This is a genomic window from Cytobacillus sp. Hz8 (assembly GCF_042263505.1).
Classification (GTDB): domain Bacteria; phylum Bacillota; class Bacilli; order Bacillales; family Cytobacillaceae; genus Bacillus_BE.
In genome coordinates, this window is record NZ_JBHKFI010000015.1 from 1 (window position 1) to 57671 (window position 57671).

47 protein-coding genes, 1 rRNA gene, 2 pseudogenes and 2 riboswitches are annotated in these 57671 nt (G+C 38.0%); of the genes and pseudogenes, 2 read left to right on the plus strand and 48 right to left on the minus strand.

The genetic code is table 11. The features are described 5' to 3' along the window. From ACE38V_RS16480 to ACE38V_RS16505, 6 genes are all read right to left on the minus strand, one after another. Positions 1-132 (minus strand): 16S ribosomal RNA (locus tag ACE38V_RS16480); the annotation flags it as partial. A gap of 769 nt (positions 133-901) precedes the next feature. Then, positions 902-2965 (minus strand): glucose-specific PTS transporter subunit IIBC, encoded by a 2064-nt coding sequence (gene ptsG, locus ACE38V_RS16485; protein ID WP_375842898.1) that lies wholly within the window; start codon positions 2963-2965, stop codon positions 902-904. 184 nt (positions 2966-3149) lie between these two features. Next, positions 3150-3992, minus strand: coding sequence for a glucose PTS transporter transcription antiterminator GlcT (gene glcT / locus ACE38V_RS16490; protein WP_375842900.1), 843 nt, complete (start codon positions 3990-3992; stop codon positions 3150-3152). 207 nt (positions 3993-4199) lie between these two features. Next, positions 4200-5528, minus strand: coding sequence for an NCS2 family permease (locus ACE38V_RS16495; RefSeq protein ID WP_375842902.1), 1329 nt, complete (start codon positions 5526-5528; stop codon positions 4200-4202). 121 nt (positions 5529-5649) lie between these two features. Beyond that, a riboswitch (purine riboswitch) is annotated at positions 5650-5751 on the minus strand. A gap of 399 nt (positions 5752-6150) precedes the next feature. Then, entirely contained in the window at positions 6151-7761 is a 1611-nt protein-coding gene (locus tag ACE38V_RS16500) for an ABC transporter permease (RefSeq protein WP_375842904.1), read from the minus strand. A 23-nt stretch (positions 7762-7784) separates the two neighbouring features. After that, on the minus strand, positions 7785-8666 hold the full coding sequence (locus ACE38V_RS16505) for an ABC transporter ATP-binding protein (RefSeq protein ID WP_375842906.1): 882 nt from the start codon (positions 8664-8666) through the stop codon (positions 7785-7787). A gap of 343 nt (positions 8667-9009) precedes the next feature. On the opposite strand from ACE38V_RS16505, the gene ACE38V_RS16510 reads away from it, so the two are divergent. After that, positions 9010-9606 carry a TetR/AcrR family transcriptional regulator gene (locus ACE38V_RS16510; RefSeq protein WP_375842908.1) on the plus strand — a complete coding sequence of 199 codons (597 nt, stop codon included), beginning with the start codon at positions 9010-9012 and terminating at the stop codon, positions 9604-9606. A gap of 259 nt (positions 9607-9865) precedes the next feature. Here the strand turns inward: ACE38V_RS16510 and guaA are convergent, their stop codons facing one another. The 7 genes from guaA to ACE38V_RS16545 all read right to left on the minus strand — a co-directional run bounded on the left by guaA (position 9866) and on the right by ACE38V_RS16545 (position 19446). Then, positions 9866-11404, minus strand: a complete 1539-nt coding sequence (guaA, locus tag ACE38V_RS16515; RefSeq protein WP_375843071.1) for a glutamine-hydrolyzing GMP synthase — start codon at positions 11402-11404, stop codon at positions 9866-9868. Between the two features lie 134 nt (positions 11405-11538). Continuing rightward, positions 11539-11641: riboswitch (purine riboswitch) on the minus strand. A gap of 30 nt (positions 11642-11671) precedes the next feature. After that, the gene (locus tag ACE38V_RS16520; RefSeq protein WP_375842909.1) at positions 11672-13885 is read right to left on the minus strand and encodes a DUF4129 domain-containing transglutaminase family protein; all 2214 of its coding nucleotides are present in this window, start codon (positions 13883-13885) and stop codon (positions 11672-11674) included. After that, a complete protein-coding gene (locus tag ACE38V_RS16525) occupies positions 13882-15096 on the minus strand; it encodes a DUF58 domain-containing protein (protein WP_375842911.1) in 1215 nt (404 codons plus the stop codon). Before ACE38V_RS16525 ends, ACE38V_RS16520 begins: the two co-directional genes overlap by 4 nt. Before the next feature lie 3 nt (positions 15097-15099). Then, the gene (locus tag ACE38V_RS16530) at positions 15100-16050 is read right to left on the minus strand and encodes an AAA family ATPase (RefSeq protein WP_375842913.1); all 951 of its coding nucleotides are present in this window, start codon (positions 16048-16050) and stop codon (positions 15100-15102) included. A 194-nt stretch (positions 16051-16244) separates the two neighbouring features. Then, positions 16245-16679: a GtrA family protein gene (locus ACE38V_RS16535; RefSeq protein ID WP_375842915.1), complete on the minus strand. Its 435-nt coding sequence runs from the start codon at positions 16677-16679 to the stop codon at positions 16245-16247. Beyond that, positions 16648-17685 carry a glycosyltransferase family 2 protein gene (locus ACE38V_RS16540; RefSeq protein ID WP_375842917.1) on the minus strand — a complete coding sequence of 346 codons (1038 nt, stop codon included), beginning with the start codon at positions 17683-17685 and terminating at the stop codon, positions 16648-16650. Before ACE38V_RS16540 ends, ACE38V_RS16535 begins: the two co-directional genes overlap by 32 nt. 66 nt (positions 17686-17751) lie before the next feature. Next, positions 17752-19446: a DUF6044 family protein gene (locus ACE38V_RS16545; protein WP_375843072.1), complete on the minus strand. Its 1695-nt coding sequence runs from the start codon at positions 19444-19446 to the stop codon at positions 17752-17754. 872 nt (positions 19447-20318) lie between these two features. Here ACE38V_RS16545 and ACE38V_RS16550 point away from each other — a divergent pair. Continuing rightward, positions 20319-21449 (plus strand): annotated as a pseudogene (locus tag ACE38V_RS16550) (IS110 family RNA-guided transposase). Between the two features lie 1058 nt (positions 21450-22507). Here ACE38V_RS16550 and manA read toward each other — a convergent pair. The 35 genes and pseudogenes from manA to ACE38V_RS16725 form a co-directional block, all read right to left on the minus strand. Then, positions 22508-23464, minus strand: a complete 957-nt coding sequence (gene manA / locus ACE38V_RS16555) for a mannose-6-phosphate isomerase, class I (RefSeq protein ID WP_375842919.1) — start codon at positions 23462-23464, stop codon at positions 22508-22510. A gap of 16 nt (positions 23465-23480) precedes the next feature. Then, complete coding sequence (locus tag ACE38V_RS16560; RefSeq protein WP_375842921.1) at positions 23481-24407, minus strand: ROK family protein; 927 nt, start codon at positions 24405-24407, stop codon at positions 23481-23483. Between the two features lie 29 nt (positions 24408-24436). Next, entirely contained in the window at positions 24437-26371 is a 1935-nt protein-coding gene (locus tag ACE38V_RS16565) for a BglG family transcription antiterminator (protein ID WP_375842923.1), read from the minus strand. A 197-nt stretch (positions 26372-26568) separates the two neighbouring features. Further along, complete coding sequence (locus tag ACE38V_RS16570) at positions 26569-27957, minus strand: glycoside hydrolase family 1 protein (protein ID WP_375842925.1); 1389 nt, start codon at positions 27955-27957, stop codon at positions 26569-26571. Between the two features lie 91 nt (positions 27958-28048). Then, entirely contained in the window at positions 28049-28354 is a 306-nt protein-coding gene (locus ACE38V_RS16575) for a PTS sugar transporter subunit IIA (protein ID WP_375842927.1), read from the minus strand. A 108-nt stretch (positions 28355-28462) separates the two neighbouring features. Beyond that, positions 28463-29743: a PTS cellobiose transporter subunit IIC gene (gene celB, locus ACE38V_RS16580; protein ID WP_375842929.1), complete on the minus strand. Its 1281-nt coding sequence runs from the start codon at positions 29741-29743 to the stop codon at positions 28463-28465. Positions 29744-29761: 18 nt separating this feature from the next. Next, entirely contained in the window at positions 29762-30073 is a 312-nt protein-coding gene (locus ACE38V_RS16585) for a PTS sugar transporter subunit IIB (protein ID WP_375842931.1), read from the minus strand. 618 nt (positions 30074-30691) lie between these two features. Next, positions 30692-31189 (minus strand): hypothetical protein, encoded by a 498-nt coding sequence (locus ACE38V_RS16590; protein WP_375842933.1) that lies wholly within the window; start codon positions 31187-31189, stop codon positions 30692-30694. A gap of 232 nt (positions 31190-31421) precedes the next feature. Further along, positions 31422-31604: pseudogene (locus ACE38V_RS16595) on the minus strand (HNH/ENDO VII family nuclease); the annotation flags it as partial. 863 nt (positions 31605-32467) lie between these two features. Continuing rightward, positions 32468-33040 (minus strand): TetR/AcrR family transcriptional regulator, encoded by a 573-nt coding sequence (locus tag ACE38V_RS16600; protein ID WP_375842934.1) that lies wholly within the window; start codon positions 33038-33040, stop codon positions 32468-32470. A gap of 80 nt (positions 33041-33120) precedes the next feature. Further along, positions 33121-34425: an MFS transporter gene (locus ACE38V_RS16605; RefSeq protein ID WP_375842936.1), complete on the minus strand. Its 1305-nt coding sequence runs from the start codon at positions 34423-34425 to the stop codon at positions 33121-33123. A 73-nt stretch (positions 34426-34498) separates the two neighbouring features. Further along, complete coding sequence (locus tag ACE38V_RS16610; protein WP_375842938.1) at positions 34499-36076, minus strand: class I adenylate-forming enzyme family protein; 1578 nt, start codon at positions 36074-36076, stop codon at positions 34499-34501. A gap of 27 nt (positions 36077-36103) precedes the next feature. Then, positions 36104-37741, minus strand: coding sequence for an AMP-binding protein (locus tag ACE38V_RS16615; RefSeq protein WP_375842939.1), 1638 nt, complete (start codon positions 37739-37741; stop codon positions 36104-36106). 48 nt (positions 37742-37789) lie between these two features. Next, positions 37790-38731, minus strand: coding sequence for a CoA transferase (locus tag ACE38V_RS16620; RefSeq protein WP_375842941.1), 942 nt, complete (start codon positions 38729-38731; stop codon positions 37790-37792). A gap of 15 nt (positions 38732-38746) precedes the next feature. Beyond that, positions 38747-39394 (minus strand): 2-oxoacid:acceptor oxidoreductase family protein, encoded by a 648-nt coding sequence (locus ACE38V_RS16625; protein WP_375842943.1) that lies wholly within the window; start codon positions 39392-39394, stop codon positions 38747-38749. After that, a complete protein-coding gene (locus tag ACE38V_RS16630; protein WP_375842945.1) occupies positions 39391-39603 on the minus strand; it encodes a 4Fe-4S binding protein in 213 nt (70 codons plus the stop codon). The genes ACE38V_RS16625 and ACE38V_RS16630 overlap by 4 nt, the downstream gene beginning before the upstream one ends. Further along, positions 39600-41468 carry a thiamine pyrophosphate-dependent enzyme gene (locus ACE38V_RS16635; protein WP_375842947.1) on the minus strand — a complete coding sequence of 623 codons (1869 nt, stop codon included), beginning with the start codon at positions 41466-41468 and terminating at the stop codon, positions 39600-39602. The genes ACE38V_RS16630 and ACE38V_RS16635 overlap by 4 nt, the downstream gene beginning before the upstream one ends. A 460-nt stretch (positions 41469-41928) precedes the next feature. Then, on the minus strand, positions 41929-42651 hold the full coding sequence (locus ACE38V_RS16640) for a GntR family transcriptional regulator (RefSeq protein WP_375842949.1): 723 nt from the start codon (positions 42649-42651) through the stop codon (positions 41929-41931). Between the two features lie 67 nt (positions 42652-42718). Then, on the minus strand, positions 42719-43504 hold the full coding sequence (gene frlD, locus ACE38V_RS16645; RefSeq protein ID WP_375842951.1) for a fructoselysine 6-kinase: 786 nt from the start codon (positions 43502-43504) through the stop codon (positions 42719-42721). Beyond that, entirely contained in the window at positions 43501-44241 is a 741-nt protein-coding gene (locus tag ACE38V_RS16650) for a GntR family transcriptional regulator (protein ID WP_375842952.1), read from the minus strand. Before ACE38V_RS16650 ends, frlD (ACE38V_RS16645) begins: the two co-directional genes overlap by 4 nt. A gap of 127 nt (positions 44242-44368) precedes the next feature. Further along, on the minus strand, positions 44369-45724 hold the full coding sequence (locus tag ACE38V_RS16655; RefSeq protein WP_375842954.1) for an amino acid permease: 1356 nt from the start codon (positions 45722-45724) through the stop codon (positions 44369-44371). Positions 45725-45784: 60 nt separating this feature from the next. After that, complete coding sequence (locus tag ACE38V_RS16660) at positions 45785-46231, minus strand: secondary thiamine-phosphate synthase enzyme YjbQ (protein WP_375842956.1); 447 nt, start codon at positions 46229-46231, stop codon at positions 45785-45787. After that, positions 46224-47078: an amidohydrolase family protein gene (locus ACE38V_RS16665; protein ID WP_375842957.1), complete on the minus strand. Its 855-nt coding sequence runs from the start codon at positions 47076-47078 to the stop codon at positions 46224-46226. Before ACE38V_RS16665 ends, ACE38V_RS16660 begins: the two co-directional genes overlap by 8 nt. Positions 47079-47088: 10 nt before the next feature. After that, positions 47089-47907, minus strand: coding sequence for a fructoselysine 3-epimerase (gene frlC / locus ACE38V_RS16670; protein ID WP_375842959.1), 819 nt, complete (start codon positions 47905-47907; stop codon positions 47089-47091). Between the two features lie 17 nt (positions 47908-47924). Next, positions 47925-48953, minus strand: a complete 1029-nt coding sequence (locus ACE38V_RS16675) for an SIS domain-containing protein (RefSeq protein ID WP_375842961.1) — start codon at positions 48951-48953, stop codon at positions 47925-47927. Positions 48954-48974: 21 nt separating this feature from the next. Beyond that, on the minus strand, positions 48975-49790 hold the full coding sequence (frlD, locus tag ACE38V_RS16680; RefSeq protein ID WP_375842962.1) for a fructoselysine 6-kinase: 816 nt from the start codon (positions 49788-49790) through the stop codon (positions 48975-48977). Positions 49791-49932: 142 nt separating this feature from the next. Continuing rightward, positions 49933-50496 (minus strand): sugar phosphate isomerase/epimerase family protein, encoded by a 564-nt coding sequence (locus tag ACE38V_RS16685; protein WP_375842964.1) that lies wholly within the window; start codon positions 50494-50496, stop codon positions 49933-49935. Between the two features lie 15 nt (positions 50497-50511). Next, on the minus strand, positions 50512-50640 hold the full coding sequence (locus ACE38V_RS16690; protein ID WP_375842966.1) for a hypothetical protein: 129 nt from the start codon (positions 50638-50640) through the stop codon (positions 50512-50514). A 286-nt stretch (positions 50641-50926) separates the two neighbouring features. Continuing rightward, a complete protein-coding gene (locus ACE38V_RS16695; protein WP_375842968.1) occupies positions 50927-52456 on the minus strand; it encodes an FGGY-family carbohydrate kinase in 1530 nt (509 codons plus the stop codon). A gap of 278 nt (positions 52457-52734) precedes the next feature. Then, complete coding sequence (locus tag ACE38V_RS16700) at positions 52735-53565, minus strand: BtpA/SgcQ family protein (protein ID WP_375842970.1); 831 nt, start codon at positions 53563-53565, stop codon at positions 52735-52737. A 410-nt stretch (positions 53566-53975) separates the two neighbouring features. Beyond that, positions 53976-54446, minus strand: coding sequence for an SMI1/KNR4 family protein (locus ACE38V_RS16705; protein WP_375842972.1), 471 nt, complete (start codon positions 54444-54446; stop codon positions 53976-53978). A gap of 23 nt (positions 54447-54469) precedes the next feature. After that, positions 54470-55396, minus strand: coding sequence for an HNH endonuclease signature motif containing protein (locus ACE38V_RS16710; protein ID WP_375842974.1), 927 nt, complete (start codon positions 55394-55396; stop codon positions 54470-54472). Then, the gene (locus ACE38V_RS16715) at positions 55390-55890 is read right to left on the minus strand and encodes a hypothetical protein (RefSeq protein WP_375842976.1); all 501 of its coding nucleotides are present in this window, start codon (positions 55888-55890) and stop codon (positions 55390-55392) included. Before ACE38V_RS16715 ends, ACE38V_RS16710 begins: the two co-directional genes overlap by 7 nt. A gap of 146 nt (positions 55891-56036) precedes the next feature. Continuing rightward, on the minus strand, positions 56037-56504 hold the full coding sequence (locus ACE38V_RS16720) for a DUF6985 domain-containing protein (RefSeq protein WP_375842977.1): 468 nt from the start codon (positions 56502-56504) through the stop codon (positions 56037-56039). Beyond that, positions 56501-57145 carry an HNH endonuclease gene (locus ACE38V_RS16725; protein WP_375843074.1) on the minus strand — a complete coding sequence of 215 codons (645 nt, stop codon included), beginning with the start codon at positions 57143-57145 and terminating at the stop codon, positions 56501-56503. Before ACE38V_RS16725 ends, ACE38V_RS16720 begins: the two co-directional genes overlap by 4 nt. Positions 57146-57671 lie beyond the last annotated feature (526 nt).

The window sequence follows — 57671 nt, forward strand, 5'->3', positions numbered from 1 at the left end:
GCAGGTTGCCCACGTGTTACTCACCCGTCCGCCGCTAACTTTTGGGAGCAAGCTCCCAAAAGTTCGCTCGACTTGCATGTATTAGGCACGCCGCCAGCGTTCGTCCTGAGCCAGGATCAAACTCTCCGAAAAAGAGTAAGATTAGCTCTTAATTTTAAAAATAGAATTAACGTTGACGTATGGTTTGTTTAGTTTTCAAAGAGCAATTCTTTCAACAACTTTATTAGTATATCATTTTTAAACTTTCTAGTCAATACACTTTTTAAACTTTTTAAAGTTGTTTATGTCTCAACGACTGCTTTAATATAATATCATCCTTGCCTATCCAGGTCAACACCCTTTTTAAATATTTCTTTTAAATGGTTCCTTAAGGTTTATATAGGATTAACTCTTAATAATTTTCCAACAATAGTTTGCGTTATTATGAAGGGGAACTATCCGCTTTCTCTAAATACCCTTCCAGAGCTACTATATCCTTTATATTAAAATAATAAAGGATAATATAGAAGAAACTTCTACTTTACTATTAGTTATTTTTGCGTCAGTCTTTATTCCCCCCTTCTTAGCCTTAACAGCAATCCACTTTCATCAATTAAAACCTTCGCTTGTTTAATTTGAATTTCATTAAGACCATTTGCTGATAACAATTTTACTTGAACTTCTAGTTTTTATATGAACATCAAATAGAACCTTATCTTTATACCATCGTTTAACTTATTCTTTGAATAAGTAACCAAAATTGAAATAAAAAATGAAATAATAATATAGAAAGAACTATGTTGTACTTTCCACCAATCTTCATGTTTCTAAAGGATTGTTACTTCAGGGGCCAACCTTCTATACAAAAAAAGAGCCTCCCACTTATAAAAAGCGGGAAGCTCATAGAAATAACTATCAAAGATTACTTTCTAATTGATATAATATTCTCTTCTTTAAGTTCTACATTTCCTTGCTTGTTAAGAATAACCTTTTCACCTTCAGCAAGATTCGTAAATACGACAGGAGTGATTGTAGAAGGTGCATGTTGTTTAAGATAATCCAAATCAGCTTTTAATAAAGGTTGACCTTTTTTCACAGTTTCATTCTCAGATACTAATATTTCAAATCCTTCACCTTTTAGGTTAACTGTATCAATACCCACATGGATTAAGATTTCACGACCAGCCTCAGAAAATAGACCGATCGCATGTTTCGTATGAAAAAGATTAATAACCTTACCATCAACAGGAGATACAATAGTTCCTTCTGTTGGAACAATCGCGAATCCATCGCCCATCATTTTTCCAGAGAAAACTGCATCTGGTACTTCTGTGATTGGTTTTAATTCACCTTTTACAGGTGCTACATATGTTTCATTTACTTCGCTGGCTTGGAGTGCTTCTGGATTCACTTCTTCAATTTGTTGCTCAACACCTTTTTCTGGTGCTGTTGCTACAGCCTTTTGCGGTCTTTTTCCGCTCATAATATCCTTCATTTGACCTTTAATCGTTTCTGATCGAGGTCCAAAGATTGCTTGAATATTATTTCCAACTACAAGAATACCAGCAGAGCCTAGCTTTCTCAAACGGTCTTTATCCACATTTTTAATATCATTTACAGATACACGCAGACGAGTAATACAAGCATCTAAATGAGAAATATTATCTTTACCACCCATTGCAGCTAAGATTTCATACGGAAGATCGCTAGTTGAACCGGTTGCTTGTGCTCCAGCTTGATCTTCTTCTTCATCTTCACGACCAGGAGTTTTAAGGTTCCATTTACGAATAGCGAAACGGAAACCAAAATAGTAAATAACTGCGAATACTAAACCTACTGGGATTACTAACCAAGCATGTGTTTGTGGGTTAATAAGACCGAATAAGATATAGTCAATTAAACCACCAGAGAATGTCATACCGATTTTTACGTTTAACAAATGCATAGTCATGAAAGATAGACCAGCAAAGATTGCGTGAATTCCGAATAAAACAGGTGCAACGAATAAGAATGAGAATTCGATTGGTTCTGTGATACCTGTTAAGAAAGAAGTAAGGGCAGCTGATACCATTAAGCCACCAACAAATACCTTCTTTTCAGGGAGCGCTTCATGATAAATTGCTAATGCTGCTGCAGGAAGACCAAACATCATGAATGGAAATTTACCTGTCATAAATGTTCCAGCAGTTAAGTTTTGTACATGATCCGCAATTTGTGCCATAAAGATACGTTGGTCCCCATGAACAACTTGTCCAGCTTTTGTTACATATTCACCAAATTCATACCAGAATGGCGCGTAGAAAATATGGTGTAAACCAAATGGAATTAGTGAACGTTCAATTACCCCAAAGATAAATGCTGATAATGTTAAGTTTGCATCAACCATGTTATTTGAGAATGCGTTTAGTCCAGATTGGATTGGAGGCCAGATGATTAACATGATCAAACCTAGTACGATCGCAGATCCCGCTGTAATAATCGGAACAAAACGCTTCCCAGCAAAGAATCCTAAATATGATGGTAATTCAATTTCAAAGAATTTATTATAAAGAGCTGATGCGATAATACCAACGATAATTCCACCAAACACGCCAGTTTGAAGAGTTGGAACACCTAGAATGCTTGCATAGTTTGTTCCGTTAACATCTTTCGCTTCAAGTCCTAATACTGTACCCATTGTTACGTTCATAATTAAGTAGCCAATAATTGCAGCTAATCCTGCAACACCTTCACCACCGGATAAACCAACAGCTACCCCAACTGCGAATAGCAAGGCAAGGTTTCCGAATACAATGTCACCTGCATGCTGCATAACAGATGCAACCATATGTACTCCACTGTTATCTAAAAATGGAGCTAAATCTAATAAAGTAGGGTTTAATAACGCTGCCCCTAATGCAAGCAAAATCCCTGCTGCCGGTAATAAGGCCACTGGTAACATCAATGCTTTACCAACCTTTTGTAACACACCAAAAGCTTTTTTCATATGTTTTCCTCCTACATTTATAGCTCAACAGCGTTTTTAAAAGCGCAATAATAAAGGCATGAGTAAAAGGAATTAAACTAGGGTGATACAGGTATTTTTATAGTACCCGCAAAAACTCTATTTCAATTATCCTTTCTACTCATGCCTGATTGAATCAGTAACACGTAATAAGATAATAGCAATTTTATTTAATTTTCTTCTGCAAACGTTGCAAGTGCATAGTTAAGTACACTGCCTCTGCATCAAAAACATGTCTTTTAAGTGCATGTTGCATCACCTTAATGAGTTTCCACGCGAGATTGTAACACAATGGATATTCCTCTTTCAATAGGTTTGCAATTTTTTCTGGCTCCACAACCATCTCTCCGTTCACAATTCGCTCAATGGCGAACCGTAAATGGCGAACTAAACGCATGTATTCAATACTTTCTTTATCAATTTTCATATCAAAAGTATCTTCTACTATATCGATTAATTGCGTCACGAGCTGGGAATGTCGATTAATGTCAGAAATGTCCTTATTCATAATAGAACTATGAATATGCAAAGCGATGAAGCCTACTTCTCCTTCAGGCAAATAAATTCCCGTTTGTTTTTCAATCAGACCTATAACTTCTTTTGCCACTTGAAATTCAAAGGGATATAGAGCCTTTGTCTCAATTAAGAATGGATTTTTCAGTTCCATCCCTTTAGAGAGTCTTGTTACAGTAAAGAGCAAATGGTCCGTTAAGGCAACATGGATGTGTTCATTCAAGGGAGTGTTAATTTTCTTTTTAATTAATTCAATTGCCGAAATAATAACTTCTAACAGATCATTATCTAAAAATGGTAATAATTTAATATAATTTTCTTGTTCCCTCTCATTTTTTAAAATAAAGAGCTTTTCAACCAACGAACGTTCGATCGTGTCCCCTTTCTTACGATTGAAACCTATCCCTTTACCTATTAATACAACTTCACCATAAGAGAGGTGATCCCCGATCAATACATTGTTGTTTAAAACCTTTAATACAGATAATTGATCCATACCTTCTCCTCTTTTCGACAATTTCAGGCCATTACTCCTATTATCAAAAAGGAAAAGAAATCTGTCAATAGCTAATAGGGCTGTCTAAAAAGGCCATTTTGAAACAAAATGAAAACCCAAGAATGTTGAAACAATGGCATTCTTGGGTTTTATTTTTTTGATTTGAGCTAAAAAAACTACTTTTCGAACAGCCTCATCTTAATTTATCTATTTTAGAAAAATAAAGTAGAGTAGGAAAATCACAAAGAAAAAGTACATTATTGGATGAATTTCCTTAGCACGACCTTTAACAATCATCGTAATCGGATAAAAGACAAACCCTACTGCAATCCCAGTCGCAATACTATATGAAAGTGGCATTGCAATCATAGTAAGGAAAGCTGGAACGGCAATTTCAAAACGAGACCAATCAATTTTTCCTAGAGATGATACCATTAACACCCCTACAATGATCAACGCTGGTGCTGTTACTGCTGATGTCACCACTGATAATAACGGGAAGAAGAATAAAGCTAGAATAAAACATCCTGCAGTAACTAAAGAAGCAAAACCAGTTTTCGCACCACTCGCAACCCCTGCACTTGATTCAATATATGAAGTAGTTGTTGAAGTTCCAAGGATGGATCCAACAATTGTTGCAATGGAATCAGCTAACAATGCTTTACCTGCACGTGGTAATTTATTATCCTTCATTAAACCTGCTTGATTTGCCACAGCTACAAGAGTACCAGCGTTATCAAAGAAATCAACAAATAGGAAAGTAAGAATAATTCCTAGCATAGATGTTGTATAGAAGGATGCATCACTAAATGATGAGAAAACCGCACCAAAAGTTGGCTCTAGACTTGGTACCTTATCTACAATTTTAGTTGGAACATCAATTAAGTTAAAAATCATTCCGACGATAGCGGTAAGGATCATTCCGAGGAATACTCCGCCTCTAACGCCTCTAGTCATTAGAATAACGGTAATGATAATTCCAAAAATAGCTAGCAATGTACTTCCGTTTGTTAAATCACCAAGACCAACAAGTGTTGCATCATTTTTAACAATAATTCCAGCATTATGCAAACCAATGAACGTGATAAACAATCCAATTCCTGCGCCAATGGCATGCTTTAATTCAATTGGAATCGCATTAATTAATTTTTCCCGAAGACCTGTTAATGTTAATAAAAGGAAAAATACACCTGAAATAAATACTGCACCAAGTGCATGCTGCCATGGAGCACCACTACCTAATACTACCGTATATGCAAAGAACGCATTCAATCCAAGACCAGGAGCCAAAGCAAGTGGATATTTACCGAGCAATCCCATAATAATAGAACCTAACGCTGCTGCTAAAGCTGTTGCCACAAATACAGCTCCATAATCCATTCTAAGTGCATCCGGTAAATCCTTGACCTCTGACAGTGTGAGTGTAAGTGGGTTAACCACCAATATATAAGCCATTGCTAAAAAGGTTGTTAATCCGCCTACAAACTCACGGCGATAATTTGTTCCAAGTTCTTCAAACTGGAAATATTTCTTCATTCTTTACCCTCCTAATATTTTCAGAAAAAAATAAAAAACGCTCCAAACTACCTGGAGCGCTTGACGACAAGTTCATGAATGAATTAAGGGAAAAGAAAAGGAAAAGTGCAATAAACCAACCCTTAATAACCATTATTCTCGTAGTCAAGCTATTTACGGTAGCTCGGTAGAAACTTTTGGGCCATATTCCCAAGATTATACGATGTTATTCGACAATATTTTGTACTTTCCCATTTTAACAACCTAGCAACTATTCGTCAATAAAAAAACGAACATTTTTTATGTTCGTTTTTTTATTGTTCGTATTTAATAGCTGTTTAAAGTGTATTATATGACAGAGTTGTGAAAAGAAGGAATTTCCCCGTTTTCCCCCTATTCCTTCTCAATCATCACTAGCAGCTTACAGTTAACGCTGCGATCAAGTTGGCGTGTCCTATTTCATTGGTTATGTGTGTCGAAATGCTCATCACAAACAGCCCCAGGATGAGCATTCCAGTTCAAGTCCATCCCACCAAATGGGCTAATGGTGCGAATGGAGGGCAGTGGTCAGAACAGCACCCCTGTTGTTAAAAAAACAGTGAATTTCAGTCCATCTTCATGAATATATCTCTTTTATTGATTTTTAAGCCCCTTCAACTAGATCACGTTTTTTATAGCCAATGTAGCCTAACACTATTAAAGCAATGCTAATCAATGTCATTGTAATGAAAATTACCCCATCAAATTTTTCCATTGGCATACGGGGAATCCAGCTTTGAACGGCTGTTTTCGAAAACCACTCCGGCAAGTCTAGAATACCTCCAAAGTAATTTAACATAAAAGAGTAAGCAAGATAAGCGTAAATAACTTTACCTAGTTTTGGAGCCCACCCAAGCGCCAAAGCTGCAAGCCCAACAAAGAATAGCACTGATGGCAAGAAGTTAAAGCCAGCGGCAAGAAAATCACCCATATCCATTGTAGTGCGATCACCCATCGCCGAAATGGCTGTTCCGCCAAGGCTGCCTACGCTTATCAAAATCCCTACTAAACCGGCAATGATTGCTAAAACTACACTTGTCCAGTATAGTTGGCCGCGCGTCACTTTTGTAGAATAAAGTTGGCTAAAGTGTAGGCGGGTTTCTTCAGAGAAAAGCTTATTAACAATGGCAATTGGTAAAATAGAAACCAAACCGATCATGACCATCATAATTGTCCCAGTGAACGATTCTTCGATTGAGACTCCTGATTGAGTAAACATTTGGCTCATCATTTTGTTACTTTCAAGGAAAGTTTGCATGTCACCATAGATTGAACCATAAGCGGCACCCATGATAGCAAAACAAATCAGCCAACCAATTATTACACCTTTGTTAATCTTGATAAACAAGCCACGTACGGATAACAATGATTTTTTTGCTGTTGCACGCCCCTCTTTTTCAGGCAAGTAACCAGCCCCCATATCACGACCACTTTCAAGTGCAAAAGCAATTATGACCATGATTACACTGAATGCCAAAGCGAAAACCAGTGGTACCCAGTTGTTTTCAGTAAATGGATACGTTAGATAAGTCCAGCCCATAGGATTAATCATTGATAAATCAACATTTGACACATCTGTACCCGCACGGACGATATAGAGCAACCCAACAATTCCAAGTGTTGAACCTGTCGCACCAGATGAAGTCGGCATAATTTGCGCCATAACAAGTGCAATCACAGCGCCTATGATGCCAGCCATACCGATCGATGCACCAAATAAAAATGATCCTTCAGCTGAAATGGTATCTGCGCCAAAGCTTGTCATAACCGCACCGATAAAGAGTGCAAGTAAAACATTGATGATAACTATTTCTGTCATAATAGCAAACGAATTCGCTTGTCGGCCTACCTGAAATGACCGTACCATCTCAGTAAGCCCTAGATTTTCTTCTTTACGAGTGTGACCTACTACATGCAAAACAGCAATAATCATCGCAAACAAACCGCAGAATAATAACATTTCGTTAGCATACATTGCACCTAAAGTATAATCTGCTGCTTTTACCGATGTAGGACCGACCATTGAAATCATGGCAGGGTTTTGCATGGTTTCATACATTCCAAGCAATCCTTGCCCTTTTGCGATTTCTTCAAAAGCTGGGACATAGGCGCCTGAAAACAAGCCAATACCTAAAATCCAGAAAATCATTTTTTTCCAGTCACGTTTCAAGTATTGCGCAAATAGTGCACCCCAACGTGCAAATTTTTTCTTCATCATATTTACCTCCCTTCCAACGCTCAACCTTCATAATGACGCATGAATAAATCTTCAAGCGTTGGAGGCACAGATTCAAACTTTTTAACACCCAGTTTTGTAGCTTCTAGCAAAATATCATTAATATATTGATTATCCGCTGAGAATGTCGCTTGATTTTCTTTTTGCGTAAAATCATACACTCCATTTACAGATGCCATCGCAGATACATCGCCTTCTGTTGCCAGCGTCACAGTAGAATGGGTCAAGTGCCGCAATTCATCCAATGTACCAGTTTCTACGATTTTCCCTTGACGAATAATAACAACCTTATCTGCCAAGCGCTCTACTTCACTTAAAATATGAGAAGACAACAAGATTGCCTTGCCTGTGTTTTTAAATTTTTCAACCTCTTCCTGGAATATTACTTCCATCAATGGGTCAAGCCCAGACGTTGGCTCATCAAAAATATACAAATCGGAATCAACAGACAAAGCCGCAATCAAACCGACTTTTTGACGATTTCCCTTAGAATAGCCCTTTGCTTTCTTCTTGGGATCTAATTCAAAACGCTTAATTAAATAATCACGTTTCGCTTTGTCCCCCCCACCGTGTAATTTAATAAATAAATCAATAATTTCGCCGCCAGTTAAGTTGCCCCAAAGCGCTACGTCACCAGGCACATAAGAAATTCTCTTATGAATTTCAAGGCTATCCTTCCAAACATCCTTGCCAAATATTTTCGCTTCTCCGGCATCCCGTTTAATGATGCCCAATAAAGCCCGAATGGTTGTTGATTTACCTGCACCATTCGGACCAATAAAACCAACAACTTCCCCAGCATTTACCGTAAATGACACATCATGTAATGCTTGAAACTTACCGAATTTTTTTTGTAAACCGTTTATCCTCACAATTTCTTCCATAATACTGAAGCTCCTTTTTCAATATAGTTCATAAACAATTTCATAACTTGCTTTCCAGTTTAAAGCAAAGCTTAGAATACAGAAATATAAAAATAGAACTTATTTGCGTAATTCGTTTAATATTTCTTCTTTTTCCCTTCATTTTAAACCAAATTTCATTTATACGGTCAATTATATCCCCATTCTTTTATGAGGTCAATAATAATTGCAATAAATGGAATACTATTACTTGATTGATAGTTTATATTTGATTATATATAATAGAAATGAATGAATATTATGAACTGAAATTGATAAATTGGTTTTATTTTTTGACGATTATATATAGGAAGTTGGAATTAAAATGAACGGTTTCGAAAAACGGACAAAAGAGAAGAAAAATCAAGTTTTAAAGGCTACTTTTGATTTGATGAATACAAATGAGGGTATAACAGGTTTGACAATGGAAGAGATCGTCAAAAAGGCAAACGTTAGTAAAGCCACCATTTTTAAGTATTTTGGAAATAAGGAAAATCTTATCCACGAAGTTTTTAAACATTTTATGAATGAAATGGGGAATACAGCAAAGGAAATCATGGCTGAAAATAAACCATTTGAAGAAACCCTCATTGCCATGAGCACGAATAAAATCAACCATCTGAAAAAAATTAATAAGCAATTTTATCTTGATTTAATGAAGTATGTTACAGAAAAAAGTAATAGTGATTTATCTTCGATGATGGAGCAATTCACCAAAGAAAACATTAGTATAATGCTGGATTTGTTTCATCGTGGACGCAAAGAAGGAAAGGTTGACTTAAAATATTCTGATGAGTTTCTGTTAGTTTATTTCGAGGCGATTGTTGAAGGTATTTCCAGTCCCCGGGTTTACGAAAAAACTCTACCTTATGTATCTGAATGGACAGAAATGCTAATTAAAGGGATTGCTCCGAATAAATAACCTCGAACCAAAGCAAGAAAGGCTGCAGCAGTTTTCGCGAAACTCATCTCCAGTTTAGCCAAAAAAGGTTACCTTATTTTACAGGATAATATCTAAGTACTTTTAATAACTACGCGACTAATAAAGTTCAGAATGAATCTACCGTAACAAACGGGAATTTTATATGTGTTTAAAATACACTAGTGGTTTTTCATCTAATAATCCTTACGAAAAAAGGCACTAAATCCTTGGTTTAACAAGGATTTAGCGCCTTTTTTGTCTATTCCCACTCAATCGTTGCTGGTGGCTTACTCGTTATGTCATACACTACCCGATTAATATGATCGACTTCATTAACGATTCTGGTAGAAATCTTCTCCAAAACCTCCCAAGGAATTCTCGCCCAATCTGACGTCATGCCATCAATGGAGGTGACTGCACGAATCCCAATTGTATAATCATATGTTCTTGCATCGCCCATTACACCTACGCTACGGATATCCGGTAACACCGTGAAATATTGCCAAATATCACGTTCTAGACCAGCGTTTTTAATTTCTTCACGCAATATAGCATCTGATTCCCGAACAATTTCAAGTTTCTCTTCCGTGATAGCCCCGAGAACACGAATACCCAACCCTGGACCTGGGAAAGGCTGTCTCCAAACAATCTCATCCGGAATTCCAAGCTCTGTTCCAAGAGCGCGGACTTCATCCTTAAATAACGTATTTAATGGTTCGATCAATTGGAATTGCATATCTTCAGGTAATCCACCTACATTATGATGGGATTTAATCGTTTGAGCGGTTGCCGTACCACTTTCAATAATATCTGTGTAGAGAGTCCCCTGTGCCAAATAGTCAATTCCTTTAAGTTTTGTTGCCTCATCATCAAATACATAAATAAATTCATTGCCGATAATTTTTCTTTTCTTTTCAGGATCACTAACTCCCTCTAGCTTTTCAAGGAAGCGATCTTTCGCATCAACTTTAATCACCTTCATATGGAAGCCTTCTGCAAAAGTCTTCATCACACTTTCAGCTTCCTCTTTACGCAATAAACCATGATCAACAAAAATACAAGTCAGCTGATCGCCAATTGCCTTATGAATTAAGACAGCCACAACTGAGGAATCCACTCCACCACTGAGAGCACAAAGAACTTGCTTATCTCCCACAGTTTCCTGAATTTTTTTCATTTCCATTTCAATAAAGTTCTCCATCGACCAATTGCCAGAACATCCGCAAATTTCAAAAACAAAATTGCGTAGCAACTCATTTCCATAAACAGAATGCTGAACTTCTGGATGGAATTGAACAGCATATAATCCCCTAGAAGCATCACTCATCGATGCAATCGGACAGGAAGGACTCGTTGCATCAACTGTAAAACCTTTTGGAGCTTCCACCACTAAATCCCCGTGACTCATCCAAACAACTTGCTCATCAGGAAGATCGGTAAATAACTTCGTTTGGTTTTGAATATTTATACTAGCCTTCCCATACTCACGATGTGTGGCTGCTTCTACTTTCCCCTCAAAATGAGTAGTCATCAGCTGCATGCCATAGCAAATCCCCATAATTGGCAAACCTAAGTCAAAAATGGACTCATCGCAACGAAATGCGTTTTCATCATAGACACTATTGGGCCCGCCAGAAAAAATAATCCCTTTTGGATTCATCTTCTTAATCTCTTCTGCTGTAACGGTGTGTGGATGTAACTCACTGTACACTCCAAACTCACGAATTCTTCTTGTAATTAATTGATTATATTGACTTCCGAAATCTAGAACGACTATCATTTCCTGTCCTTCAAGCATTGCTTCTCCAGCCAAACAAATCACCCCATTCTATAGTTAATATGAATATTTTCCCCTAATTTAAATAAAAAAACTAGAACCCACCCTAAATCAACTTGAAGGCAGAATTCTAGTTTTTTTACAGAGACATCTCCATTAGAATCAACTGCCTTCATAGTCAAATCATTTACGGTGATTCGGTAGAGACTCTCGGCCCATATTACCCGAGGATATATGAAGGAAATCTATTAATATTTGAAAGTATTGTATAATTGGATAATATTTTGGTCAACCCTTTGTCCTTTTTATTAAATTTTCCCACAATTCTTTCAATTCATTCCAAGTTCCCTCTTTTATGACTCCTTTATACAAATACTCTTCATAGGCTGCTGTCAATTTTCCCATTTCTCTAGTCGAGAAATAGTGATCAATATAATTAGCATAGTCCCGTAAAGTTTGTTCAGGCTTTCTTTTTAGACCTGCACGATTCAATTGCTTTAATAAAGCATTATACGCCTTAACAAAATCACGATCTCTATTCGACCTTTTCCATTTTAGGTTTAATAAAACAGGAATCCATTTCTTTCTAATACTATATAAATATAATAGAGATCCAAACAAAAACACAGTTAAGCCGATGATAATTTTCACATTTGTAGCGAAAAATCTCTTTATTTTTTTCCAATTATCCGCTAAGGAAAAATCTTTGGTTTCTCGATCTGATTTTTCTACCTGTTTTTCAGGTTTTTTCAATTGCGTCGTTTCCTTATCTTGTTCTAAATTAGTTTGAGAATCAGACTGATTCTCTAAATCATAATTGAACGCCACATTATTTGAAAATCCTTGCGTCGGTTCAAATGGAATCCAGCCAACCTTTGGAAAATAGACCTCTACCCATGAATGGGCATTATTATTTGTAATGACATACCGATTCTGCTGCTTCTCACCAATTCCTTTGTACTCTCCTTGAGTATAACCCTTAACCCATCTTGTAGGAATACCAATTGTTCTCAATAAAATGGCCATAGAGCTTGAGAAATTATCACAATACCCTTGTTTTGATTCAAATAAAAATTGGTCAACATAGTCTTGGTCTTCTGCTGGCTTCGCTACATTTTTTTGGTCGTAAATAAACCCATTGCTCGCAAAATATCCTTCAACAGCTTTGGCTTTATCAAACCATGTTTTCTTCTTCGATGTAATTTCAACCGCTAATTGTTTCACCCGAGTAGGTAGACGGGGAGGAAGTTGAGTATATTTTTTATAAAAATTACGATCAATCATCGTATTAGGATCAACAGATTGACTCAACGCTTTCATACTATATTGCGGCCGCTCAAATTCGACCGAATATTTGCCGATTGGAGGGGATTGCTCATCATCCACAAAAAGAATTTTCTCAGTCAGCGTATTAACATTAAAAGCTGTTTTTGACTTCTCAATCCCATTGATCTTTGTTACACCTAAAGGATAATCCACAAAGGGCTGCGATCTATCAGTTAGGGTGATCGTACTTGTTTCCTTTGTCGTTTTCACACCCTCTTTATCGAATACCTCCATTGGAACCTGTTCGTTTTGTGCAAATAACACATTGTCCTTCCGACCTTCTTCTACCCATCCCTTACCAGTATAAATATACTTCGATTCGATTTTCCAGTAATGCTGAAAATCTGCCTCAGCGGTAAAAACCACATGATCGTCACCAATAAATGGTCCACCCAAAGAGGAATCATCTGTCCCATAACCAACCCTCTGACCAGCCCCCATCCCGTCACCACTATCCTGGTTAAAAGAGGTGATAAACGGAACCGGATCTGGCCAAATAGGAGCAAATTTTGGAGCAGCAAACCCTATTGCTACACAAAATGCAATCATGATAGCTAATGGCACCATCCAATTTCGAGAGCTTTTTACGCTATTAGAAATAACTTCCCGATCCAACAAACGATCATAATGTAGCATTCCCATCATCGCAAATCCAGAAATCACTGTTCTCACTATGGCCCAATCGGCATTATAAGGGGTAAACGTATCTAAAATCGTAATATAAAGCAACGTCATCAGGAAAAACAAGAAGATTTGTCTCCGAATGACAAGCCAATATTGAATTAAATACGTCAAAAGCCATAATAGAAGAAAAAATAAAAGGCTGCGAAAACTCCCGCTTAAAAGATTCCATTTCGCCTCAAAAACATAATGAATATTCAGTGATAAATCTTGAATAAACTGTAGAAACCATTCCCATTGAATAATGGGTCCCTCAAAATAATAGAGATGGACAACAAAAAGAATAAAAACCGTTTTAATCAAAAAGGAATAGAGAAAAGGTAAACGAACATATAGAATTAACCAAGACAAAATGATAAAAAGGACAAAAAGACTTATATTTCCTGTATCCGTTAAAACCTTAAGCGGCCTCAGCCATTCCCATAATAGAAGAAAACCAAAAAGATAAAGAACAAGATGGGAGCGAATTTTTTTATTACTAACTACATTCTTCATCTTCGCCTCACCCCCTGAAAGGCATCCGCAAAGAAGCCCTCATGAACAGGTATGATATTGATTCCTCTTGCAAGCCCCATTTCTCGTAAAGGAATCTCCTGGTTGGTAATGCTCTCTCCTTTTTCCTTCATGACAAAAATCGTCACAGTTCCCTTTCGTTCTGCAATTATTCCTGCATTCTCAATCAATTTCTTGGTTATTTGAGCAGTAATAATCATCAAATTTACATTTTGCTGAGTCAATAGCTGATCATTTTCTAAAACCTTTTCTAGTGAAACCGGACAATTATCTTTAATTTTGGCTAAATGGTAAAAGAGCTTTTGTTGTTGAAGATTCCCGCCATTAATCGGAATGACCACGCGATTGGAGCTTACCGTTTGCAAACCCACTTGAGCACCCTTCTTAAGAATTCCACGAATAATGGAAGCGGTGAAAGATACGATGATTTCAAACCTTTTTTCACTTGCACAATCCATCAATAAAAAAACATCATGGGATTGTCTTTGCTCGAATTCCTTTGTCATTAAATCACTCCGCTTTGCGGAAGCCTTCCAATTAATCCAAGAAAAACGATCACCCGGATGATACTCTCTAATCCCCACAGCCATGGAAGTATCCCGTTGCACTCTCTCAAGCGAAGCCGTCATCCCCTGATCATAAGGATTGGAAAAAGGTTGATAGGATAACTCTTCAAACCGGGGATAAACAACCACTCGGTCCTCTAGCGGAATTTGTATTTCCCGTTCCACCAATGCGAGAGGATCGCCAATTTTAATCAATACCCCTTGAAAATCATGCTCCCCCCTTGGAATATCTCTTAACTCATACTCCAAACGGAACGCCTTCCTAAAATACGGAAAAATTAAAGTCTTCGCTTCATTTGTATGAAAATGTTGAAATGCCTCACTAAGACGATCCTCCACAATCATATAAAATAAAGGAAAAGCAGAAGACCTGTGCAGCCTTATAGTAACCTGCATTTTTTCCCCTGCACGATAATCACTTCGTATAAAACTGCGCTCAATATCGATATTTTTTAAAGGATAAAAGGCAAGCAATAATCCATATATCGCAAAAGGAAGAAAACAATAAAACAAGAACCAGCTTACAAAGCCGCCTTGAAACATTGCATATGAGAAGGTAATAATAATAAGTAAAAAGAGGACAAATAATTTCCAAACCCTTTTCAGACTTTTGAATGAACTTCTCATTTTTCAATACCTTTGAACAGGAACGGGAATACGAGAAATAATTCGCTGAACAATATCCTCTGCTGTTATGCCTTCAAACTTTGCCTCAGATCTCAGAATCATTCGATGGGAAAATACAGCAGGAACTAAATACTGAATATCATCTGGTATAATATAATCCCGACCATACATAAATGCATAGCTTTGAGCTGCTTTCATTAATGCAATGGAGCCACGAGGGCTTGCTCCTAAATAGACATTTCCATGAATCCTCGTTTGATTAGCAATATCCACAATATATCGTTTTATCGAATCATCTACATGAACTGCTTTAATTTGCTGCTGTAAATCCCTTAATTCATCTAAATGAATAACAGGCAATAATTCCTCAATGGGAGCGATATTTTGTGCGCGGCTTAACACTTCCATTTCTTCATCCATTTCGGGATATCCCATTTTCAGTTTTAACATAAACCGGTCCAACTGGGCCTCTGGCAGCGGATATGTCCCTTCGTATTCAATTGGATTCTGTGTTGCCATAACAAAAAAGGGCCTTTCAAGCTTATGAGTTACGCCATCAATCGTAACACTGCCTTCTTCCATTCCTTCTAAAAGAGCAGATTGCGTTTTCGGCGAGGTTCGATTGATTTCATCAGCCAAAATAATATTTCCCATAATCGGTCCGGGACGGAATTCAAACTCAAGCTCTTTCGGGTTATAAATCGACACCCCGGTGACATCTGAAGGAAGTAAATCTGGGGTAAACTGAATGCGGCGAAACCTTGCACTAACAGATTGAGCTAGCGCTCGAACCATCATGGTTTTCCCTACTCCCGGAACATCTTCAAGCAACACATGTCCCTCTGCTAACAAGGCAACAATACTAAGCTCAGTTACTTCTCTCTTTCCAATGATCACTTTTTCAATATTATGAATGATTTTCTCTACGGTAGGATTCATTTTATCTCTTATCATCATCGTCCTCCTATAGTTGCTCTTGCCATCTTCAGATAAATGGTAAAATTTTTAAAACTCATATTATATATTCGCCCATCCCCTTAGAAATCCTTGTAATATTGTAAAATAGTATTTTGCTCCTCGCGAAGATTAACGTGCAAAAGACGCGATTTTTGCAACAAAAAACCTCATTTGTAAAAATGAGGAAGAATTTATAACGCGGTTATTTTTCTCCTAAAAACAAAATTTTTCTGACCAAGATAATTACTTATCATATAAAATCCGGTACCTAAAAGAATTGCTAGATCCTTCTCATTTTCTGTCTGTAAAGAAAAAAGATCTCCCACAACTTTTGAGCAAATATCACTAAAGGAGTAGGAGAGAAAATAACAAGAAAGGATAACCAATAAGAATTTCCATACACTCTGTCCCCATCCGACAGTACTTTGAAAAGTAAAGCTTCGGTTTAAGAAGAAACTAACACAAGCTCCTATTGAATTACCGGTGAAAGTCGCAAGCCAATAGGAGAAGTCGAACCAATGAACAGTGATTAACATAACCGATAATCCTATCATCGTATTGATGACACCTACGATTAAAAAACGAATGAATGTTTTAGTTTGTTTTAGATATGTTTTGGAGATCATATCCCTCATTCTCCCTTTTCGCACCTCCCTTGTGATTGGTATATTGCGGAACAGGAAGACGAAAAGAATCAATATCGACAATATATCTTGGACGACGTTTCGTCTCCTTGTAAACCTTCCCGATATATTCCCCAATTAATCCTATTGCAATCAGCTGCAAGCCGCCAATTAACCATATCGATGCAATGATCGAGGTCCATCCCGAAACGGTATTTCCTAATAACTTTAAACTTAAAAAATAAGCACCACATAATAAACTAATAAAAAAAGACATAAAGCCAATGATTAATACGAAGCGAATCGGCGTCACCGAAAATGAAGTTATTCCATCTAGGGCAAAAGCAAGCATCTTTTTGAGCGGATACTTTGATTCTCCTGCTAATCTTTCCTTGCGATCATATAGGACGATAGTGGATTGAAATCCTATTAATGGCACAATCCCCCTTAAGAAAAGGTTGGCTTCATCAAATAACTCAAGTGCCTGTAAAGCCCGTCTACTCATAAGTCGGAAATCAGCATGATTATAGACCACATCCACCCCCATCCGTCTCAACAGTTTATAAAATCCTTGAGCCGTATGGCGCTTAAAAAAAGAATCAGAATTCCGTTTATTCCTTACTCCATAAACAATTTCATATCCTTCGTTATACTTTTCAACAAAATTTTGAATCACTTCAATGTCGTCCTGTAAATCCGCATCAATCGAAACCACACAGTCAGAATAATCTTTTGCTGTAAACAGCCCTGCTAATAAGGCGTTTTGATGACCCACATTCCTAGATAGCTTTAACCCTTTGACGAACTCATTTTGGAGAGATTCCTTATAGACAATTGGCCAAGTTTGATCACGACTACCATCATCAACAAACAAGATGCGACTATTGCTTGCGATTAACTGAATCTTAATCAAACGTTTGATTAAATTGCTAAGCTGCCTGCAGGTCTCAGGCAATACCTCTTCTTCATTAAAACAAGGGACCACAATGGTAAGCACAGGTGCTATCATCTTGATTTCCTCCTAAACATATCCGTTACAAATAAAAGTAGGGACTCTTGTTGTATCACTTCCCGCTTAAGAAGATGCCTTGACCCTATACAAATAGATCTTCCAAACGGAATCCTTTGATAAAAATTCACGGTCCAGAATCATCCCATTATCCTCTGCATTTTCAATAGGAACGGCCGAAAAGATATACCGACCTCCCATCTGATAAAAAATATCTTGATTTAATTGAATGTGATGAAGGACTTTTTTGGTTGTCTTTTTAAACATATAATGCTTCCCCAGCTCCGAAGAAAACACATAACATCTTCCACCCCATTCATCAAAATAAACACGGATTGATTTATTTTTGTCCAACTCTTTCGCAATAATTTTCCTAAACTGATGTTTATAGGAAAGAGGATAAAAATTGTTGTATGTATCCAATGTATAAAAACCATTATACTGGGCAATCCCCGGGTGAATTCCAATACTCGCAACCCGATAATCTTCAACAGGTAATCCAATATAATCCTTAATTCTCCCAAACTGTTTTTCGGCAAAAAACTCTTTAAAAGATGGTTGTTTATGATAAATGATCTCAGGATTAAAAGCAAAAAGGACAAACAACTGCAAGATGATAAAGAAAACGGCTGTTTTTCTCCATCCTTCCCCGATTCCAGATAATATTTTTAAAGCAAGGGCAAACTCCACATAAATGACTAATGGCCTTAAAAAATGATAGCGAGCAAAATTAAATGTATCCAAAAAATGAAATCTTTCAGCCAAAGGCAACCATCCCCGGTAGAACCAAAAGGCATACCAGGTGGAGAGAAGAAAATTAGCCATGAAAAAGAAAAGAAATGTTTTCTCCTGTCTCCATTGTTTTTTTACAATAATAAAATATAAAGCGAATAGGGACATGGGCAATAGAACTAAGCCATGCACTGTCATCACATGAGTATGACCTAAAACATAATTTTTCAGGATTAATCGGATCGTTCTTGCAAGAGATAATCGTGCATGAAAATATTCATCTCGGCTATTAGGCTCAGATGAGATAAAAAAAGAAGCGACTAAACGATATTCCACTATATAAAAGATGAAAGTCATATACACAATGGAAAAGAAAAAACGAAGATTCCAACCCTTTCCCCTCAAACCATCAACAAGCCAAAGCAAACCCATAACACTTAGAAAAAAGAAAAAGCCTAATACAATACTTGAATAAAGTGGCAAAAGGGTAAGGACGAGAATTTCCTGCCATCTTATTTTTCCTTTTCGAATATTTAAAAATGCCCATAATGCAAGGGGATGGCCCAATGTACTCAGCATCCCCGATGGCCAAAAAGGAGTTAAAGCAAAAGCCAACGCTACACCAACACGGATTACCGCCCATTCTCCTTTTGTCAGGAAAAAATCCTTAAGCAATAAATACATACCCCAAAAAGCTACAAACCGCGTAATAGCTTGACTAATGGCATATGCAATCATCGTTGGAAACAGTAAATGCAGCCACACAATCCCACTAAATTCAGATCCGAAGGCATTTCTCGATAACTCCCCATTGATGATTTGCGGAATTCTTGCGTTAATTGAACCAAATGCCTCCCCACTATCCTTCAAGACCTTATACCATGCAAGATTGGAATCAAGATTATCATGAACCCGAATATGAGCGTCCTCTCCCAAAATAAACATAGGAGATAGATACAAACTAATAATGATGAATGCCCCTACGATCAGCCTTCTATCATGACCTTCCTTGTTTTGTAAAAGCAATATGGACACCTCAAAATGAAAAGAACTTAATTATAAAGTTTGTAAAAGAGCAGGAATCTATTCCCACTTTTTGAAAGGATTGTTTTTGATATGAGTTAGACTTGATTTTTGTTTTCTATATAAACCTTTTTGGGGAATAGGATCATGGTCGATTAAATACCTTTGAACATTGATTAAAGGCGATAGCTTGTGTTTGAATGGGCTCTTTTTGAAGGGTAATCAAATTGGATCTTTCTTCTTCATTTTAATGAGAAAAATCTACAGAGAATGATGATTGGGGAAAATGAATAGTATTGTTGATGGTTTTGAGTTGGAAAGGTAACCTTAAATAGTTTGCTCTTTTCCCCCGATTCCTGTCTAATAAACTGCCTCTTTTGGACTCCTTTTGCTCTTTTCCTGTCCGAATACCTGGCTCTTTCGGACTCGTTCCACTCCTTTCCCTCGAATCCTGTCCGAATACATGGATTCATTCCTTTCCCTCAAACAGTCCCGGTTCAATTACTAACCTGATTCTGACACCTTTGCAAAAAATCCATCAGGCACCCACTTATCCAACAAAGAACGAGCTCCTCATTACCATAAAAACAAATCATGCAACGCAAATTACAAACCCTTTTCTTACAAAAAACTTTCATGATCTTTCGCTCCCAACCCATGCATGAAAATTAATCTCCACCGACCATAATGGTAATGACACAAACAGTATGTAAGACGTGTTCTTTTTTGGTGGCTCGATCCTGTACAAAAAACTGTTTGAGTGAGTTTGGTGTTCAACCCTTTGTTAGCTCTTTCCTTCTGGAGGGATGACTACGTACAGAAAAATGCTTATGTTCAATCTCACTCACTGTTTGTGATCTACTTAAAAGGAGAATTTTATGGAGGTTTTTATTGAACGATGCGCTGGTTTAGATGTCCATTCTGAAACGATTGTTGCTTGTGTCATAACTGGAAGTCAGAATGAAGAATTATTCAAAGAGACAGAGACATTTCCTACTTTAACAAAGGATTTATATCGTCTCTTAAAATAGCTTGAAAACCATGGTGTTTCCCATATTGCAATGGAAAGCACAGGAGTATATTGGAAGCCTGTATTCAATATTTTAGAAGGTTTCTTTGATATAACATTGGCAAACGCACAACGTATTAAGAATATTCCCGGAAGGAAAACAGATGTATCATAGATTGCTAAGTTATTACGACATGGATTAATCGAAAAGAGTTTTGTTCCATCAGTCGATCTTCGAGAACTTCGTGATTTAACCAGACTGAGAAAAAAATGGATCGGCCGCTTAACTTCTGAAAAGAATCGGATTCAAAAGGTATTGGAGTGTTCGAATGTAAAATTGAGAACGGTCATCTCCGATGTGTTTGGCGTTTCAGGGAGAAAACTGCTTGAAAGACTTGTAGAACAAGGATATGTGGACGCCTCCGATGTAGAAGAAAGAATTCATGGCAGAATGGCGATGAAAAAGCAGAAGATTACGGATTCTTTGTTTGGCACACTAAATGATCATCAGTGTTTTCTAATCCGGCAATCTTGGGCGCATATTGAATACTTAGAAAAGCTTATTAAAGAAATTGAAGAGCGAGTCGATATCCTATTACAAAACTACCAAGAAGAACTCCAGTTACTTACAACGATACCCGGCATTAAAAAAGATACTGCAGCGATTATCATTGCCGAGATTGGTGTAGATATGAATCAATTTCCAACATCCCAACACCTAGCTTCTTGGGCTGGTGTTTCACCAGGAAACAAAGAAAGTGCAGGTAAACGGTATAGTACTAAGACTGTAAAGGGAAATCCTCATATTAAATCGGCAATGTGCGAAGCTGCATGGGCTGTTTCAAGGTGTAAGAATCGCTGGTTAGCAACGAAATACTGGTCAATAGCTGCAAGAAGAGGAAAGAAAAAAGCACTCGTAGCTTTATCGCATCGAATGCTTCGGATTATTTACTCCATGCTTATCAACAAGGAGCCATTTAAAGAAATGCAAATTAGTTAGTATAACCAAAACCAAATAGTTTATACAAAGATACCTTCCGACAGGTAGCTCTGCTTTCTTATTGGCATTTTTAGATTATTTATAGGGTTTCCCACCTCAATCAATAATATACAGGAGAACTGGGGGACTTTTATTTTCACAGAAAATAAAGTACAAAATTACCGATGGTCCCACCAATATTCACTATACATACTGCAGCGAATTGGTATGGTACTCATACTACAAGGCTGGTAAGGAATATAAAGTAATGACGAATTCTACAACCGGTCGTTTTCCTCACTACGTTTGGAAAAGACCCAGCATCATTCAGCCATACTCATATACTAATCCTGACAACTTGAAATATAATAAATTTAAACTCGTAAAAACTATCAACTGGTAAGAAGAAAAGAGGGGATTTTTCCCACTCTTTTTTAGTATGAGTGTCCGTTTATGCTAGTAGATTCCAATATAACTTTATCCCTTTTATGATCTTTGTAATAATAATAGTGCTTCTTATCATCTTTTAATTTCACGTAGACCATCCAATTTTTATCACCTGCTATATTAGCAATGAATGGTTCCAATGTTTCAATACGATCTGCTTCAATATGTTTAACATGAATAAGGTAGTGTTCCACAGCCGTCTTTGCAGAATGTTTTTTATACGATATATAACCAAACGCTGAGCAGCCAATTACAGCTACAATAATAATGAACAGCAATAATTTATTCTTCATAAGGTAATTTCTTTTTGTAATATAATAGGAGCCATAAAAAATCCCACCAATGTAATTATATGGTATATATTTTATATTATATCCTAAAATCTATGGAAGAGGGGAGCTCCTTTTAAATTTTCCTCGGGAGTTTGACACTTAAAGTTTAAAAAAACACGCAAAAGCTAAAATGTACCCTATAGAGTAGACACTTAAAAAAGTCACTATGGGATACTTTTTTGTATAATAAAAAAATACAACTTGAGAATTCAACATGGAGACGGAGAAATTATGAGTAAAAAGATTTTCACAGAAAAAAGAAAGACTCAAGTATTCTTGAATCTTCCTCCTTCTTAACATTTATTCATGCGATACAATAAACTCCGCCTGACCCTTTAATACATATCGATCAACCGTTGCTGGGAGAATAAAATGATCCCCCTTAGCAAATGTATATGTTTGATCACCAATAACTAGTTCTCCTTTTCCCTTTATCACACTAACAAGTAAGTAGTCGGCTACTATTGGCTGATGAACTGCTCCAGTAAGATTCCAGTAATAAACGGAGAAGTATTGTGATTTAACAAGTTGAGTCTGATTTAAATCCTCCACTCTTTTTTCAATTCTAACCGGGGGTTCTCCTAAATCCTGATAACGAGTGACCTCGATTGCTTTATCAAGATGCAGCTCTCTTTTCACCCCTTTAGCATCTACCCGATCATAATCGTATACACGATAAGTCGTGTCCGAGCTTTGCTGAGTTTCGAGAATCACAATTCCTTTTCCTATGGCATGGATGGTACCACTTGGAACAAAGAAAAAGTCGCCTTTCTTAACCTTCACTCTATTAAGCAGATGATTCCATTCACCACGATCTGCCATTTCTTTAAACTCGGTAGGATTGCTTGCATTGTGACCAAAGACAATTTCTGCCCCTTCTTCACAGTCTAGTACATACCAGCATTCCGTTTTCCCATACATGACACCTTCAACATCCCGGGCATACTGATCATCTGGATGAACTTGAATCGATAAATCATCATTGGCATCGAGTATTTTCACAAGCAAAGGAAATTCTTGACCACTTGTCGTTTTTTTCCCAAATAACTCAGGATGCTCCTCCCAGAGTTGGCGTAAGCTTTTTCCTTTATATGCGCCACTCTTAACCTTTGATTGCCCATGCTGATGGGCAGATATAACCCACGCTTCACCTGTATGCTGATTTGGAATATCATAACCAAACAGCGTGCTTAACTTATTTCCTCCCCAAATTCGTTCTTGAAAAAAGGGGGATAAAAAAATTGGTTCCTTAATCATCATAATCGCTCCTACTCTATTCCGAATCACTCATTACTTCAAAACACAGGGCTGCCGCTCCCACGACCCCCGCTCCTTGACTGAGCTTTGCAGGAACAACCTCTGTTGTTCTTCCTGTTGGATTTAAGGCATATTGGCTGACATAATCTTGTATTGCATTAAATAGTGTGGCGCCCACATTTGAGACCCCACCGCCTATGATTATTTTTTCTGGATCGAACGTGTTGATAATTGACACACAAGCTACTCCTAACACACGAAAAATGCGATCAATTAATTCGACAATTGCTCCTTCTTTTTGCTGATATAAATCAAAGACCTCTTTCGTTGTTAACTCTCTTCCCATAATATCTGATCCACGCTTTGCAATAGCTGTACCAGATGCAATGGACTCAAGACAGCCATATTGTCCGCATGTACATTTTCCAAAGGAGGGATCGATGACAGTGTGTCCAATATCACCAGCATTTCCTTTTCTTCCGTGAAGCAGTTTTCCATCTGCAATAATTCCTGTTCCGATGCCTGTACTAACCGTTACATAGACAAAATGATTTACTCCTACTCCTGCACCAATCCATTTTTCTGCAAGGGCGGCGGCATTTGCATCATTTTCTAGCCGAATGGGGATCTTCCATTTTTCATTCATCCAAGCCACAATAGGGACATCTACCCAGTTTGGAAGATTAGGCGGACAAGTAATTTTCCCATTTCGGCTATCTAAAGGTCCCGGTGCACCAATACCAATACCAATCATCTGCTCCATTTCAATATAGCTCTTTTTAATTAAATGCTCAATAGCTTCGTTAATCCGTACAATCAGCTCCCTTGGAGAGATAGAAAGGTCGGTTGGGAGTTTCGTTTGTTCGATTATTTTCCCATCCGCATCCACTACTGCAATCGCAACCTTTGTTCCGCCAATATCAACACCTATTGAATACCTCATCCGTAAACCTCCATCAGTCATGTCTAAGCCTACTCAACTAGCACTCTCATAAATTCATCATAGCTTTTCACTTTAATTAAACTTTGAACAATTGATTTGTTATCAATAATCTTTTCTAACAGTTCATACATGGATTGTAAATCTTCCTGACTGTTTTTCTTCACACTCAATAAGCATACAAATTGAACCGGCTTATCCTTCCATATAACAGGCTTCTCTAACGTACATACAGCAAGGAAGGTTTGTTCAGATTTTGGTGTGATAGGATGTGGAATGGCCACTAAATTTCCAAAGGAAGTTGGAGCAACCTTTTCCCGCTCATAAATAGCTTCAAGAAAGCTTGGCTCAACCAGCCCCATACCATAAAGCTTCGCATGCAAAAATTCAAGTACCTCTTCTTGGCTATTGAGTTTTTTACCAAAGAACATAAGCTCTTCTCTAAAATAAGTATGAATATGCTGTTTGCTATTCCCAATAAATTCTTTAATTTTATCAATATCACTATCCCCAAGAATCGCATTTACTTCAATCACAGGAACAGGAAGCTTTTCCGGAATAGGAATGGAACTCACGATAAAATTGACATCTTTCAAATCATACTGACTTAACTTATAATACTCGGTCGTTCCAATCACATCCAAACTTCTGCCAAATTTATTTTTGAGTTTATAAAAGAGTAATTGGGCCGTTCCAAAACCAGATGCACAAACAATTAAGCAACGTTTTGGTCCGGATTGTAGTTTTTCTCTCTCGATTGCTGCACCGATATGAAGAGCGAGATATCCTACTTCGTTCTCGTCCATTTCTGTTCCCGTATGCTCCTCAATAGCTAATCCCGCCACTACTCCTGCTTCAAACGCCAACGGATAGTTCTTTTTAATATCCTCGAGCATTGGATTTCTGATATTCATTCCGTATTTATAGCGATTTACAGCAGGTTTTAAATGCAAGCTTAATGCCATTATCAGTTCCTTATCACTCTTAAGATTTAAGTTTAGTTCCTGTTCTACGCGGTCTAAGGCCGCCATTACCAGGCTTAAGATTTCTTCATCAATTGCTTGCTCTATCACATGTTCTCCGGCATTTGTCTGAGAGAGCATTTTCGTTCCTAGAAGATGAATGGCAATATAGGCAATCTCAGCTTGCGGAAACTGAACCATAAAAGCCTGCTCCACTTCGGCAACAATTTCCTTAGCAACCTGATATTCCTTTTGCCCCATAATTTCTTGCATATCTGTTTTATACAATTTCACATGGTTGCCGCTTTTAATTCTTTTATAGGCAATAGCAATGTGGAGAAGAAGATTATTGATGGCAATATCCGATAAAGTGATATGATTCAATTGAATTTGCCTCATAATAATCTCTAATATAATATCAAGCACTTCCTTTGGAAGAGGAGATAAATGAGGAGCTAACGATTGATTTCTATTTCCCTCATTACGGTCAAATAAATACTCAGCCATGCAAAAACGTAACTTCATTTCACTCGCCGTCACTTTTAACCCATAATTAGGTCTAGAATCTAAAGTGATATCGTACTTAGCCAGTATTTGCTTGACATATTTCAAGTCATTTTGAATGGTTGACTTGCTTACATACATTTCATCAGCTAAATCATCCAACTTTACATATGCTTCTGTTAAAAGCAACCGTTTAATCATATAAGAAACTCGTTCTTCGGGTGTTTTTGGAACAAATCCTTCCGCTGCCACCTCACTGCTAAGGTTAGACTGCAAATATTTTCTCAACTTCTGATCGTCGGTTATTTCGAGCTTATAACCTTTTCCCATAATCGATTCAATTTGTGCCCCATTACTCTTCAGCACGGAATCAAGGATTCTCACATCTTCACGTGTCGTTCTTGTGGTCACTTGATTAAGATTAGCCAAGTAAGAGCCCGTAATAGGACTTTGGGCCGTCATTAATTCTCGTAAAATGTTTTTCATGCGGGAGTTTAACATAAAGGACTCTACTCCTTATTATCCGTTTTTGGGCTATTATCAATTCAATAGTTTTCCCCTCTTACAGATTTTTTATCTCAAGATAATTGCCCAAAAAGGTCCTGATCCGTAAACAGAACCAGAACCTCCTTTTTTATTTTCATTTCTAAAAAAATCACTAAATTTTACAACAGGATTTTACCAATTGGCCAAATAAATTAAAAACCGTTATTTTGCGATACTTCTTTTATCCAATAAGCACTTTTCTTGAATGCCCGTTTTTTCGTTTCCACATCAACTGAAATGAAGCCATAGCGATTCTTATACGCATTCATCCAAGACCAATTATCCATGAACGTCCAAAGATGGTAGCCTTTTGCGTTACATCCTTCTTCAATTGCCTTGTGAAGCCATTTTAAATGCTCACGAATGAAATCAATGCGATAATCATCCTGAATTTCCCCATCTCTGATAAAGCGCTCTTCATTCTCAACGCCCATTCCATTTTCAGAAATGAATGATTCGATATTGCCATAGTTTTCTTTTAGATTCATCATAATATCATAGATGCCTTTTTCATAAATTTCCCATCCACGATATTTATTCATCTTTCTACCTGGCATTTCGTAATTATCGAAGAACCAATCAGGCATAAACGGACTATAAGGATTAGGCAAGTGATCTTTCGCTTTCACCCTCCTTGGTTGATAGTAGTTTACACCTAAGATATCAACCTTACCGGCTTTTAAAATATCTTTATCTCCTGGCTCGGTAACAGGCAATTGACTGTGCTCTCTTAAAATCTCAATTAATTCCTGTGGATATTCACCAAGTACGGCTGGATCTAGGAAACTGCGGTTAAAGAATAAATCAGCAAAATTTGCTGCCTTTAAATCTGCTGGGTGCTGACTTCTTGGATATGATGGAGTAAGATTTAGGATAATTCCAATTTTTCCATCCTGAATATTGATTGTCCGGAAAGCATGAACAGCTTTCGCATGAGCAACTATGGTATGGTAGGCAACTTGAACCGCACGTCTTCCATCAACCACATTTGGATAATGGAAGTCATACAGGTAACCTCCTTCTACTGGAACAATTGGCTCATTAAAAGTAAACCATTTTTTCACGCGATCACCAAATAATCGGAAGCATTCTTCTGCATAAACAACATAAGCATCCACAACTTCTCTGCTTTCCCATCCGCCCTCATTTTGCAGTTCAAGAGGCATATCAAAATGATAAAGATTCACAAATGGTTCAATGTCGTTTGCAATTAATTCATCAATCACTCGATTATAAAAATCTACTGCTTCCTCATTTACTTTACCGCGTCCGCCTGGAATTAATCTAGACCAGGAGATGGACATCCGAAAACTATTATGACCGATTTCTTTCATTAATTGTATATCTTCTTTATATTGATAATAGAAATTAGAAGTAGATTCAGGACCTACCTCATTAAAGAAGCGATTTGGCTCTTGTGAGTACCAAAAGTCCCAAATATTTTTTCCCTTTCCACCCTCATTTGCGGCACCTTCAATTTGCGTGGCAGAAGTTGCACTTCCCCACCAGAAGCCTTCTGGAAATTTGTATGTTACTGACATATGATTACCTCCAATACTTGTCTAGCCGACTTTCCAAAGTAAACCACAATTCTAAGCGATTAAAATTCTATTAAAAAAAGAATTTATTGTCTTACTTATTACGATAGATTTCAATAATTTCGATTGCGAGATCTCTAACAGTCATAGCTGTCATTAAATGATCTTGTGAATGGATTAAAATAACATTCACTTCTGCACCAGTTCCACTGGCCTCTTCTTGAAGCAGTCTTGTTTGAAATCCGTGTGCTTTTCCTAGCTCCGTACTTGCTTCCTCAATTAATTTATCCGCTTCTTCAAAATTTCCTGCCTTTGCCTCTTGGATAGCTTCCATTGCATTGGATTTCCCATTTCCTGCAAATAAAATAATTTGAAAAGCTATTTCTGTTATTTTATCCATGACTAATCACCTCTAAAGATCTCCTGATTATTAAATATGAAGGCGACCCCTCCTAATATGAGCTCGGGGTCGTTATTTATTTTTCAATTCATAGTTGTTAAGGACTTATTATGCGCCCTTTTTTTCAGTTTCGTAATAGTTTTTATCTAGAATTTTAAGGAATGGCCACCAGATTGCCATTACTACAAGTAAGTTAACTAATTGTAAAGCTCCACCTTGCCAGTGGTTGCCTGTTGCTAAAAATCCGTTGATTATAACAGGAGTAGTCCATGGTACGATAATTCCTGCTGGTGGTGGTACAAGACCTGTTGACATCGCAACATAAGTAATAATTGTCACAACGACTGGGGCTAACAACCATGGAATAAGAATCAATGGATTCATCACGATTGGAAGTCCAAAGATAATCGGTTCATTTACGTTAAAGATTCCAGCTGGCCCCCCGAGTTTGCCTAGCTCTTTAATTTGTCTGCTTCGCCCAATAAGGAAGATCAAGAAGACAACGCCTAATGTCATACCTGTTCCGCCCATACCTACTAAGAAGGAATCAACGAATTGTTTTGTAATGATATTAGGTAATTCAGTACCTGCTTGGAATGCTTTTAAGTTTTCATCATTTAATGCGTACCAGATTGGATCAAATACTGAGTTTACAATGATTTGACCATGTAAACCGAAGAACCAGAAGACTTGGATTAATAGAACGGCAACAATCGTTGCTGGAAGACCGCTTCCGAGTTTTGTTAATGGCTCTTGAATGATTGTATAGATAAAGTTCTGAACAGTATCGAAAGATGTGTAGCTAAATAAGATACGAACGACAAGAAATACTGTAAGAGTTAAAGTAATTGGGATCAATGCACTAAATGACCTTGATACAGCGCCAGGAACACCATTTGGCATCTTGATCGTCCAATTTTTATTCACAAAGAATCGATAGAGCTCTGCTGCAACAAATGCTGTGATAATCCCTAAGAACATCCCTTGAGCACCAAGTGTAAAAGTTGGAATGACCCCAGTTACTTTGTCAAGAACTTGTGGAGTTAAAATAAGGAAACCTGCTAAAGCAACGACTGCGCCATAAATAGCCTCTCCGCCATAATGTTCAGTCAGCTTATATCCTATCCCAATAATGACGAACAGCCCCATAATACTAAGCGTTGCGGCAGATGCCGGCCCTAATGCATTTTGATAAGCTGTATAAGCATCTTTGCTAATAATATGGTCTAAGAAAGGGAAATTCGCTATGACAACAAAGATAGAACCAAAAATGATAAGTGGTAATGCTACCATAAATCCATCGCGAAGAGCGGTTAAATACCGGTTATTATTCAACTTATCCGCTAATGGTAAAAGGATGTTTTCCAGAACTTGCATAAACTTATTCATTAGTTATCCTCCATTCTCTTATTTATTGGCAATTAATTCTAAAGCTTTATCCAAAACAGCCTCTCCATCAATTCGACCATATGCCACTGGGTCAATCACATCTAAAGGAACTCCAATTTGATCGGCTACTGTAGAAAACTTCTTCTTCATAAATCTCATTTGTGGGCCGATTAACAAGACATCAGCTCTTTCAATATCCTTCATAGCCTTATCCTGAGCTACTGCCCAAATTTCAGCTTCAATTCCTTTTGCTTCTGCTGCTTCTTTCATTTTAGATACAAGTAAGCTTGTAGACATTCCAGATGAACATGCTAATAAGATACGTTTCATAATATAAGTCCTCCTTGCAGTTTATATTTCATTTAAATGATTGTTTTAACTTATATTTGTATTGTAGATTGAAAACGATTTCAACTACACATATTGTTTTTCCGTTAGGTGGAGGAAATGAATGAGTGAAAGAGGAAATGTGGGAAGATTCTCATCAAAAAGACCTCTCATCGATTAAAATGAAAGGTCCTTTTAATTTTAACTTCTTTACTATAGTTCTCCTTCACTAATTCCATTTTCGCTTTGCCCATCAATATAATAAATAACAAAGCAAGACCACACGGGACAAGCTCCCAAGTAAAGATTTGGACAATAGAGCTTGATAACGGCATAATAATTTTTATCTAAGCTTTGTGAAGGAATGGTCTCCTTGCCTGCTCTAAAAATAGCATCCTCGAATCTTCATAGGAAGTCCCCTTTGGAAAGGATTCTCCTCCTGCAAACCAAAGGAATCTACTTTTTAAATGCCTGCTGCATATCATTTTTCTTCAAAAAAATAAGCCTTGCAGAAATTCCCCTCTCCACATGGCTTTTCTTTAGATTTATTAATAAGATTCATTATAAATTTTTTGTGGGACAAGCTGACCCCTTTCTCTGATTCCTACTTGAAAAAGTTCCCTACTTACCTATAACTTCCTTTTCTTTAGAATTTAAATAATAGGATAGAGTCTCATGAAACTGCTTTCCGCGTTTATTTAATAAAGTCAAATTAATTGCAATTGAACGCTTTTGTGGGCGATAAATTCTTAGAATATTAGTCGTTACTCTTGCGAAACCATAAAGACTTACAACCTGACTTTTATAACGTTGCTGATTTACCCCTTTGACTTCTTCCCACGAAACAAATTCTTCAAAAAGCACAAAAGTCCTTATCTTTAATCCTTCAGAATTGATAATTACCACTGGTCTAGGATCAATCGCCTTGATTAAACTTCCTATTCCAAATACTAAAAGCAAAACAGAAACAACCCACATCACCACGACTGCAGTAGAGGTTAAACCGTATGGATCTTCTAAAAGCTGTGTATAACCGATATATAACATACCTAATAATACAATTCCAATTAGACCTGTTAATACTCTATTGGAGTAAAATTCCCCCCTATTGTTTTCCATTATATATCCTCCTCCCTTTAAGAAATTTCTCCTATGTATAGGAAAATTCGAAACTTAGCTTTCTCATCGATCCTCACACATTCCATTATATGGGATATAAACACACACAATCATGCTCATTATTTCCTATATTTTGTATATTTTTTATGAACTAGCATGTTTTCAAACCTTATATCCTAGTTATAATTAACCATTAGGTTCTATCGCTTAGATTTGAAATCAGATAGATTTACTAATGCTTTGCCTCTTTTCCCTTTTTTAATATAGCGCTTAAAACAGGGTCATTTCTAAAGCTACCACCATTCTCCGCTAAACCATGCAATATTCTATCATATTCCTTATGCATACTATTTGGGAGTTCCACCATTGATCCTGGCTCTTTTTGGATTAAATGATGAAGTTTTATTCTAGTTCCTCCTTCCAAATTGGTGGTCTTCCGCTTTTCGTTAATTAAAAATTTGTCTTCCCCCATCTCCTGCATTTTCTACTATTATATCGATTTATTATCCAATTTCAGTCAAAAAGCGTCAATGTTCCTACAGACCTATTACCGAAGGCCTTTCCTCCTATTTCCACGAAAATGCCAGAATTCATATAATCTATTTATGAAAATAATATACTTTTCGCATATGTTATTTCTAAATATTGGAAGTAATTGTGAAAATTAATTTATCTTGATATTTTTTAATACTGTCAAGGAGAATTCAATCAAACGTTTGATTAAAAATAAAGAGAGCGAAAGCAACAACAATTATGATGCCTTCACTCTCTTAACATTTGAATATAAATAGCCCAATATTAAATCACTTTATTTAAACTAAAATCATAAATTGAAACTTCCATCAGTGGGGGTTTTCGACGCACAGGACGTGCTAGTGCAGACGTTGCGACAGGACGTCGCGCTTTTAGTCTGCCATTCATCCCCCACTGATGGTTAGTCACGCAAAGCCTGATTGATTTTTCTAAGGGCTGAAGCCCAAAGAAAAATCTTATTTCACTTATCACGCTCATAACGCCACGTCCTGTGGCTTCGCCTGACTAGGACCTCCTGTCCGTCGTCGGACCTTTACGGACAGTTGATCTCCCACTTATCTTCTTCGTATTCTCAGAATCTTGAAGTGGGAGTCTTACTGTCCGTTAAGAGTGGGATAAAGGGTAATTACAGCAAACTATTGCACCGCAACGGAGATTAATATCCAAAATGGAGACTAGAGGACGATTCCTTGTTTCCTTCCAAATAAAAAGAAGCAGAGAACCGTCACCCTGCTTCTTCACAATTTACTCAAGACGCAAACCATTAACGATCATTTCGATATAGATTTTGCTTACTTCCTCGTCGGAGGCGGAGCCTTCAGCGTCAAACCAAAAGTAGCTCCAGTTACAAATTCCCAGGATTCCTAATGCAAGGATATCTGTTCGGAGATCGCCTCGGAACTCCTTCTCCTCAATTCCTTTTTCTATAAGATTCTTCAAACGCAAACGAAGTAAATTTCTTTTTGCCCCAACCTCTTTTAAATCCTCCTCATTCAAATAATTCATTTGGCGAAAGAAGATTTGGGCGCCCTTTCCTTCTTTTCCAATCTTCGAAATGATCATTTGAATAATTTTGTAAATCTTTGTTTTGCAATCGAATTCTTGATTCATAAGAATTTTATCTTGTTCTTCAATCAACCCTTCGATAAATTGTAAAAATATATATTTTAATAGATGCTGTTTGGATTCAAAATGATAGTAAAATCCTCCTTTTGAAATGCCCAGACTATTAATAATGTCATTAATGGAGGTTTCGGCATAACCGTTTTTTTCAAAAAGCAAAATGCTTTCGTTGATGATTTTTGTTTTTGTATCCATCTCAACCACCCCTTTCCTCTATATATTAGCATGTTTGCCGGCTGCTTATCAGTTATGATTCAGAGGTGATTCAATGGTTTCTAAATCATTTGATTAGGCTCCTCGGAAATCACTTGTTTATTTCCATTTAATTCTTGTACATAAACAGGAATTGCCAAGATGGCTCCAAGTAATCCCGTACCAATAAGGAAAATAAACCCGCTTGTAAAAGTACCTGTAGCATCAATAATTGCGCCAACAGCCAATGGGACAAGAGCGGACCAAACATAACCAGTTCCGTTCATCACTCCTCCAGCAGTAGCAATATTCCAGCTATTTGCCATACTTTGAAGTGCAAAATGAGACACAAACACACAAATTTGTACGACTCCTGTTGCGATAGACATAATAGTAACAATCAGGGTGACATTTTGAAATAACGTGGCAACATACATCAAAGTTGCTGATACAGTGAGTGCCACTATTAATAGCCAATTTCGAGTTTTTAGACGGTCTGCCAAAGGACTTACAATCAGCACAATGACGATACTGGCTACCCATGGCAAAGCCGACAAGAAGCTGCTGTTAATAAAACTAATATTCAATTCTTTTGTAAGATAAGATGGGAACCATGACATGAGTCCCCATCCAAATCCAATTGCAAGACTATAGGAAGCAATCAAAAACCAGTAATCATAACGTTTCCATATAGATGGTTTATTGTCGGCTTTGGCATCTTTTTTTACCTCTAGCCCATCCCCAATATGCTCCAATTCCCATTTACTGATAGACGGATGGTCGGACGGCCTATCATAAACATATCGATAGATTAGTATAATCGGAATTATCAATCCGATTAAGCCAAAGATAAAGAAATTAGCACGCCAGCCCAAGACAGCTGTTATTTTTGCCACTAAGGGAAGAGTAATGACCGGAGCTAAAGTAAGTCCCACCAGCCAAATCGCATTGGCAAAATTTCTTTCTGATGAAGGGAACCAACGCATAACCAGACGGTCTGTTGTCGGAGTAAGCGGTGATTCTGCAAACCCCAGAACGGCACGGAAGATCAACATTAGGATAAAAGCAGAGGTAAACCCCATTAGTATCATGTCGACCGCCCAACAAATGCAGACAATCGTTAGGATGACTCTGGAACCCAGTTTATCTGACATCGCTCCAGTTATGAAATTTGCTAAACCGTATGTTAACAGAAAAAATGTCATCAACAATCCTTGAGCTGTGAAATCGCCTGTAATGCCCAGTGCATCGGTAAAAGGTTTATCAGCCAAAAGAATGGTAATATTGGCTCTGTCCACATAAGCAATTAAATACAAAATAAACAGTGAAACAGCAATTCCATATCTTTTTCTTGTTTTTGCGACTCCCACTATTGATTCTGGCAACATTTTTATTCATCTCCCTTAAGATTGCTATTTTTTTAGCTTTCTAGTCTTTACCTGAAGAATGAACATTACTTTCTTACCCTCTATTAAGAACCATGGCACGCAAATCTTTTTTTGATATTTTCCCTACCGGCGTTTTCGGTATTTCCGGCATAATCTCAATACTTCGTGGCCGTTTATAGCCTGAAATTCTTTCCTTGCACCAGGCAAGAATAGCTGCTTCACTAACCTGTCCGCCGGGTTTTAAGCTTACAACGGCATGAACTCGTTCCCCCCAAATCTCATCAGGTAGCCCTATAACCGCCACTTCCTTCACATCAGGATGAGTGAGAATTAGGTCTTCTACCTCTATCGATGAAATTTTCTCTCCTCCTGAATTAATCATGTCCTTCTTCCGGTCGACTACATACAAATATTCCTCTTCGTCAAAATATCCCATATCGTCACAGGTAAACCATCCATCCAAAAAAGACTTATGCTCCGCCTCCGGATTTTTATAATAACCTTTAAACAAGGAAATGCCCCGTCCATAAATGAGGCCAATTTCTCCCGGTTTCGCTTCCTCCCCATCTTGATTGACCACTTTCACTTCCATGCCATATGATGGAAAGCCAACACATCTTGTTTTTCGTTTGTGATCTTCAGGTAGCAGCACTGTGTAAAATAACTCAGTTGCTGAATAAAGAGTAAATAATTTAACATCTTGCCAGTATTTCATAAACAATTCCTGTACATCTGACATTAATGGCGCACTTGAAGTAGCTAAACAACGCAGACTCGACCAATTATATTTTTTTATTTCCTCTTCTGGGAGTTTTAGGATCGCATTTAAAATAGTTGGTACGACGGCGATTGTGGTAATTTGTTCCCGCTCGACGACTTTCAAAAATTTTTCCACATCAAATTTTCCAAAAATTACATTGGTTGCCCCCGTTAGCATTATCGCAATACTAGTGACGGTACCACCCAAATGAAACATAGGATACGGGTTCAGCACTTTATCCTCCCAGTGCCACCCTATTACCTGAATCGGGTTCATAGCCCACCCGATAATCGTGTCATGAGTGTGGACAGCACCTTTGGGAACACCTGTCGTACCAGACGTATAAATAATTCCGCAAGGCGAGGTTCCTTCTACATGAACATTCGGGTTAACCGGCGATCCATGATCAATTAGTCTATCAAAGTCGGTATAGGTTCCTTTCGTCATTCCGACCGAAATATAATGATTAGAAGCAATCGACAGTCGCGACTGGACGTTGGAAACAATTTCCTCAAATTCTTGGTCGAAAACAAGCGCCACAGCATCGGAGTGCTGGATTTGGGCAAGCACTTCTTGTTCGGTGAAGCGACAATTACATGGTACCCAAACAGCACCAATTCGATTAAGGGCAAACAGCAATTCCAAACATTCTGCTTTATCGTTCATTAAGAAAGCAACATGGTCACCGCTTTTAATTCCAAGTGTTAGCAAGCTATTGGCCAACTGATTAACCCTTGCGTTCAATTCGGCATACGTCAGTTTCTTATTTTGATTCACATCAATTATTGCCAGTCTGTTGGCAAACAACATACTATTGCGCTCCAGAAAATAGCCTAAATGGGTTCCATTTAGACCTTGCATCGACCGAATATCCATTTTCTTAACAGACACCTTTAGCCCTCCCAATTACCTATCAGATTAATGTCCCTTTTTTAGTGTTTCTGAAATTTCGCGAACGGAAATCCCCGCTGCCTTGCGATCCCATGTATCAACACCCATATGATCTTGTTTTAAAAGCTCTGCTTTTTGGACTTTATTCGTCGGTGTTCTAGGGAGCGCCTTCACAAACTGGATATAGCGTGGCACCATATAGTGCGGCAGTTTTTCCACCAAATATTGGATCAACTCTTCAGGAGCAAGGACCTCCCCGTCCTTTGTCACGACATAGATTTTGATTTCATCATCGTAGTCAAAATCGGATGGAACACCTACAGCAGCACATTCCTTAACAAGCGGGTGAATCAGAACAGCCACTTCGATATCGTAGGAAGAAATATTTTCTGCTTTTCTGCGTATTCTTTCTTTGATACGATCAACAAAATACACATATCCATCCTGATCCTGATAAGCGATATCTCCTGAATGGAACCAGCCGTCCTTCCAAGCTTCTGCTGTTTTTTCAGGCATTTTAAAATAGCCCAACGACACTGTATCAGGCTGTTTAGGCCTTATAAGAATCTCTCCTGCTTTGCCTGCGGGCAGTTCTTCGCCGGTGTCAGGGTCGACAATTTTTAATTCATAGGAATCTTCAAGCACCTTCCCGCAAGAGCCCAAACGAAGAGGTTCATCATATGGATGATAACAGGGACAATTAATCTCCGTCATCCCCCAGACTTCAATACCTTTAACTTGAAAACGGCGTTCAAAATCTTTTGCTATTTTTGCTGGAAAAGGAGCGCTGCCAACCACCCGAAGTGGATTATCGCCATCATCTTTCCGCTCAGGAACCTGGTAGATCATTTGGATAAATGGGCCATGTGCTCCGAAACACGTTGCATTATATTTTCGAACACGGGAAACCCAAGCCTCTGGTTGAAAGCTTGTGTCGAGAACGACCTTGCTTCCTGAAATGAGGGCAGCATATACATACATAAACTTTCCAGCCATGTGGAAAAGAGGCAAAAACGTATAACAAATATCCTCTTCGGTAATTTTTAACCCATCAACCGCATTTTTGGCTAAGAGATAGGTTTGACCATATGGCATAATGACCCCTTTAGCTGCCCCTGTTGTTCCAGAAGTATAAATGATCGTAGCAGGGTCTTGAATTGAAATCTCTTGTTGAATAGGAACAGGATGCTCCCACTTCATCAAGTCAAACGAAATTACATTTATTTTTTGAAAAAGTGGATCAATTTGCTTCTTTTGATCACTAGGATTTTTTAATGGAATAATTGTCTGTAAATATTTCAACTGACTCTCGATGGAACCAACGCGGTCTATTAGCAGTTCATCAATAAATGCGATTCTGGCTTTGGAGTTATTTAAAGCATACTCTAATTTGTCTCCTTTATAGGCAGGATTGATGGGCACTTCCACCGCTCCCACCATATTGATGGCGAACCATGTGTGAATAAAGTCAATGGATGTGGGTGACATAATGATGACATGCTCCCCTTTTTTTAAGCTGAGCTTTTGCTGCAGCCCATTGGCTAAAGCCAAAGATCTTTCGTAGCATTGACCGTATGTTTCTTCTACGAACTCTTCAATTTGAATAAAAGTCCGGTCGAAACCTTCCTTTGCACGACGTTCTAGCAATCTTGAAAGAACCTCCATATATCCCACCTTCTTTTCCATGAAATAGCAATTTTAACCTATTAATTTTCAAAATCGATATGGCAGTGAAAATTCCTTTGACGGAGAGAGTGAGCGAACCTCCTCTAAAGGGACATCGTGTTGTGCACCGATGCTAACCCAGTAGCCTGATGGTTGAGATTTGAAAATCTTTTTCATTGCTTCAAAGATTTCATCCCCCGGTTCTGCAAGTTTGTCGCCCTTTCCCATCCACTCCGGATGGTCGATTGCTTGAACAAATGAATTGAAAAACTTTTCTTCTAGAGCCCCCAGTGCAATCCATCCATCAGCCGTTTCATACACGCGGTAGCAAATTTGATCACCTTGTAAATTTTTAGATAATCTATTATCGTGATTGGGAATCAGCCCTAATATCGCTGGACTTTCATAAAGATTGATTTCAATGGATGTCCCCGTTCCAGTTGAATTTCGGAATTGCAGGCCAGATAAAAAAGCAATTGCTGTATAGAGAGCACCTGTCATATCGGCAGGTTGTGTGGTCACTTTAGTTAAATCAGAAAATAATGTACTCAATAAGCCTGACTCCGCCAAATACGTTAGGTCATGTCCGGGCGTTCCTTTTTTCTTTGAATCCTTTGGAAATCCGGCAACATGGCAATAAATCAGTTTTGGGTTTATGGCCTTTAATATCTCATAGTCTAAACCCAACTTAGCTAAAGCGGTCGGTCGCATGCCGACTAATATCCCATCCGCCTCCGAAACCAAGCGTAAAAATTCTTGTTTGTCTTGAGGATTGTGCAGGTCCAGACGAATCCGGTTCTTCATGCCGTTGATGGTCCTGTATAAAGCAGGAGATGATGATACCGGATCACCCGAAGAGGATTCAATCTTAGTGATTACCGCACCAAGCATTCCGAGAATGGCTCCTGCCACAGGACCAGGCAGGTTAATGGTTGTATCAATAATTTTCACACCTTTAAGTAACCCCGATTGTGATAGAAATTCACTCATCCCTTTTTCTCCTTTTTAATTACTTATTGTGGTGGAATTTCGCTTTTCCAAAGTTCGCTGTACGCCTAGGTGAAACGCTTTCAAATTTGTTTCTGCTGTTCCCTTCGGCACAATCATGGTAATTGCCTTTTCAATCGTCTCAAGAGAACATGGTAGAATATTGGTGGCTGCCGCAGCCCCAACTATCACCATATTCAACGCTTTAATATTACCAAGTTCTTCAAAAGCTACTTTCGTTCCATCGATGGTCCATACATCGTGAACATTGATCTTTCGTAGTTCTTCAATCACTTTTTCTTCGTTCGGATAAGGAAATTCAAGCTTGTGGCGATTTTTTGAGCGAATGTTCCTTACTTCAATTGCTTTTGTATTAAAAACTACTGTCCCTTCCTCCTGACAATACCTTATCCCAACTCGCAATGCCTCTAATTGTTCAAAGGCGAGAACAAGCCTTGCTTCCCCATCTAAAACTCTTGGTGCACTTTTTTTGTCGCCAATTCGAATATGGCTTAAATTGATGGAATACCGATGTTTGACTGCCGGTATATCCGTTGCTATGACTTGATGTCCTTCTAATAGAGCTGCGGTTGCGATAATTTTTGAACTCATCACAATTCCTTGACCGGACAGCCCACATAAAACAATGTCTAATTCTTTACTCATGACTTTACACCCTCCGTTTGTGTAATGGCTTTAGCAGGACAGACACCTGTACAGATCCCACAGCCGATACAGACGGTTGGGTCAATCTGAGGACCTTCATCTTTCCAGTAAAAGGCAACACAGGCAAATTCATCAATACAAAGATTACACTTTCCTCTTTTCCACGAGAGACATTTTTCTTCTTCAATAATAAATGGATCCCATATCATGATTTCTTCCTCGCCTCCTTTTCCTGCCTTTCCACTACTAATGCACATGTCCCACGTGCCACGACAACCGCTACCCCTTCTACTTGCAGGGCTTCCTTCATCATTTTTTTCGATTCATCCAAATCAAATGGGTCACAAACACCAACATAATCAGCCTTCATGGCTTTAGCAATTTCTGCAATATCCAAAACCTTTGCTTCTTTCCCAGTTGCCGTTACACCGAATGCTCCAGGGTGGGGTTGATGTCCGGTCTCGCCAGTTGTCCGATTATCCAGTACAAGCAATAAACAGTTCACACGATTATATATGGCATTCACTAAAGCTGGCATGCCCGCATGGAAAAATGTGCTATCTCCGACGTAAGCAATGACCTTTTCGAATGCTCCGGAATGCTGCAGTCCACTTACCAAAGATAAACCTGACCCCATACAGAATCCGGTATGGGACATCTCAAAAGGTTCATAGGCAGCCATCTCATAACAGCCAACATCCCCGCCAAAGGCAACATTATCGAACATTTTCAGGGACTTCAAGGCTAGCTTTAGGGCATAGAAAGCCGCATGTTCAGGGCAGCCCGGGCAAAATCTAGGCGGCGTTAGGGCCCCGTATTCATGAATCAGCATTTTATTTCGCTCAGCAATTTTCTTTTGCTTTACATCATCTTTGTATTCAATATTTAATTTAGAAGCTAGAACTCTAGCAATTTGATGCCGGTCAAGTTCACCTGAATAAGGCAAATGGCCAGACCGTTTACCAATAATCTTTGCATGGATTGGCATGTCCGCACATGCTGCACGCACTTGATCCTCTATGATTGGCTCTATCTCTTCTACGACTAAAACGGTATCATTTGTAGACAGGGCATTCGTGATCATTCCCTTGGGCAACGGATAAGAAGTGGCCAGTTTCAGAACAGAAACTTGATCCTGGCATCCTAGAGCAGCGATTGCCTCGTTTACCTCACAACTGACAAGATTTCCTGTAATGACAGCTACCTTTGCTTGTTTATTTTCTGTGAATATATGTTCATCCAGTTGATTTACCAGACTTTGAATATGTGAAAATTTCGGCAGGCTTCCTACCATTTCTTCAATCTTAGCACTGACCTCGCCGTGAAATCTTTGGTGGCGGACTGAGTACATTTGAATTGGCCAAGGGAAATTACCGCCTGGACTCCAATGATTATAATCTTTGTCGAATTCCGGTTTTCTTTTCCGAACCTCATGTTGTATAGGTCCCAATTTCACAGGTCCCCGGGCATAACCGCTTCGAACCATTACACGGACCATTACTGGTATTTTTAATTCTTCCGATATTTCAAACGCTTTCACAATATAGTCTTTCATTTCTTGGGCATTGGAAGGTTCCAATATTGGCAATTCCGCTAACATTCCAAGAAATCGGCTATCTTGCTCATTTTGAGTGGTTTCCGCCCCCGGGTCATCTCCAACAGCGAGAACAAGCCCGGAAACCCCCAATAGGTTTCCTGAAGCAAGTGGGTCCATAAGCCAGTTCATCCCGACATTTTTGATTGGAACAAGCGTTCTTACCCCAGCCATCGCACCGCCATAGCAAACCTCATATGCGATTTTCTCATTGGTCGACCACTCTACATACATTTCTGGAAATTGTTCAGCCGCAAATGACAAATTGTCAACCACATGTGTTAGTGGCGATCCAGGATATGACGCACACATTCTCACTCCTGCTTCAATGGCTCCCCTGGCAACTGCTTCACTTGCACTTAAAAACATCGTTTCACTAGGTTGGTCGATAGCAATTTTTTTGTTCCAATACTTCGCATTTGTTGCACGAACATATTCATTCTTTAGACTTGCTTGTTGAATAGGAATTTGTGATGTCAATTATTGTACCCCCTCAATAATTTTTACCGTCCTTTCCGTCAACTGAACCGACCGGTCGGTAATCTTATAGTATCGTTTATTCTGAAAATTTTCAATATTATTAAAACAAGAAGTTTCGACAAAAAATCACAACAAATACCAGCAGAGATCCCGGATGCTTTCATTGCAAAAAAATTTTGGGTGCCGCGTTAAGACGAAACCAGTTTCATAATATAAGTCCTCCTTGCAGTGAATATTTCATTTGATTGATTGTGCTAACTTATATTTATAAACGATTTCAACTACACGCATTGTTTTTCCGTTAGGTGGAGGAAATGAGAAAATGTTTACAGCAAAAGGACCTTTCACCAAAATACGGCGAAAGGCCCTTCTTGTAGTAGAAATCTATACTTCTAAATCTAATGCTGTTTTCATTTTATCCATTAGTTTCAACAAATAAAGTCATTATGAAGATTACTAATTAATTATTAAATTTAACCGTAAATTCGCATAAATCTGCTCGAACATAGGTTTTGGCAAACTCAATAGGAGTCACTTCATCAGCATAGGTAATGCTTGAAAATAAATAAACGGCCTGTGAGGTATTAATATTGAGCAGTCTGGATTCATTCTGATCCAATGTGACAATATCAAGGGTTTGATGTGCATTTGTGACATTAATATTGTAGAAATCGTAGAGATCATACATAGAAAAATCGGATACATTGAGTTCATTCAAATTCGGCATAATCGCTGTTGGAACAAATATTTCCTCAATGGATATGGGGCTTCCATCAGCAAAGCAAATCCTTTTAATATAATTTATTTCATCTTCTTCACCAATCCCAAAAATTCCGCTGAATTTTACCCCTGCCTTCCTTGTTTTTTGGTAGAGGACATTAATCTTAGGTTCACTATTTTTCTCTCTAATGGTACGAGAAAAACCTGATAAGGTGTCGAGATCCCTGTTTATCCTTTCACCCATGACAAAAACACCCTTGCCTTGAATTGGTTTAACAATTCCCTCCTTTGTTAGACCTTCAATGGCAGTCCGCACAGTAAGGCGATTGACCCCATATTTTTCACTTAGTTCATTTTCGGAAGGAATGGCTGTTCCAGGGAGGTAAACCCCATTTTCAATCTGATCCCTCAAGATATCACGTAATTGCACATAGATTGGATACTGTTGCTTAAATTGATACATAATAAACGCTCCAAAAGCTCCCTCTCTTTCAAGTTACCTCTAATTCTAATCTACTGATATTTTTCGGTCACCACGCTCCATTATATCCAATGGTCTCAGCGCTTGCTTCTGCCCCCATTTTCATTCTCTCTAGTATAGATAATTTATTTAAAGAACCCATTAAAAAACCAGCAATAAAGCTATCGCCTGCCCCAATGGTATCAACTACCTGACAAGGAATGATTCCAAACTTATAAAAACCTTTGCCATCGTATACGAAACTACCTTTATCGCCACGGGTGACAACAATCATCTGGGAATCAAATCGATGTAGTTTTTTCATATATTCCTTTATCCAGTTGATATTCTCACCATCATATGAGAAAAATGCATAATCAACATATGGAATGATCTCTTCAACTAAGTCATCCTCTAATTTCGTAGCAAAATCAAATGCTGTTTTAATACCGCTTCGGTGAAAGCCCTTAAAATCATGATGAACATGACCCCAAAAGCCACTTACAACTATATCGCAATTCTTAATGAAATCATAATCTTCTTCTTTCAGTTTAAAGCTTTCCATAACTCCTTCATTATAATCTCCAAAGACCCTGTCCCCATTAATCAGTTCCACTTGAGTTATAGCAGTAGTACCATTTTCTATATGGACATGGGAGGTATCGACACCTTTTTCCTTTAACCCATTTAATAATATCTTACCAAATGAATCGCTGCCAACAGCCCCAATATAGGCACTCTCTCCGCCATTTCGGTGAAAATAAACCGCAACATTCACCGCATTACCACCCGGATAAGCTTGATCCGTTTTTTCATAATAATCAATGCAATTATCCCCAACGGCAACTAATTTCATAATGAACCTCTCTTTCTTCTCAAAGTTGAGAAAAACTTAACGTTATCAGAGCGAATGATTGATTTAAAGTATTCAAAAGGGACATTCTCTTCCTCTTTAAATGTAATCCCTTTTAAAAAAAATACCGGTGTTCCTTCCGGAATTTGTAAAAGCAATGATTCATTATCCGTTGCATAACTAATGGACACCTTCTGTGAACCCGCAAAAGGCTTAATATGATAATCTCTTTCTAAAACATCATAGAGAGAACAAATATTAAAATCATAATCTTCTAGACCATTAGTCAATGTGTGATTAATATAACTATACTCAAGCAAAGATGGAGTTCCGTTCAAATAGCGAAGACGAATTAATTCCATAACCTCACTACCAACTTCAATCTTCAACCATCTCGCAATACTTTCGCTTGCTTCAACAAGATGGCTACTTAATACAACCGTCTTTAATTCCTTTTCTTGCTCTTTTGTAATCTCCATTAATGGACGGAGATCTTGAAGATTACGAATAAGTTTTTTTTCAGCGACAAAATATCCAATTCCGGGAACTGAATATACTATGCCTTCCTTTATTAGCCTTGATAAAGCACTACGGAGAGTAGTCCGATTAATATCCCATTTTGCACAAAAGAATCTCTCGGAAGGAAGTTTTTCATTTTTCTCTAATTGATTTTCCTCTATATAGGCTTCCACCATTTCGACTATTTCATCTTTTGGTCTGATTGGGTTTTTTTTAGGCAATGCGACTCTCTCCTTTTTAACAGCTTACATATATTAGCAAATATATTAATAAAGCTATTTTATCATTAAAATCTTATGTTTCAAAGGGAAGACCCATATCGAATGAGTCTCCCCTTTCACTAATTCCTTATACAGTATGATATTTATGTTTAAAGAAGTAGTAAGCAGGAACTCCCGTTACAATAGATAGGATAGCAGCAATCAATCCTGCAACAGGGGCCCATAGGAATGTTGAAGCAATCAATGTAAAGGTCACAATCATTGCAACACCTGCCATTACATATCCTCCAGGCATTCTCCAAAGTGGATTGTAACCATTCTTTCTTCTTAAGAAGAAAATCATACTAAAGGTTAGGAAGTTCTTCATTAAAGCAACTAAAGTAAAGTAACCTAAAAGGTTTGCTAAATCTGTCGCGAAAATGAGAATAATCGCATAGGAACATTGAATAATAATAGATATATATGGTGTTTCAAATTTTGGATGTACTTTTGCAAAGGACTTAAACCATAAACCGTCTTTCGCCATCGCATATTCAATACGTGGTTGAAACATAATACAACTAGAAAGGGAACCAATAATAACAATAATAGCCATAATAGCTGTTATCGTTCCTGCAGATCCCCCGATTCCAGGAAGCATCGTTGCAGCATCAGCAATTGGTGAATCACTGCCCGCTAACTTATCGATTGGTAATAGGCCTGTTACCACAAAGCTTAATAGCACGTAAATGAGTGTAACAATTAGCACCGTTATGATTAGTGCACGTGGCATGGTTCTCTTAGGCTCCTTAATCTCACCTGTCATGTAACATACAGCGCCCATTCCATCAAAAGACCAGGTAGTGGCAGATATACCAGCTAATAGGGCTAACATCCCGATATGAGATCCATCTAAGGCTGGTGCACTATAGAGACTTCCATTCAAGTTGAAAATTCCATAGCCGATTAACAACACAAAAGGTAATATTTTAAAGAAAGTAATGAACGTTTGAAATTTACCCCCACCTTCAACACTCCGTAAATGGACGAACATAAAGATGAGAACGAGTGCAACTGCCACAAATTTTAAGGCAAGATCACTCCAATTCATGAAAAAGCCTAAGTAATTTGCAATTGCTAATGCCATAATAGAGATGGACGGAGGATCGGTAGCCCAAAAGCTAATCCATCCACACCAAAAGGCAAGCCCCTTAAACCCAGCTTCACGGAAATATACATACTGACCTCCATCTTCTGGATAGGCCGTCGCTAGTTCTGCATATACCATATTTGCCGGAATATTGATAAAACCCCCAACTAAAAAAGCCAAAATGGTTATAAGAGCTGTTCCACTTGCTGCAGCAACCTCTTGTATGGACGAAAAGATACCAGAACCAATAGTTGTCCCCAGGGATATTGCAACGGCTGCCCATAATCCCAATTTCCGTCCGAGCTCTTTATGTTGAACCGAATCAGTCTTTAGGTTTTCACCTACTTTTGACATGTTTCCACCTTCTTTTAAAAGAGTCTGATTATTAGCTTGCAAATGAACTGAATAACATCCTTATGAATCGGATTTGTCATATTCCTCTATGGTAATGCAATATGTTCTTTTAGAAGGTCCATCAAATTCATATAAATAAACTTCCTGAGCTGATCCTTTTTGTAAGGCTCCATTTAAAATCAAAAGATGGCAATGGTTCCCTACAATCATTGCTTTCAAATGCGCTGTTGCATTACCAGCTGTTGAACCGTAATCAGCAAGAAGTCTCGCATGATTATAGGAAGCGCTTTCAGGAATGAGTTTGCTTAAAAACTCATGAATATCCTGTTCCAAACATTCCAAGCCTTCATTAACCGTGACTCCTGCTGTAGTATGCATTGATAGAATCGTTACTAAACCATTTTGCACTTTACTTGACTGCACCACCTCCTCAATTTGTTTTGTAATATTAACCATTTGTAAATACTGATCTGTCCAAAGTGTTTGAAAGTATACTTGATTAGACATTGGCTATCCCCATGAATTCCATGGCATTTTCTCCTTTTATTAGAGTTATAGTTTTTTCTGACAACCCCAGTTTCTCTAAAGCATGGGCCATTCGAATTTGCTCAAAACGGGGATTATCACTTCCAAACATAATTTGATGTTTTAAACTTCGTTCCACCCAGGTCATTTCATATTCTTTAGTAAAAATATACTGATAAAACTCGAATGCATTGCCAAAGAAAAGAGCAGCTGTATCTACATATACATTTTTATACTTCAGCATCAGCATCGCTGTGTCCTTTACCCATGGCCAACCAAAATGCTCCAAACCGATTCGTAATTTGGGATAATAAGCTGCAATCTCTTCAAACTCTAGTGGATGAGAATATTTAGAAATAGTGCCCTTTTCATAGCTGCATCCGCTATGAAAAAGAATCGGTTTGTTCTCTTCCAAACATATTTCATAAACCCTTTTCAAACGATGATCAGTTGGATAAAGCTTTAGTTTTGATAGATTTAAGTTCAATCCCAGCAAATTCAATTCCTGAAATGCATAATACAGTTCTTCCTCCCAACCATCTGTTAAAGGATCCACACTAGCAAATCCATAAAACATATCTGGCTCTTGTCTAACCAATGCGTCTATTCCCTGATTAGGAACTAAGGGCTGTCCATATATGGAGGATTCATCCTGTGCAAGCAAACAGAGCTTATCAAGACCAGCACATTTCATCTGATTCTTTACATGTTGGATCGTCGCAATCGAATTCTTGTGGATATTAAGCCCATTCTGCCTAAGTATAAACATATCCTGTCCTTGATCAATTCCTTCATAAAAATTGGGATGTACATGTATGTCAATAAACATTAGATACCTCCTAATCTAACATTCTCTTTAGATTGTGGATGGCTCTCTTGGCATAAAGTCTTGGTTCATTGAGATAGGCTGTTACTAGCTCTATCGTAATGGTCTTGTCATAACCCATTTCACTTAGTTCATACATTAATTCGTTAAGTGGTAAAACGCCCTCACCTGGCAGGATATGGGCTTCACTATGTCCATCACTATCAATAATATGCATATGGACCAATTTGTCTTGTAGCTTATCGAAATAAGCCAAAATACTTTCCGCTTGAATATAAGGGACAACGATATCAACCATTCCTACGAGATAAGGTGAATCGAACCGATCCAATACATCTTTTAGTTGATTGGCATTAGTTGTTACGTTGGATTCAAAGGTTGTTAATGGTTCATAAATGATCTTGTGATCAATCTTTTCCGCATGATCCACTAACTCTTTTAAGCTCTTATTTAACTTTTCATCAATTTCCCTTTGGGTAGCTAGATAACCAGCATGCCCTGCAGAAATTAAGGTATACTCTGCTCCCAAGGCCTTTGCTACATCCATCGCTGCCTTTGTATACTCAACCGAATCAGCTCTCATTTCTTCCGTCCCACTCATAATATTGAACGGATAGGCATTCATTTCAGGAGTATAAATTCTAACTGGCATCTCATATTGATCAACTAAAGCTTTGATTTCATCTAAACCATTTCGCTTTAGATCATAAGGGTAAGCATGAGGCCGTCCCCCCCATAGCTCCACGTAATCATAACCAAAACGCTTAGCATCTTCAAAGACATGTTCAATCGGATTTCTCTGATATCCAGATGTAAACATCCCAAATTCCATGACCCTGCCTCCTTGTATTAGTAATTCGCTTTTCCTCCGTAGTATCGTCTATCATCAGGATTATGATCCTTTGCAATGGATAAATAATAGTAGAAATACTCTAAAGGAACAAATAGAACTAATGGGGTAATCATTGGATGAACTTCTACACCTAAATCATTTACATCAAATACAATGATATCGTTTGTGTATTTTTTCACAAAATTTAATGTGCGTTCTACTATATGTCTTGATTCATCATTTCCAAGTAAAAACACGTACGGAACTCCCGCCTCCACCATTTCTAAAGGACCATGACGAAATTCTGCCGCATTGAGTTGACTTCCATGAGTTCTTGTAAATTCAAGCATGGTAATAATTCCTTCTTTATAGGCAAGAGGCAACAGATTCCCTGCAGATACTGTATAAAGAAATGGATATTTACTTGCCTTTATACCCAATTGTTTAGCTTTCTCTTCTTGAGTTTGCACTAAGACTTTTAATACATTGGGAAGCTCCTGAAGTTGTTTTAGGATTTCTGAGAGTTCTGCTGTTTTACCCTCCATTAACTGAATATATTTACACGCAATAAGGTAATTTAAATATAAGTGCATTTGCCAAATGGCATGTCCTTGATAACCAATGGCATACTCAGCGCTTTCTCCTAGAGGTACACCCGTACCGTCTTTGGATAATCCTACTGTCATTGCCCCTTTTTGTCTTGCAAGGTCAATGCTCTTATAAACTTCTTCCGTTGTTCCTGAATCACTGACGCCAATAACAAGGGTATGCTGATCAATAACATATGGAGTTTGATCCAAGAAATCAAAACCACTATAGGACCTTGCCGTTATCGTTGAATACCGCTCAAAAAGAATTTGCGCTGTCTGACATGCACATAATGGTGAACCACATGCTACAAAATATACGCGATTGATATTCCGTGATTTCATCTCTTGAACAATGATATCAACCTCATTCATTTTTTCTTTTAATAAATGGTTCACTTCTTCAACCATATGACCTGTGATTAGAAATTCAACAGTACTTTTATCAATGTCTAACATAGTAATCCTCCTCATGGTTTATTATCCTTGGACCTTTCTTTTATCCTCCCAAGGTTCAAAGATGGAAATAATATGTGCGGCGACCTCTGCTCCTTTTTTCAATGATTGTTTTATATCTCCACTATTTAGAAATTCTGCTAGGAAACCGGCAATAAAACTATCCCCAGCTCCTACTGTATTTACAACCTCCGCCTTCACGATGCCAGCTTCATAGATTTGATCTCTGCTTAAAGCGATTGATCCTCTTTCACCCAAAGTAGCTACGCCCAATTTCATTCCATTTTGGATTCTCTCCTTTAAAAATTGGATTATCTTTTCATCCTTTTCTTGATAAGAGAAAAATCCAATATCTACTACTCCATCTAAATTCTTTACCAGTTGACTCTTAAGTCGATCGGCAAAATCAAAACTAATCAAAGTATCAGGGTTTATTGATTTGATATCTGGCAACACTCCATCTGCTTTTCCCCAGAAGGCTGAGTGAGATAAATCATGGGTAGCAGCAAACTTAACATCCTCTGTATGAAAAACCATGTCCTCAAGAACACCTTCTACATAATCCCCATGAATTCTTTCCTTTTCATTTAGTTGCATATATGTGATAGCTGTATTTCCATGAGCAATTCTTACATGTGAAGTATCAAGTCCCTGATCTTTGAAGCATTGAAACATATCTTTTCCATACTCATCATCAGCAACAGTAGTAATAATAGAAGTAGGTACTCCTAGGTGAGCAAGATTAATTCCCGTATCAACTATATTTCCCGTAAGATAATAGCAACCTAAATTGGAATAGTAGTCCACACAATTGTCGCCTATTACCGCAACGCTCTTCATTACTTTGCCTGCCTCCCAACGAAATAATGATCATTTAAATAATCCATAGATTGTTTCAGAGAAGAATAAGGATCTTCCCAGTAAATAGAGTCATTGATCTCTAAAGAAATATATTGATCATAGCCATTTTCAGAAAGAGCATCTAAATAATCGTAATAGGATAATGTCCATTCCCTAATATTTCATGATTCTGATCTGCAAGATGAATATGTACGATGTCTTTTCCTAATTGATGAAAAAAGTCCTGAATGGTATCTCCAGCCACCTCCATAGCAACAACGTCCAAACAAACCTTAAGTTCTTTTCGTTGCACCTCTCCGAGCATATTCTTTATATCATTCAATGACGTGACAAGATTGCTTTCATATGGCTGCAGCTGTTCTAACACTAATTCAACATCATACCGCTTAGCTAAATCACATATTCTTTGGATGCTTTCAATTGTGTATTTCCAACTTATACTACGGTCCACATCCCGAAATCCACAACCTGTATTCAAAAAGATACGATTACATCCTAGTTCAAGTGCATCCTGACAAGCCATATCAAAAAACTCAACAGTCCGATTTCGAACACTTTCCTCTGGACTAGAAAAGCTATATGGATAAGCAAGTGTTTCTGGCGTGTACATCACGACCTTTATTCCATATTGATCTAACTGGCTTCGAATTTGGAGAAGTCTTTTGCCCGCTTCATATCTCGTCAAATAGTTCAACCTGTATTAATGTGGTTCTGCTCCCCAAAATTCCATATACTTGATTCCGCATTTTGCATAAGCATCAATGGTATAATCCAATGAATATTGGACAAACTGCACACTCATTGCTGCAATTTGTTCTTTCATTATCATAAAGGTCCCCCCTTTCGATATAGATAAATTTAAAGAACTTTCATACCAAAGCATATATTTACTCCATTTTTTATTCCAATACATATAACATAAAACTTTTTTATACCATCTAACTGAATTGTAAGTGTTTTCAGCAGAACCGTCAATGCAAAATCATAGATGATTTGTTATTTTTTTATACCAACATTAATAATAAAAAAGCTGTAATTGACCTGATTATGATCAAAAACAGCTTTGTATCAACAAATATCACATTTTGAATATATATCCCATTGATTCTTTAATTCTACAAATTGTGGGCAAGATCTTTGGTTGCCTCATACAGACGGCCATAAATTTCTTGGAATTCCTTATATTTTTCATGATTTTCCATGTTAGGAACGTACTTCTTGCCCGGTTTAATAAATTTTGTGAGACTAGAAAAACTGTCAAACCCATCATAATGTACCCCCAGTGCTGCCATCAAGGCATCACCAAAGCTTGCTCCCACTGTCACAGCAGGAGTGTTAATCGTTTTACCTATAATATCGGCAACAATTTGCATCCAAGTAGTATTTTTTACACCTCCACCTACTGCAAAAATCTGATTAATGTCCACGTTATCATGGCTCTCCATAATCTTGATCTGCTGATTGATGGAATAACCGACAGCTTCCAATGCACTGCGGTACAAATGCTTACGTGTGTGTGCTAACGTCAATCCAAACAAGACACCTTTTGCATCCGGATCATTAATGGGTGTTCGCTCACCTGCGAAATAAGGAAGAGTAATCAAGCCATCACTGCCTACAGGAATGTCCTCTACACCTTCCATCATTGTTTCATAAGCATCTTGCCCTCCGGCTTTTTCATCGGCAAGAGCGTCTACAAACAAGGTATCGCGGTACCATTTGGTCAAGCTTCCGGCAGCGTTTGTGCCCGCAGAAATATCACAAAGGCCTGGAACTATGAACTGCTCACGCCATAGACGATCATCATTGACTAATTCTTTAGTCCCCAAAATCATGTAAATAGAAGATCCGAATTGAACCATCATTTTTCCAGGTTCCACAACTCCAACACTGATCGCCTCCGCACCAGAGTCATCTGTTCCTGTAATAACAGGTGTACCTTCAGCAAGACCAGTTTCGATAGCAGCCTTAGCAGTTATATAGCCTGCAACATCCATGGCTTCTTTTACATTGGCCAACTGATCAGGACGGCAAATAGGTGCACAGAGTTCGGGTACAGGCTGCCAGGTTTTCTGATCATACAGAGGATTGAAGCTAGCTAAACCTAAGAATCGGTCAACTACATATTCACCGGTCAGTTTAGCGGTGATAAAGCTGGAGCCTGTAAGGAATTTATGAGCTTTTGCATATACTTCTGCTTCTTTATTTTTGATCCACAGAATTTTAGGCATGACATCACTGGAACACAAAGGACGCCCATACCATTTCTTAATTTGCTCTTCACCATACATCTCGGTTAGCTGAGCAATTTCATCGGTGGCACGAGCATCTACGCCATAGAGAATCGCTTTTCTCAGTGGGTTACAGTTTTCATCAACTGGTAAGCAGTCAGCGCCAAGAGCACTGGCCCCTAAAGCTTTAATATCTTTCGGGTCTATACCGGATTTTGCAATCAGCGCATGACTAATTGTGCAGAAATCACCCCACCAGTCTTTATCAGCATCATGCTCGAAGTAGTTTGGTTTAGGATTCGTCATAGCATGTTCAGTCACATGTGTAGCAATAATGTCACATTCACTATCAATCAGAACACCTTTACTGGAATTTGTACCAGTGTCAATGCCCATAAAATATACCTTGCTCATTGATTTCGTCCCCTTTTCTGAATTTTTCGATTTTCACTTAACACTTAATGAAAACGTATCCAAATGCAGATATAAGTAGTAAAGAGTTCTACGATGTTAGGTATACCATCGTGCATTGTAATCGTTGACATAAAGATAATTCACAGCATCTTTGACATTGGAAAAAATGTTTTGTATAGCTACATCCATACCTTCAGACTAAATCCTACCCAATTCTTGTATAGCAGCTTGCTATAATAGCAGGCTTACCACATTTGAAATTGATGCTTTATAAAAATTTATAGAGTTTCACGGAATTTATATACAATGTCCATGAATTCCTTCACACGATTAACTTGTACACGTACATTTTCCAGTTTAGTATTTTCCAATTTACCATTTTCTTTGAAATAAGTGCCAACAATGGCAGCATCAGCACTTGTCAATTTTCGTTCGATAGTATTAGGACGACAACCGGTGTTGCACAATACAACAACTTCCGGTGCGGCAGCCTTTACACTTTTAATTAATTCATCATCAACATCTTGACCAGCGGCACTGGCGGAGATGCACAAACCATCAGGATGAACTTTGAAAATTGTAGATTTTGCTATATCAACCAACGGACGAGTGTCTAAATTGCGGTCAGACTCAGGGTTAATGAAGTACAACATCTTTAAATTATCCAGATGCAGCTCATTTTTACGACGGATAAGTTTAGAAAAATCATTATTATACAAACCTCCATCACCAACATAAACACCAGAGAAAGTACCACGAACAAATTTGGCATCAACAGCAGCTGCTAATTCCAGTGTGGCACGGCCGTCCGAAATACAGTCCACACCAAAAGGAACCCGGATATCAGTTTTCAATTCGCCAATGACACGGGCCATGGCCGTGGGTGTAACAAAATTCATATTACGTTCATAGGGCAGGCTGAATTCATTGCTGATAATAACCCCATCAACTCCACCGTCTTGTAGAGCTTTTAAATCGGAGCGAGCATGTTCTACAACTGTTTCCATACTATCACCGTAGTGAAAGCGGGGATCACCAGGGAGAGGATCTAGATGAAGCATAGAAATAATAGGTTTTTTCACACCAAACATTTCTTCAGTCCATAACATCATAATCAGTCTCCTTTAGGCACGATGGCCATATAAGTTTAATCTTTTTTATGCCAAAAAAATATTTAAAAAAATAGTCACCGCAAAAAGTCACGGCGACATCTTTGTGTCTCTAATATTATTTTAGTATAGATTGATACTATGTCAATAAAATAGACACGGATTTTATATTGTGCGTTCGCTTGGTGCCCTTCAAAGATTCAACATTATGTATTCCCTCTAATGGCTTTTCTTTAGTTTATTTATAAGATTCATTTGAAATATTTTGTGGGACAAGGTACCTGTCCCCTTGTCTCACCCGTTGCCTCAAAAGGCAATCAGGTGCTTTCTTCCATACTATAAATAAAATTTATCCATTATTAATATCACATTTAAATTTCATATATTATCAACTTGTACTCTCTTTGTTTCTATTCAAGTATCCTTAAAAATTCAGTAAAGTTATCTGCCACATTATATGTAACAGGCTCAAACTCACCGGATTCTTCATGAGACCATATACAAACAGAAGGATTATTTTTATCTGTTCTAAAATCTAAGCATACAAAGTCACCCGCAAATACACTAGCTATTGGCAATACCTCTGCCCCTAATAAGTCCTCGTTATCAGTTAACCTTTCACCTATTTGTGAAAATACAACATCTATGTCATAAATTCCTTTTGGATGATTCTCAATATCATCTAATATACACAAAAATCTTTCTATCGCATAACCACGGTTGTTACACTCAAATGTTGCTTTCTCAACCTCTACACCATTATTTTCTTTTATAAATTCTAAGAAAGTCTCTGGTAATGAAAGTCTCCAAAATTTTTCGTGATTCTTTATTAATTCCTCTGAAGGCAATGGCCTTACTATAGTGTCCTGTTTTATTTTCATATTTCTTCTCCTTTCATTACAAGCTATCTCGGAGCATCTGCCCACATTCCAATAGATCTGCCACCATTATGAATAGTTATATTGTGTATTCCAAAAGGTATTAACTCCATTTTACCTGGTACTTCAGTATGGTGCCATGTCATACCTTCTGGTCTTCCACCAATTACGTTATCTAGCCATTCAAATTGTGCCTCGTCAGACTTTAACCAGAGACTTTCTGGTAAATCTTTAGTCTCCACGACAAGTCCAGCACTCTTGAAATCTGCAAAACCGTACCTCATTCCATCTGCTTTTATAACATTTACATTGGGAATCAGGCCATCTGCAATTGCTTTTTCCTTTATCAATTTTCGCTGGCGGGCAGTTAAATACTCTCCACCATGAAATGACTTATTCCATGACCAAGTTTTGTTTGTTTGAATTTTTTCACTGTATAGTCGAGCAAAATCATCAACAACATCATCAAAATTTTTGGTACCATCAATAAACTCATCAATGTTTTTTAAGTTTACATTACCCGTACCCTTATTCCCAACATTCACCCCATCCATCTCACCCAACATTCTCCGCACCTTATCCCCAAACACATGAGTTTTCTCAGGTTCCAATTGGATAGGTACGCCTTCTGGAGTGAGGGCAGCACGTTCTGTAAATAGGTTAATCTTTTTCGCAAAAGTGACCGTACTATCAGCCAAATCTGCTAATTCTATTGTATCTTTTATGACCTTATTTTTCACTACCGAACCAGCGTTTCTTAAGCGGCTTGCTGTGAGTTTTCCGGCTTCTTTGACTAGGTCATCGACATGTACGATTCCTCGTTGAATCGAGGTTTTCACTCCGGTTTTCATTCCAAACAGCGCAGCATTTTTGCCGAGATTAAGGGTACGGGTAGCGCTGCTGAATTTCGCAACCCCACTTACACCGGGGACAATATCTAGCGGGCTTAACAAGCCGCGCACCCAGCGCTCCGATGTGCCGAGTTCTCGACCTGAGATCCAGTCCTTTCCGGGGTTATTGCTGATTTTAATTCGAGGGAGCCATAGACCGCTCCTAACGCCATTCCTGCTGGAGGACACACAAGTGAAACGCCAACAATCACCACTAAAGCCGCGATTTGACCCCATAATTCTTTATTTTCTTGGGAATCTTTGATGGATTCATATTCAAAGGCTCTGGAATTCAGGATGGCTAGTTGGTACTCTTTTTGGGAGAAGTCTTGATCTGGGTGTAATTTCTTCACCGCTTCGTATTCCAGCTTCATTCGTTCACCGTAGTAATTATCGCCGCTGAACAAATCCTCTAGACTTATTTTCGTTTTGGGAACTTCTAATTTTTGTTGGGTACCGCCGTCATAGATGGTTTGAATTTCCTTGGCCCCGATCCAATTGGTGGTCGTGTAGTTGGTAATATTGATATTCCGGATTGTCTCGACAAAGGCATCCATGTTTTTTCAATACTTACTGTACACAATCGTTTGTCAAAAAATAAGCCATGTGGAATTTCTTCTCTCCACATGGCTTTCTTTTGTCTATTAATAAAATTCATTTGAATTATTTTTGTGGAACAAAGTATCCGTCCCCTTCGTCCCTTTTAAATTGCAACATCCTGATAACCTACTTCAATTACTTTTTCATTTAATAGACGAATCCCTAGTCCATTTTCTATATCCCATGTACAATTAAATGTAATTCCAATATCTCGCCCTTCAAAAATATCCGCATATGGAACAACAATTCCATCTAAAGTTATCATTTCTAGTATTTGATCAGTTGTTTCAACTAATGGGTAATTTTCATTTAATCCAATATCATAACCTAGTTCATGTCGCTTATGTTTATAATAATCTAGTATTGATTGCAATAAACTTGGTTGTAAGTCCTCCCAATTTTGCATTAATGATTGATATGCCGTATACTGTCCTTCATCAAACTTGCCATCTTCTTCACCATCTATCATCAAAGCTATCTCAGTTTCTTTTCCAAAAAAATGAATAGTGGTATCCATAGCCCAACCATAGTCATACTCAAGTTTACCAAAAATTGGGTCGCTTATAGTCATTTTAAAATCTCCTCTTTTTGTTTATTAGCAAATCCTCTAGGTTTAAAAGCTCCTGCGTTTATCTCTCCTACACCGCCCAGATGTCCGAATTCACTATTTATTTTTGTTGGCACGAGTTGCATTGTTTTAACATCATTTAATTCATGCCATGTTAATTTGTTTATTTCTCGATATTTCTTTATATCTCTTGCACTGATTGTACCAGACTCCATTCCAAATTGGCTTGCTAATTCAGGTGAATTATTAAGTTGATCAGCTAATTTTAGGTCTGATTGAACAAAATTAGCTCGTCTGGCTTTCCCTCCATAAGTTCCCGTTCCTCCAAGCATATAGTTGATTTCAACTTGTGCTTTTGCTGTCGGTGAAAAATCAGGAACAGCATTTTTATATTGGATGCCATCAATCCCAACTTCATCTAAAATTTGTTTTAATTGATGGTCTGGAGGCTGCTTTAGTATGCATTTAGATTCACCCCTAATTCCCTCATATTCAACCTTTGGATTCTCTAATGCAGGTGTCTGATTAAACCTTGCTTCATACGAACTAGCAAATTCAGTTTGTCTAAAGGCAGGTGGAACTTCAACATCTATATTACCCGTACCCTTAGTCCCAACATTCACCCCATCCATCTCACCCAACATTCTCCGCGCCTTATCCCCAAACACATGAGTTTTCTCAGGTTCCAATTGGATAGGTATGCCTTCTGGAGTGAGGGCAGCACGTTCTGTAAATGGGTTAATCTTTTTCGAGAAAGTGACCGTACTATCAGCCAAATCTGCTAATTCTATTGTATCTTTTATGACCTTATTTTTCACTACATTAGCGCCATCTTTGATTGCGGAACCAGCGTTTCTTAAGCGGCTTGCTGTGAGTTTTCCGGTTTCTTTGACTAGGTCATCGACATGTACGATTCCTCGTTAAATCGTGGCTTTCACTCCGGTTTTCATTCCGAACAGTGCGGCATTTTTGATATTCCAGATTGTCTCGACAAAGGCATCCATGTCTTTTCAATACTTACTGTACAAAATCGTTTGTCAAAAAAAGAAGCCTTGCGGAATTTCTTCTCTCCACATGGCTTTACTTTAGTCTATTTATTTATTCATTTAAAATATTTTGTGGGACACGGTTTACCTGTCCCCATGTCCCTTTTTTGTCTATTAATAAAAT

What these genes read in the sequence shown, in the direction of transcription:
- ptsG (WP_375842898.1), bottom strand. Translation starts at nt 2,965, where the DNA reads ATGAAAAAAGCTTTTGGTGTGTTACAAAAGGTTGGTAAAGCATTGATG.
- glcT (WP_375842900.1), bottom strand. Translation starts at nt 3,992, where the DNA reads ATGGATCAATTATCTGTATTAAAGGTTTTAAACAACAATGTATTGATC.
- ACE38V_RS16495 (WP_375842902.1), bottom strand. Translation starts at nt 5,528, where the DNA reads ATGAAGAAATATTTCCAGTTTGAAGAACTTGGAACAAATTATCGCCGT.
- ACE38V_RS16500 (WP_375842904.1), bottom strand. Translation starts at nt 7,761, where the DNA reads ATGAAGAAAAAATTTGCACGTTGGGGTGCACTATTTGCGCAATACTTG.
- ACE38V_RS16505 (WP_375842906.1), bottom strand. Translation starts at nt 8,666, where the DNA reads ATGGAAGAAATTGTGAGGATAAACGGTTTACAAAAAAAATTCGGTAAG.
- ACE38V_RS16510 (WP_375842908.1), top strand. Translation starts at nt 9,010, where the DNA reads ATGAACGGTTTCGAAAAACGGACAAAAGAGAAGAAAAATCAAGTTTTA.
- guaA (WP_375843071.1), bottom strand. Translation starts at nt 11,404, where the DNA reads ATGCTTGAAGGACAGGAAATGATAGTCGTTCTAGATTTCGGAAGTCAA.
- ACE38V_RS16520 (WP_375842909.1), bottom strand. Translation starts at nt 13,885, where the DNA reads ATGAAGAATGTAGTTAGTAATAAAAAAATTCGCTCCCATCTTGTTCTT.
- ACE38V_RS16525 (WP_375842911.1), bottom strand. Translation starts at nt 15,096, where the DNA reads ATGAGAAGTTCATTCAAAAGTCTGAAAAGGGTTTGGAAATTATTTGTC.
- ACE38V_RS16530 (WP_375842913.1), bottom strand. Translation starts at nt 16,050, where the DNA reads ATGATAAGAGATAAAATGAATCCTACCGTAGAGAAAATCATTCATAAT.
- ACE38V_RS16535 (WP_375842915.1), bottom strand. Translation starts at nt 16,679, where the DNA reads ATGATCTCCAAAACATATCTAAAACAAACTAAAACATTCATTCGTTTT.
- ACE38V_RS16540 (WP_375842917.1), bottom strand. Translation starts at nt 17,685, where the DNA reads ATGATAGCACCTGTGCTTACCATTGTGGTCCCTTGTTTTAATGAAGAA.
- manA (WP_375842919.1), bottom strand. Translation starts at nt 23,464, where the DNA reads ATGATTAAGGAACCAATTTTTTTATCCCCCTTTTTTCAAGAACGAATT.
- ACE38V_RS16560 (WP_375842921.1), bottom strand. Translation starts at nt 24,407, where the DNA reads ATGAGGTATTCAATAGGTGTTGATATTGGCGGAACAAAGGTTGCGATT.
- ACE38V_RS16565 (WP_375842923.1), bottom strand. Translation starts at nt 26,371, where the DNA reads ATGTTAAACTCCCGCATGAAAAACATTTTACGAGAATTAATGACGGCC.
- ACE38V_RS16570 (WP_375842925.1), bottom strand. Translation starts at nt 27,957, where the DNA reads ATGTCAGTAACATACAAATTTCCAGAAGGCTTCTGGTGGGGAAGTGCA.
- ACE38V_RS16575 (WP_375842927.1), bottom strand. Translation starts at nt 28,354, where the DNA reads ATGGATAAAATAACAGAAATAGCTTTTCAAATTATTTTATTTGCAGGA.
- celB (WP_375842929.1), bottom strand. Translation starts at nt 29,743, where the DNA reads ATGAATAAGTTTATGCAAGTTCTGGAAAACATCCTTTTACCATTAGCG.
- ACE38V_RS16585 (WP_375842931.1), bottom strand. Translation starts at nt 30,073, where the DNA reads ATGAAACGTATCTTATTAGCATGTTCATCTGGAATGTCTACAAGCTTA.
- ACE38V_RS16590 (WP_375842933.1), bottom strand. Translation starts at nt 31,189, where the DNA reads ATGGAAAACAATAGGGGGGAATTTTACTCCAATAGAGTATTAACAGGT.
- ACE38V_RS16600 (WP_375842934.1), bottom strand. Translation starts at nt 33,040, where the DNA reads ATGGATACAAAAACAAAAATCATCAACGAAAGCATTTTGCTTTTTGAA.
- ACE38V_RS16605 (WP_375842936.1), bottom strand. Translation starts at nt 34,425, where the DNA reads ATGTTGCCAGAATCAATAGTGGGAGTCGCAAAAACAAGAAAAAGATAT.
- ACE38V_RS16615 (WP_375842939.1), bottom strand. Translation starts at nt 37,741, where the DNA reads ATGGAGGTTCTTTCAAGATTGCTAGAACGTCGTGCAAAGGAAGGTTTC.
- ACE38V_RS16620 (WP_375842941.1), bottom strand. Translation starts at nt 38,731, where the DNA reads ATGAGTGAATTTCTATCACAATCGGGGTTACTTAAAGGTGTGAAAATT.
- ACE38V_RS16625 (WP_375842943.1), bottom strand. Translation starts at nt 39,394, where the DNA reads ATGAGTAAAGAATTAGACATTGTTTTATGTGGGCTGTCCGGTCAAGGA.
- ACE38V_RS16630 (WP_375842945.1), bottom strand. Translation starts at nt 39,603, where the DNA reads ATGATATGGGATCCATTTATTATTGAAGAAGAAAAATGTCTCTCGTGG.
- ACE38V_RS16640 (WP_375842949.1), bottom strand. Translation starts at nt 42,651, where the DNA reads ATGTATCAATTTAAGCAACAGTATCCAATCTATGTGCAATTACGTGAT.
- frlD (WP_375842951.1), bottom strand. Translation starts at nt 43,504, where the DNA reads ATGAAATTAGTTGCCGTTGGGGATAATTGCATTGATTATTATGAAAAA.
- ACE38V_RS16655 (WP_375842954.1), bottom strand. Translation starts at nt 45,724, where the DNA reads ATGTCAAAAGTAGGTGAAAACCTAAAGACTGATTCGGTTCAACATAAA.
- ACE38V_RS16660 (WP_375842956.1), bottom strand. Translation starts at nt 46,231, where the DNA reads ATGTCTAATCAAGTATACTTTCAAACACTTTGGACAGATCAGTATTTA.
- ACE38V_RS16665 (WP_375842957.1), bottom strand. Translation starts at nt 47,078, where the DNA reads ATGTTTATTGACATACATGTACATCCCAATTTTTATGAAGGAATTGAT.
- frlC (WP_375842959.1), bottom strand. Translation starts at nt 47,907, where the DNA reads ATGGAATTTGGGATGTTTACATCTGGATATCAGAGAAATCCGATTGAA.
- ACE38V_RS16675 (WP_375842961.1), bottom strand. Translation starts at nt 48,953, where the DNA reads ATGTTAGACATTGATAAAAGTACTGTTGAATTTCTAATCACAGGTCAT.
- frlD (WP_375842962.1), bottom strand. Translation starts at nt 49,790, where the DNA reads ATGAAGAGCGTTGCGGTAATAGGCGACAATTGTGTGGACTACTATTCC.
- ACE38V_RS16690 (WP_375842966.1), bottom strand. Translation starts at nt 50,640, where the DNA reads ATGATAATGAAAGAACAAATTGCAGCAATGAGTGTGCAGTTTGTCCAA.
- ACE38V_RS16695 (WP_375842968.1), bottom strand. Translation starts at nt 52,456, where the DNA reads ATGAGCAAGGTATATTTTATGGGCATTGACACTGGTACAAATTCCAGT.
- ACE38V_RS16700 (WP_375842970.1), bottom strand. Translation starts at nt 53,565, where the DNA reads ATGTTATGGACTGAAGAAATGTTTGGTGTGAAAAAACCTATTATTTCT.
- ACE38V_RS16705 (WP_375842972.1), bottom strand. Translation starts at nt 54,446, where the DNA reads ATGAAAATAAAACAGGACACTATAGTAAGGCCATTGCCTTCAGAGGAA.
- ACE38V_RS16715 (WP_375842976.1), bottom strand. Translation starts at nt 55,890, where the DNA reads ATGGATGCCTTTGTCGAGACAATCCGGAATATCAATATTACCAACTAC.
- ACE38V_RS16720 (WP_375842977.1), bottom strand. Translation starts at nt 56,504, where the DNA reads ATGACTATAAGCGACCCAATTTTTGGTAAACTTGAGTATGACTATGGT.
- ACE38V_RS16725 (WP_375843074.1), bottom strand. Translation starts at nt 57,145, where the DNA reads ATGTTGGGTGAGATGGATGGGGTGAATGTTGGGACTAAGGGTACGGGT.